Below are 55,633 nucleotides of genomic sequence, written 5' to 3' on the forward strand. Positions count from 1 at the left end.
CCAAATCGGGGCTTGTTGGTTAATGTTTGAACTGCTAGATATGTGAGTCGCGTTACGAGTGAATACGGCGCATACCGTGTTCGATTTCAAGATCGACGTTTCCATTACCAGCACATCCCGCTCTTCCGCAGGTCACGGCACTCCCCCGCGGTCCTCGCAGGCCGCCGACCTTCACAGGGGCTGATCATGACGCACCGCAGACGCACCCGGCGGGCGGCCGCGATGGTGGCGGCGTTCGCATTCGCCGCGACGCTCACCGCATGTTCGTCCGGCAAGGACGACAACGCCGGCTCCGGCTCGCCTTCGGGCCCGCCGGCTTCGTTATCCGGCACGATCAAGATCGCTTATCTGCAAAAGCAGGGCGACCAGCAGTACTTCGTCGACGAAGCGGACGGCGCCCGCGCCAAGGCCAAGGAACTCGGCGTCGATCTCAAGGTCGTCAACCTCGGCAACGACACCAACAAGGCTGTCAGCGAGGTCCAGGCGGCAATTGCCCAGAAATACAACGGCGTCGTGATCGTCGTGCCCGATCCCGCCGTGGGACCGCAGGTCGTCGACATCGCCGGCAAGGGCGGCGCGCCCCTGCTCGCGTCCGACGACCAGATCTGCCTCACCGGCCCCGACCCGACCAAGTGCGCCAAGGACAAACTCGTCCCGCGCGTGGGCTTCAGCGGCCCCCAGATGGGCACCCAGGTGGGCGGGCGCGCCGCCGACGAATTCAAGAAGTCGGGCTGGAATCCCGCCGACACCGCGATCATCGCCGCCTGGAAACAGGACGTGACCGTGTGCACCGACCGGGTCGACGCTGCCCGCGAAGCCTTCAAGCAGGCGACCGGCGCGGACATCAAGGTGCTCAAGGTCGGCACCGACAACACCCCTCCCGACGCGCAGAACAAGACGGCGGCCACGATGAGCGGCAATCGCTCGGTGAAGCACTGGATCGTGTGGGGCTGCAACGACGAGAACGTCACCGGCGCGGTCACCGCGCTGCAAAACGGCGGCTACGGCGCCGCCGACGTGATCGGCGTGGGACTGGGCGGCTATCTGGCGTGCAAGGACTGGGGTTCCGGCAAGCCGAGCGGGATGAAGGCCGCGCTGTTCATCAACGGCTACGAGGTCGGCGGCCTCGCCGTACAGACCATGGTCGATCGGCTCAAAAACGGAAAACCCTTCCCCGCCGAGGCGTTCGCGACGACGAAGATGGTCGACCCCGCCGACTGGCAACAATCCGGCCTCAAGTGCACGTGAGCGGGCCCGACGTGCAACCGCGCCGTCCCGCCCGTCGTCGCCCCTGACCGGGTCGCGGCGACCCGGCGCCCCCCACGGGCCGCCGCGACCTCCCGAGACGCCCTCGAGGTCCAGCCATGACGAAGAACCCATCCCCCGACCTGCCGGGCCCAGCGCTCGCCGTCGAGGACATCCACAAGGACTTCGCCGGAGTCCACGCCCTGCGGGGCATCACGCTGGACTTCCCCCGCGGCACCGTCACCGCGCTCATGGGGGAGAACGGCGCCGGCAAGTCCACCCTCATCAAAATCATCAACGGCGACCATCGACCCGGCCGCGGCCGGGTCCTCGTCGCCGGCATCCCTCGCGTACTGCACAGCCCCGCCGACGCCCGCCGGCACGGCATCCGCGTCATCCCCCAGGAACCCGAGATCGTCCCGCACGTCAGCGTCGCGGAGAACGTCTACATCGGCGCGCTGCCCCGCAAACCGGGCCGCCTCCTCGACCGCGCCACCCTGTACCGGCGTATGCGCTCCGACCTGGAACGCCTGGGATTCGCACACGCCATCGCCCCCGAAACCCTCGGCTCGCGGCTGTCCCCCGCGCAGCGCCAACTCGTCGAGATCCTGCGCGCCCTCACCACCGAGGCCGCCGTGCTGGCCTTCGACGAGCCGACCTCGTCGCTGTCCGAACACGAGGTGGAAACGCTCTTCGGCCTCATTCGGCGCCTGCGCGACCGGGGGTTGGCCATCGTCTACGTCTCGCACCGCATGCAGGAGATCTTCCGCCTCGCCGACCGCGTCGCGGTCCTGCGCGACGGCGAATTGGCCGGCATCCGCGACGCCGCACGCACCGACGAGGGCGAGGTGGTACGCCTGATGGTCGGCCGCGACCTGTCGGCGCTGTTCGCCCGCAACCGCAGTGCACGCGACCGGGTCGTCCTGGAGGTGCGCGACGTCGGTACCGACGACGTCTCGCATATACACCTCGACGTCCGCGAGGGCGAAGTCGTCGCCCTGGCCGGGCTGGTCGGCGCCGGTCGATCCGAACTCGCCGCCGCACTGGTCGGCGACGTGCCGATCCGCTCCGGCGAGATACGCGTCGACGGCCGGCCGCTGCGCCTGCGCATGCCCCGCGACGCGGTGCGCGCGGGCATCGGCTACGCACCCGAGGAGCGCAAGGCGCAGGCACTGTTCCTGACCGGCTCGGTTCGCTACAACATCGGCGTCGCGGTCCTCGACCGGCTGCGCCGCTTCCGCTTCGTCGGCGCGCGCCGCGAACGGCGCCTCGCCCGGGAGTTCGTCGACCGCCTCGAAATACGAACCCCGTCCCTCGACCACGAGGTACGCAAACTGTCCGGCGGCAACCAGCAGAAGGTCGTACTCGCCCGCTGGCTCGCCCGCCGGCCCGAGATCCTGATCCTGGACGAGCCCACACGCGGCATCGACATCGGCGCCAAGGCCGAAATCTACCGCCTGATCGACGAGTTGGCCGCGGCCGGCGTCGCCATCCTCGTCATCTCCTCCGAACTGCCCGAGGTACTCGGCCTCGCGGACCGCATCGTCGTGATGCAAAACGGCAGGATCACCGGCGAACTCGACCGCGCCGACGCCGACGAGGAGGCCGTCCTCGCCCTCGCCATGGCATTCGACCTCGCCGAACCTACCCAGGGGAACCCGACATGACCACCACGACCGACGCACCGCCGCCGATGCCCGCCACATCCACCGGCGGCGCCCATGCCCGCGCGCTGCCCCGCCGGGTCGCCGGCGCCGTCGGCGCACAGAACACCAGCCTCATCGGCGCGCTCATCGTCGTCGTCGGCACGTTCACCTGGCTCGACGACGGCTATCTGACCCGGGCCAACATGACCGTCATCGGCGACACGGTCGCGGTCACCGGTCTGCTCGCCGTGGTCCAGACCGTGGTCATCATCTGCGGCGCGCTCGACATCTCCGTCGGCTCGCAGGCCGGCATCGCCTCCGTCGTCAGCGCGATGGCCTTCACCTCCACCGACGGCAACGCCGCCCTGGGCATCCTCGCCGCGATCGGGGTCGGCATCGCGGCGGGCGTGGTCAACGGGATCGTCATCGTGTACGGCCGGGTCAACCCCGTCATCGCCACTCTCGCCACCCTCGCCGCGTACAAGGGTGTCGCCCAACTCCTCGCGGGCGGCCGGGCCCAGGGCTACGTGCTCGGCGACGACTTCTTCATCTTCGTCGCGCGCGGCAAGATCCTCGGACTGTCCGTCCAGATCTGGACGTTGGCGGTGGTCGCCATCGCCGTGCACGTCCTGCTCAAGTACACCGACATCGGCCGCAACATCTACGCGATCGGCGGCAACGACACCGCCGCGCGCCTCGCGGGCATCAACATCAACAAGTATCTGGTGTCCGTGTACGCCCTCGTCGGCGTCGTCGCGGCGATCGCCGGCGTCATCCTGACCGCGCGCACCGGATCCGGCCAGCCCACGTCCGGCAGTGAGGGCCTGGAGCTCAAGGCCATCACGGCGGCCGCACTGGGTGGTTGCGCCCTCAAGGGCGGCAAGGGCGGCGTCGGCGGCACACTCCTGGCCGTCTTCCTCCTCGGCGCGCTGGAGAACGGCCTCAACGTCGTCGGCGTCAACTCGTTCTGGCAAAACGTCGCGCAGGGCGCCCTCCTCGTCGTCGCCGTCGTCATTCAACAACGCCGCAACGGGGAACGGGCGGTGGGGCTGCCGATGTAGGAACTTCCCGTCGGCGCCCGGTAGTTGCGCCGCTCACTCGGCGCGCCCTCGGCCCGGCCATTCGACCGCATCACCGCGTGACCGCACGACCGCACGACCGCACGACCGAAGGAATCCGCACGAATCCGCACGTACCAACGCACCATTCCGCACCTGCGCTCTCTCGAATCCCCGAGCACTGGAGCCGTCCGTGCACAAGGTACGAACCACCCTCATCCGCCGCCTCGCGGCCACCCTCACCGCACTGCCACTGCTGGCCCCGATGGTGGGCACGGCCGCACTGGCCGGCGTCTCCGTCGTCGCCGCCCCGTCGGCCGCCGCCACGCCCGACGGCCAGGCCGTCGTCCCCCCGATGGGATTCAACAACTGGAACTCGACCCACTGCCGGGCCGAGTTCGACGAGGCCATGGTCAAGGGCATCGCCGACCTGTTCGTGTCCAAGGGACTCAAGGCCGCCGGCTACCAATACGTCAACCTCGACGACTGCTGGGCCCTGCCCGCCCGGGACGCGGCGGGCAACCTGGTCGCCGATCCGGTGCGCTTCCCGCACGGCATCAAGGCCGTCGCCGACTACGTACACGGCAAGGGCCTCAAGTTCGGCATCTACAGCAGCGCCGGCACCAAGACCTGCAACACCGCCGGATTCCCCGGCGGCCTCGACCACGAACGCCAGGACGCGAACCTGTTCGCCTCCTTCGGCGTCGACTACCTCAAGTACGACAACTGCAACAACCAGGGCGTGGACGCGAGAAAGCGCTACACCGACATGGCCGACGCCCTGCGCGCCACCGGCCGACCCATCGTCTACTCCATCTGCGACTGGGGCCAGAACAAGGTCTGGGAGTGGGCCGCCCCGATCGCTCACCTGTGGCGCACCACGGGCGATATCTCGGACAACTGGTCCTCGATGATCGGCATCGCCCACCGCAACCAGCCGCTCGCCCCGTACGCCGGCCCCGGTCACTGGAACGACCCGGACATGCTGGAAGTCGGCAACGGCGGCATGACCGCGACCGAGTACCGCACCCACTTCACCCTCTGGTCGATGATGTCCGCGCCCCTGCTGATCGGGACCGATCTGCGCAAGGCGAGCGCGGAAACCCTCTCGATCCTCTCCAATGCCGACGTGATCGCCGTCGACCAGGACCCCCTGGGCAGGCAGGGCACCGTGGTCGCGAACAACTCCGGCCTGGTGGTCATGGTCAAGGAGTTGGCCAACGGCGACCGGGCCGTCTCGCTGACCAATGAGACGGGAAGTACCGCCACGATCTCCACCACCGCGGACGCGCTGGGCATCGCCAACCGCGGGCCGTACCGGCTGAAGGACCTGTGGACCAAGGTCGCTTCCACGAACACCACCGGCACGTTCGGCGCCTCCGTACCCGCCCACGGCACGGTCGCGTACCGAATCACCCCCGGCCCGGCCCCACTTCCGCCCGCCGGCACCTCCCACCTGTCCGACCTCCCCTGGACGGGCATGCTCAACGGTTGGGGGCCGGTGGAGAAGGACCGCAGCAACGGTGAGCGGGCGGCCGGCGACGGCAGGGCACTGACCATCAACGGCACCGTCTACGCCAAGGGCCTCGGCGCACACGCCGTAGGCACCATCACCTACCACCTCGGCGCCCGCTGCACCGGCCTGACCGTGGACGTCGGCGTCGACGACGAAAGCACCTCGACCGGGGCGGTCGTCTTTCGGATCTACCGGGACGAGACGAAGGTCGCGGACAGCGGGGTACTGACCACGTCGGACGGGGCCAAAACACTCACCGCCGACCTGACCGGAGGCCGAACACTGACCCTCGCCGTCACCGACGGCGGCAACGGCATCGACCTCGACCACGCCGACTGGGCGGCACCGAGGCTCACCTGCATCTGACCCCTCCCGACGGGGCCGTTGTCGGCCGGGATCGCGTCGAGCAGACCCGGGATCAAAAGCGGTTGCGCGAAGGCTCGGGTTGGCGATGCTGTCGGGATGAGCGAAACGATCTCCTACGCCTGGCGCGATCCCATCACCGACGACGAGATGGTCGACCTCGTCCGATCACACGAGGGCAATGCCGTTGCCGGCTGGTGGAGCCGGATCGAGCCGCACAGCCTCGGCTGGGTGAGCGCCCGTGACGGCGCGGGACTCCTGGTCGGCTTCGTGAACGTGGCATGGGATGGCGAGGACCACGCGTTCCTGATCGACACCAAGACGCGGGGCTCGTACCAGCATCGCGGCATCGGAACGGCCGTCGTCCGCCTCGCGGCGGAGCAGGCACGCGCGGCGGGCTGCGAGTGGCTGCATGTCGACTTCGAACCGGAGTTGCGACGCTTCTACTTCGATGCCTGCGGCTTCCGCGGCACCGATGCGGGACTGATCCATCTGCCCACGGGGCCGTAGCGCGGGTGCCCGCACCCTTCTCGAAGATACGATTTGCATCGTACCTTCATGATCACTAACGTCTCCAAGGTACGAGATACGTCTTACCTTCGAGAAGGGGACCCCCGTGGGACAGCCATTCACCCTGGTCGGTATCGCCAGGCCCAAGCCGGAGCGCGCGGAGGAGTTGCGCCGGCTGCTGCTGTCGTTCGTCGAGCCGACCCGGCGCGAGCCCGGCTGCCTGGAGTACCACTTCCACGAAGACCTCGACGCGCCGGGCGTGTTCGTCTTCTACGAGGCTTGGCGCAGCCGAGCGGATCTGGACGCCCACCTGGCCCTGCCTCATCTCCAGGATTTCTGGGAGCACCGGATGGACTACCTGGAGCAGGACTTGGAGATCCGCTACCTCACGATGCACAGCCCGTACGAGGAGCGCGGCCGGGGCTGAGACGACGACGGGCCGCCGGCCCCGAACGGCCCTCCCCGCGCCCCCGCCGTTGCCGGTCACGACATCCCCAGCGCCTGCCGCTCCGCCTCGATGATCGCGACGACGCGCCGTTGGTCTCGCGAGTACGGCCGACCGATGTACTTGGCGGCCACGCGGTCGACCACCGCCCAGCCCGCGTCGCCGTCGAGCCATTCGACGACCCGGCCGCGGATGGCGATCGGGCGGAACGGGTCGTCGTCCGGCGTCAGGGACAGCGCGACTCGGGGGTCGCGGCGCAGGTTTCGGGCCTTGCGGCTGTCCGGGCCGGTCAAAATCACGATGTGGTCGCCGTGCGTACCGATCCACACGGGGACCGAATGCGGGGCGCCGTCCGGGAGGACGGTGGCGAGGTGGGCGATCGGGGTTCCGTCGAGTACGCGGCGCACTTCGGGGTCGAGCATGGCGGTGGTCTCCTCGGGTCGGTTCCGGTTGGGCTTCTCGTGTTCGTACTCGTACTCGTGGTCGGCGAGCGGTGCGATCGGGTCGGCGGCGGGGGTCACCGCTCCACCGCGTAGTGGAGGTGGGTGACGCCGGGCGCCGGGACGGCATCGACCAGACGCAGGCGCACGTGTTCGGGCAACTCCCGGAAGAACGGCCGGCCTTCACCGAGCAGGACCGGCACCTGATGGAGGATCACCTCGTCGACGAGCCCCGCCGTCAACCCCTCGGCCAGGACGCCGCCGCCCATGAGCGCGACATCCTTGTCGCCGGCGGCCTCGCGGGCCGCGGCGATCGCGTCGGCGATTCCGGTGGCGATCAGGGTCTGCCGCTCGGTGATCTCCGGCGCGGGGCGGTGGCTGAGGACGAACAGCCGGGCCGCCGGGTGGGGGCTGCCGCCGCCGAAGTGGTCGGAGTCCTCGTAGGTGTTGCGCCCGGCCACGACCGCGCCGATCCGCCCGGCGAGGGCGTCGAAGACCCGCGCGCTCGGCTCGCTCTGCCGGAAACCGTCGAACACCCGGCTGGGCGTTTCGCCGTCGAAGTACCAGTCGAAGAGCATCGCCCCGGCACCGAGCCCGCGCCCCGGGCCGGGCTCGCGACCGGTGATGTAGCCGTCGACCGACACCGCGTGGCTGCTGATGACCTTGCTCATCTTCGGCATCCCTCTCTGGAGTTCCTTCAGGAGACGCTGAAACCGTAGCAGCTCAAGTTCCTTCAGGGAACCCCGATTGCTAGACTGCTCTCATGCAGCGGACGGACTTCAGCAAAATGGCGTGCTCGATCGCCCGAACCCTCGATGTCATCGGCGAGCCCTGGTCGCCGCTGGTGCTGCGCGACGTATGGGTCGGGCTCACCCGCTTCGAACAGCTTCAGGCCGACCTCGGGATCTCCCGCAAGGTCCTGACGGAGCGGCTGAACCACCTGGTCGAACACGGTGTACTGGAGCGGCGCCCCTACGACCGGCGACCGCGCTACGAATACGTTCTGACCGAGAAGGGCACCGAGTTGGTCGACCTGCTCATGGTCATGACCGGCTGGGGCGACAAATGGCTCGCGGGCGAGGCGGGCCCACCGGTGCTGTACCGCCACCACACGTGCGGCGAAATCAGCACCGCCGAACTACGTTGCACCCACTGCGGGAACCCCATGCACGCAACCAACATCGACCCCCTACCGGGCCCGGGCGCAGCCGCGTAGGGATCTGCACCCTTCGGATCACCATCACCAACTTTCGCGGGTTACGCCGCCATGGCGGAGGCCGGCACTGTTGACGCATCGAAATCGCGACCACCCGCCCGGTGCGTCATCTCGAAAGGGTCGATCACTCGTGAAGTCACCCCGCATCGCCTTCGCGCTCGCCCTGGCCACCACTCCCCTGCTCGTTCTGATCGGCGCGACGTCGGCGAGCGCGACGCAGGTCTACCCGGCCACGGAATACGACCGATCCGCGCCGATCACGACACCGATAGGCCCGACGGCGGCGCATCCCTCGGTGCAGGCGGGTTGACACGCACGTCCACGACGGTGAGGCGTCTGCCCGAGCCTTCGGGTTAATGGCTGGGGCAGTCCCGCGGTGTCGGCTACGGTGGTGACATGTCTACGCCCCGAATTTCCTAGCGAAGGACTCACTTCCGCGTCAGAAGTGTGTCCTTTTGCTTTTTCGGAGCGTTACTTCATGATCACCGTTCGCGGTGTCGAGCTGCGCGCGGGCGCCCGCCTGCTGCTCTCCGACATCTCCTTCACCGTCTCCGCCGGCGACCGCATCGGCCTGGTCGGCCGCAACGGCGCGGGCAAGACCACCCTCGCGACCGCCCTCGCCGGCCGCTCACGCCCCGCCGCCGGGACGATCACGCACACCGGCCCGGTCGGCTTCCTCGCGCAGGACTCCCGCGCCGCCGATCCCGGCATCACCGTCACCGACCGGATACTGTCCGCCCGCGACCTCGATCGAGCGCTGCGCACCTTGCGCGGGGCCGAGGTCGCGATGGCCGATGCCGACGGGCCCGCCGCGCTGGAGCGGGCGATGCGCGCCTACGACCGCGCCGAGGCCGCCTTCCAGGCCGGTGGGGGCTACGCCGCCGAGGCCGAGGCCGCCCGGGTGGCGGCCGGACTCGGCCTGCCCGAACGGATATTGGGCGAGCCGATCGGCGCGCTCTCCGGCGGACAGCGCCGCCGCGTCGAACTGGCCCGCATCCTGTTCGCGGGCGCCGAGGGCACCCTCCTCCTGGACGAGCCGACCAACCACCTCGACACCGATTCGATCGCCTGGCTGCGCACCTTCCTGCGGGGCCGGCGGGGCGGCCTGGTGATCATCAGTCACGACACCGATCTCCTGGCCGCCGTGGTCAACCGCGTCTTCCACCTCGACCCGCAGCGCGCGACGATCGACATCCACAACACCGACTGGGCGACCCACCTGACCCAGCGCGAGGCGGACCGGCGCCGTCACGCCCGGGAACGGTCGAACGCCGAGCGCAAAGCCGCGTCCCTGCACGTCCAGGCGGGCCGGATGAAGGCGCGCGCGGCCACCGCCGTCACCGCCAGGAGCATGGCACGGCGTGCCGACCGGATGCTCGCCGCACTGGAACCCACCCGGCCGACGGAGAAGACCGCGCACATCCGGCTGCCCGAACCCGCCCCGTGCGGCCGCATACCGCTCGGCGCCGTCAGCCTCACCAAGTCCTACGGCGAACACCGGGTCCTGAACGGCGTGGATCTGGCCGTCGACCGCGGCAGCCGCCTGGTGATCCTCGGACCCAACGGCGCGGGCAAGACCACGCTGCTGCGCATCCTGGCCGGCCACGAACAACCGGACGTGGGCCGGGTGGTACCCGGACACGGCCTACGCCTCGGCTACTTCGCCCAGGAACACGACACCCTCGACACCACCCGCACCGTCCGGGCCAACCTCGCCGCCGCGGCCCCACACCTGACCGACGGCGAAGTGCGGCACGTACTGGGCGCGTTCCTGTTTCCCGCAGACAACGCCGACAAGCCCGCCGGAGTCCTCTCGGGTGGGGAGAAGACCCGCCTGGCCCTGGCCGGACTGGTCCACTCCGGCGCCAATGTCCTGCTCCTCGACGAACCCACCAACAACCTCGACCCCGCGTCCCGCACCGAGGTCCTGGCCGCGATCGGCACCTACCCGGGCGCGATCGTGATGGTCACCCACGACCCGTCCGCCATCGACGCCCTGCGCCCCGACCGCGTCCTGCTGCTCCCCGACGCGGACGAGGACCTGTGGAGCGACACCTACCTCGACCTGATCACCCTCACCTGACCGCGCACGGACACACCATCGCACAGTGATACGCCCCGCCGCCCCGCCCGGATCCAGCTCCGGCGCGCGGGTGTGGCGGGGCGTGGGGTTCGGCTCAGTCGTCCTGCTTGAGGCCGGAGGGCTCCTGGGTTCGGGTGTACTCGGCGATCAGGCGGGGGGCCGCAGCGTCGATGAGGAGTCTGCCGTCGGCGACGACGTTGACGCATGCGATCGGGTCGTAGTGGTGTTCGGGCAACCGCGACCGATGCTGCTCGGTGGGAAGTTCCGCGCGGCGCCCGAGAATCAAGGGAGTCGACATGGGTGTCCTGTCTTCGCGTAACCGGAAGCGCGGGTCTGCGTTCCTCGGCTACCCGGTAACTCCGCTCCCATGCCTGGAAGTTCCGACCCCACGCCCGCGGAGGACAATCAACGGGATCCCCGGAGGACGCACCACTGGAAAGTACCTCGCATGCACCTGGATCCGGCCATCCGGCCATCCGTCATCGGACCGGGCCGATCCGAACACGGCCGAGCGGAATCGCGGTTTCCGTGTCGGCCGACATGCCGGTCACTACGCTGGGCCTCAGGGTGGACGGACTTCCGGGGGGATGATCCATGAAGCGCGATCGCGATCTGAAGAATCCGAGCAGTCAGGGCGTCGAAGCGTCGCAGGGCGAGCGAGGCCCGGACGACGACACCAAGCGCGTCAGAACCGACGCACACACCACGGTTCCCGCACCCGCGGCGGACACACCGGCGGCAGACGTACCGGCGCCCCCGCCTCACCCAGCGGCCCCACCGGCGGTCCAACCCGTACCGGGCCCCACACCCCAACCCCAGCCCCACCGCTTCACCAGGCCCGCCAACTTCCTCCTCGCGCAAGAGATGGAGCAAAGGCGCGCCGAGGCCGAGGAGGAAAAGCGGCGGCAAACGCAAGTCCAGGCCGAACGGGCCAAGGCGGAAGCCTCGACCAAGCCCAAACCGCGCACCCCGGCTCCCGTGGCCGAGCCGAAGAAAGGCTCCTCGCCGCTCCCCGATGTGCAGTTCACGGAACTGGGTCCGACGGCGATCGCCCATATGACGCCGGGGCAGCTCACGGAGGCCATCGAGGACCGTATGGACAACTTCGGCGGAGTGACCCCCGACACCCCTCTCCTGACGTTTCGTCAAACCGCGCTCGTACTCGGCAACGACCTGCCCCTGGCCAAAAGCACCATGTGCATCGGCCGGGTGCGGACCTGGCTCCACTCCCGGGCGGCCCTCGTCCCCGACGTGATCGTGCTGTGCGACGCGAAGGCGGCCAAGCTCGCAGCACCCGCGACCCCGGCACCGACCCTCGCCGAACTGACCGCGGTGTGGCGCGCACTCACGGGCGCGCTGGTCGTCCCGCGGAGCGCGACGCAGGACGGCTGTGAATTCCTCGCGCACGCCGTCTGCGAATGGTTCGAGAACACTCACCCGGACTGGGCCCGGTTGCACCTGTGCAAACGCTGGGTGGTGGCGCCCAGCGGCGGCGGCATGCACCCGCCCTACCACTGGAAGCACCACGTCGCTCCCCAAATCGCGTGCGCCGAGGGCCTGTTCGTGATCGACCTGCTCCTGGGCGCGCAGGCGCCGATGGCCCACAAGGCGTGGGTGACGGCCGCCAAGGGCACCTCCGCACCCGCCGACACGTTCGATGCGACCGCCCCCTGGGAACTGCTCGGCGCTCCCGCCTCCGCGACGGCCGACTTCGTCCCCGAGACGTTGACCCCGATCGGCGCGACCCTGCGCACGAACATCGAAGCCTGCAAACGCGGTTGGTGACCAGGGCGCGGTCGACCGGGCGGCATCTTGTTCGCCGTCGCCGGTCGGCCGTACCTTGCCGGGCATGGACATGGAACTACGCCATCTGCGCACCATTCGGGCCATCGCCGATGCGGGCAGTCTGACCCGCGCGTCCGCCGTGCTGGGCCTGGCTCAGCCGGCACTGAGTACGCAACTCAAACGGATCGAAAAGGCGTTGGGCGGCGCGCTGTTCGAGCGCGGCCGCGAAGGGGTCACGTTGACTCCGCTCGGCGAACTGGTGCTGGACCGGGCCCGAATGTTGTTACCCGCTGCCCGGGAACTCCAGGAGGAAGCCGTACGGTTCGCCAATCGGGCGGGGGCGACACCCAGATTTCGCCTCGGCGGCACGCACGGACCGCTGTTCGGCGGTCTGGTCGACCGGCTCGCCGAGGAACATCGCGCCGACACGGTGAGCACACACATGTCGTGGTCCAACCGGGAGTTGACCGCCATGGTGGCAACCGGGCGACTGGACTACGTACTGCTCGGCGCGTGCGGCGAGAGCCGCCCGGCGTACGGCGGGGGCTTGGCGTGGCGCGAGGTGGGCACGGATCCGGTCTTCCTGATGCTCGCGCACGACCACCGGCTCGCCGGCGAGCGAGAGGTGGATCTCGCCGCGTTCGCCGATGACAGCTGGGCCGCCGTTCCCGGCGAAGGGTGCTTCGAGGACTGCTTCTTCACCGCCTGCGCGCGGGCGGGCTTCACCCCGCGGGCGGTCTACGAGACGGATGTGGCCGCGTGCGTGTACCTCAGCCAGGTCGGCCGTGCCGTCGGCCTGTGTCGGGCGACAATGCCGCCGACGCCGGGCATCGCCCGGGTGGCGCTGGCCGGCACGCCGCTCTCGTGGCGGCACCTGATCGGCTGGCATCCGCACGCCCCCGCCGCGCGCACCGCGTCCCTGGTGACCGAACAGGCCCGTGCCGCACACGCGGCGGCGGTCCGCGAGGCCCCGGACTATGCCGACTGGCTCACCGACCACGAGGGCTACGGAACGGCGAACTGACCACGGCCCATCAGCGCAACAGCCTGTCCATATCACCGTGTTAGGGGTCGATTGACAGGTACCTCGTCACGCCGCTCGCAGATACGTTTCTGTCGTCCCCCTCGACAGGAGTCCCCATGCGTCTCAAGCATGTCGCGGTCGCGTCCTGTGCCGCTTTGCTCACTGTCCTGTCCCTCGGCGGCACCGCAACCGCCGATCCCACTCCCCCCTCCACCGGCGACGACGCCCTCGTCGTCCCCGTCGGGCCCGTCCCCGCCGCCCCCGAAGGCATCGTCGAGGCCCTCCAACGCGACCTCGGTCTCACTCCGGATGTCGCCACATCCCGCCTGGCGAACGAATATCGGGCCGCCGTCCGGGAACCGCTCCTGCGCCAACGCCTCGGCGCGCACTGGGCCGGAGCCTGGCTGAGCGGCGACACCGCGCAGTTCGTGATCGCCACCACCGACCGACACGACGTGCGAGCCATCGAGGCCAACGGCGCCACCGCGCGCGTGGTTCCGCACTCGCTTGCCGACCTCGATCGGGTCCGCGAGGCACTCGACCGCTCCGCACGGCGTCGGGCCCCTGCCGACACACCGCTGTGGTACGTCGACGTCGCGACCAACAAGGTCGTGATCCAGTCCCACGACCCCGCCCGCACCCGCGCGTTCGTCGCGGACAGCGGAGTCGAGGCCGCCGCGGTCGAGATCCTGCCCTCCACCGTACAGCCGCGCGTACTGGCCGATCTGCGCGGCGGCGACGCGTACAACATCAACGGCAACACCCGCTGCTCCATCGGATTCCCGATCACCCGCGGCACCCAGGGCGGCTTCGTCACCGCCGGACACTGCGGCCGGGCCGGTTCCACGACTACCGGCAACGGCGCGGCGCAGGGTACGTTCCAGGGATCGTCCTTCCCCGGCAACGACTACGCGTGGGTGGCCACGAACGCCAACTGGACCCCGCGCGCGCTGGTCAACCGCTATCCCGGCACGGTGCCGGTGGCCGGGTCCACCCAGTCGCCGGCCGGATCCTCCATCTGCCGCTCCGGCTCCACGACCGGTTGGCACTGTGGCACGATCCAACAGCACAACACGTCTGTGACCTACCCGCAGGGCACCGTCACCGGCCTCACCCGCACCAACGTATGCGCCGAACCGGGCGACTCCGGTGGGTCGTTCATCTCCGGCAGCCAGGCCCAGGGCGTCACCTCGGGCGGGTCCGGCAACTGCTCGTCCGGCGGCGAGACCTACCACCAGCCGGTCAACGAAATCCTCCAGACCTACGGTCTGACCCTGGCCACGGGCGGCGGCAACCCGCCGACGGGCTGTGCCGGGGCGCAGAACACCTACTCCGGCACCCTCGCGTCGGGTGCCCAGGCGATCCAGCCCGACAACTCGTACTACGAGACCACCACGTCCGGCACGCACACCGGTTGCCTGACCGGACCGGCCGGCGCGGACTTCGACCTGACCCTCCAGAAGTGGAACGGCTCCACCTGGAACGCGGTGGCCGAAGGCACCACTCCGGAAGCGGACGAGACGATCTCCTACAACGGAACCGCCGGCCGCTACCGCTACATCGTGCTCGCCTACAGCGGCTCGGGCAGCTACACCCTGGGAGTGAGCAAGCCCTGACCCCGACCTGACACCGCCGAACGAAACGCACAACGATTCGGCACCGCACGGGTACGGACGCCCCCCGGGGCGTCCGTACCCGTTGCCGCGCCCGAAGGGTGGCCGGCCCACGCCGGAAGGCGCCCCGCTCTCGGCGACCTCGCCCGTCCTACCCCGGCGCCGGGCCGTCGGGGTTGCGGACCAGCGGAAGCAGAACCTCGTCGACGACCTGTTCGATGAACGCGTCGTCGAGGCCGTCCCGGCCCGTGAGGTTCTGGTACACGACGACCGCGATGCCGACCCGGGCGATCAGCGGGGTCGCCGCGCCCGGCCGCACCTCGCCGCGGGCCTCGCCGGCCCGGAGCACGTCAAGCATCATTTGTCGGGCCGGCGCGGATACCCGCGCGCGGACCACGTCGTGGGTGGCGTCGGCCTCCGCCTTGGCCAGTTGCAGCGCCGGATCGCCGGTCACCGTACAGGCGCTGAACATGAACCGCAGCACCGCCAGCAGGTCGCAGCGCAGATCCCCGACGATCTCGACGTCGTCGGCGTTCGGGAGCCGATCGCGGAGGGCGTCGGACAGCAGCGCCTGCTTGTCCGACCAGCGGCGGTACAGCGGCGCCTTGCCGGTCCCGGCCGCCGCCGCCACGCCGTCCATGGTCAGGCCCGCGTAGCCGACCTCGAGGAGCTGGTCGAACACCGCCTGGTAGATGGCCTGTTCGAGCGCCCGGCCACGCCGCCGCACGGGCGGTGCGTCGTGGCCGGGCGGCTCGTGCGTACCCGGGCGGTCGGGAGCGGAGGCCAAGGCGGATCACCTCTCTCAAGTCGTGCACCGATTATCGCCGAAGACTTGTAAGAGACCAAAGAGTCTCCTAATCTCGTCGTGTCACTAGAGACGCCAACGTCTCTAATACGGCGTTGCGCGCTCGTGCACGCCGTCACCCCACGCCCGCGCATCGGCATGCCATGCCCATTGCCATGTCCGTATCCGCGACCACGACCACACTTCGGGGGATTCACCATGTCCACGTCCGCCACCGCGCCCTCCACCGGGCAACCGCCCCACGAATCCGCGCCGCCCGCGCCCCGACCCGGGCTCGTACTGGCCGTCGTCACCGGATTCATGCTGCTGATCGGCATCGACGTCACGGTGGTCAACCTCGCGCTCCCGCGCATGGGCGGCGCCCTCGACATGTCGCGCACGTCCGTGTCGTGGGTGCTCAACGCCTACACCCTGGCCTTCGGCGGCTCCCTGCTGCTCGCCGGACGGCTCGGCGACGTGTTCGGTCGCAAACGCGCCTTCCTCGCCGGCGCGACCGTGTTCACCGGCGCCTCTCTACTCGCCGGCTGCGCCCCGTGGGCCTGGTGGCTGATCACCGCGCGTGTCCTCCAGGGCCTCGGCGGCGCGCTCGCGGGCCCGAGCACCATGGCCCTGATCGTCAGCACGTTCGACGGCCATGCTCGCGCCCGGGCCATCTCCTGGTACTCCGCCGTCCTGGGCGGCGGCGCCTCCGTCGGGCTCGTCCTGGGCGGCGTGATCACCGATCTCGCCTCGTGGCGCTGGGTGTTCCTGATCAATGTGCCCCTGGGCGCGCTGATGATCGGGCTCGCGGCGCGGTTGATCACCGAGCCGGTGCGGGCCCGAACCGATCGGCCACGACGGTTCGACGTCGCGGGCGCGCTGACCGCGACGGCCGGAATGGGCGCCCTGGTCTACGCGTTCATCCGCGCCGCCGCGCACGAGTGGCGCGACGCCCGCACGATCGGGTCGCTGATCGCCGCCGCCGTATTGTTGATCGTGTTCGTGTGCGTCGAGAGGCGTGCCGCCGAACCGCTCACTCCCCTGCGCCTGGCCACCCGTGGCACGCTGGCGCGCGTACTACCCACGATCACGGCGGCGGGAGCCGCGATGTTCAGCGTGTTGTTCCTGCTGGCGCAGTACTTCCAGGACGTGCGCGGCTTCGGCCCGGTCCGGGCGGGCCTGGCGTTCCTGCCGCTGATGGTCGCCCAGTTCACCGTCGCGCGCCTGTCCCCGGCACTGGCGCGCCGAGTCGGCACCGCATGGCCCGCCGTGCTCGGATTGGCGCTGGTGGCCACGGGGTTGGCGTGGCTCGGGCGGCTCGACGAGCACGACACCTATGTCGGCGGTGTGCTGGGGCCGCTGTTGGCGATCGGCATCGGGATCGGCGCGGCGATGCCGACGATGAACACCTACGGGATGTCCGGCGTCGACCCGCGCGAGTCCGGGGCCGCGTCGGGTCTGCTCCAGACCATGCAGTGGATCGGGGGCACACTCGGTCTCGCCGTGTGGGTGACCGTGTTCGGCGCGGCGACCCGCGACGCGTCCTCGGACGCGAGCCCCGAACACGTCCTGACGCACGGCATCGCGACGGCGTTCGCGGCGGCGTCCCTGTGCGCCGCCGCCGCGTTCGCCGCGGCGCTCCCCCTGTTCCGCCGCCGTCCCGGGGACTGACGCACGGTTCCCGGCGCCGGATCGATCACACGAACACGCCTACCGCAACGGCAGGTTCGTGCGTCATGCCATGATCGGGCGATGGAGGACATGCGCTGCACGTACTGCGGACACGTCGGGCCGGAGCCCGGATTCATCGAGGACTCCGGTCCACACGCGACCGGATTCGCCCGATGGATCTCGGGCTTCGTCGAACGGGGAGCATTCGGAGGAGCGAAGCGCATAGGCAAGGTGCGTTGGCAGATCGATGCCTTCCGCTGCCCGAACTGCGGGCATCTCGACCTGTTCGCCATCCGGCACGCCTGACCGTCGAGACTGCGGTGGATCACGGGCGGGCCGGATCCGCGAAGGGGCGGATCAGGTCCTCGGGGGTGTGCACTTCGCCGTTCTTCACCACCATGCGGATGTCCGCCAAGGCGGCCATGTCGTGGGACGGGTCACCTCCGGTGATCGCGAGATCGGCGAGCTTGCCCGGTTCGACGCTGCCCAGGTCGTCGGCCACGCCGAGCTGTTGCGCGGGCAGCAGGGTCGCGCTCTGCAGCGCCTGGAACGGGGTCATGCCGTACGTGACCATGGCCCGCAGGTTCAGGTGCAGCGCGACGGCGGTGGAGTCGAGCGGCGCGTCGGTACCGGCAAGTACCGTGCCGCCGGCCGCGATCAGCCGCTTGGCCACACCGACGTCGCGGCGCGCCTGCTCCGGTGTCCCGTCCAGGAACCCGCACGGTCCTTGGCCCAGCGCGCACAACACCTTGGCGTGCAACGCCCGGCGCTCCTGCTCGGGGTACAGCGCCCGCACTCGCGGGTCCTGCTCGATGCCCGGGTCGTCGGCGAGCAGCGAACCGGAGCTGAACAGCGTGGAGCTGACCGGCATCCCACCGGCTGCCTCCAGCTTGACGACATCCTCGTAGACGTTGCCGAGGGAGGATTCCCGGGCGAACCCGAACCCCCACTTGGACGGTGCGGCCAGGTGCTCCTTCATGTCGACGCCGATCCCGACGGCGGGGTAGAGGTAGTGCGAGGTGGTCGGGATGCCCAGGCGGTGTGCCTGCTCGGTGACCCTGGCCTGCCAGTCCACCCGGAGTCTTTCGTAGGTCTTGACCAGGTCGTAGTCGAGCGCCCGCACCCGGGACAGTTCCAGGGCGAGTTGCCGTTCGTCGCGCACCGGGCGGGCGAACTCCCAGTTGAATCGGGTGCCTTCGAGCATCTCGCCGGTCACGAAGAACCTCGGTCCGAGCCGGGCGCCGGAGTCCAGCGACTCGCGGTCCTCCAGCGCGCGGTAGGCGGGGTCGCCGGTCGAGCGGGTGGTGGTGATGCCGTAGGACAGCAGCAGCCGGCCCTGGCGGTCGCCGAAGGACTTCGAGCGCATCTCCTGATGGTTGTGCATGTCGGTGAGGCCGGGGGTGACGGTGAGCGCGCTCGCGTCGACGAACCGCCAGTCCTTGCCGGGGCGATGCGCACGATGGGGTTCGACGGCACGGATCCGGTTGCCCACCACCACGATGTCGACGTCGGTACGCACGTCCGGGCTGCGGCCGTCCCAGAGCCGGCCGGCATGGATCACCATGCGGGTATCGGGTTGGTCACGGGTGTAGGTGAGTTGCACGGGGATGTCGCGGGTACGGCCCGCGGCGTCGGCGGCATCCGCCGGGGCGGCGGTGCCGGCGTCCAGGGTCGTGGTGCGCAGTGTGCCGTTGTGCAGGTACAGCAGCGTTTGCGAGTCGCCGCTCCAGCTCGGCGCGTCGCCGCCGTCCCGGGTGACGCGGCGGGCCGGGCCCGTGGGATTGCCCGCCGGGTCGACCGGCAGCACGTGGATCGCGCCGTCCATGGTGAAGGCGAGTCGGCGCCCGTCCGGGGACCAGACCGGGCCGTCGTCGCCTCGGGTGGTGATCGAGCCGAGCGGGGCGGGGTCGACGATGCGGGTGGCGCCCGACGAGACGTCGGCGAGCATGATCCGGTTGCGTTCGGCGTCGTTGACGGTGAGCGCCAGGGTCCTGCCGTCCGCCGACCAGCTCGGGCGACCGGGCACGTTCGGCAGGGCCGGGCCGAGCACGGGGGTGACCGTGCCGGTGGTCGTGTCCACGGTCAGGGTGCGGTAGACCTCGTCCTGGAAGGCCAGGGTGTGGCCGTCGGGGGACCAGGCGGGGGCGAACTCGGTGCCGGGCAGGCTGGTGACCCGGCTTTCCCGACCGTCGGCGAGGTCGAGTACGTACAGGTCCTCGGTGCCGGCCTTGTCGGACGCGTAGGCGATGCGGGTCCCGTCCCGCGACCAGGCCGGGTCGACCTCGTAGAACGCGTCCTGGGTCAGCCGTCGGGGCCGGCCGCCGATGGGCAGCAGCCACAGGTCGTTGAGCGCCTTGAACACCACCGAGCGGCCGTCGGGGGACAACGCCGGGCCGACGATGCCGCGCACGGTGCGCGGCGCGCGGGAGTCGAAGTCGTGCTTCTTGGGCGGGTAGTGGGGCCGCTTCAGCCGGAAGGTCGCGGAGAACGGCACGGTGCGATCGGCCCCGGCCCCGGCGCCGGCGGTCGTGGTCCCGTCCGTCTCGGCGCCGAGGTGCGAGACCGCGAGCCGGCCGTTGGCGCCGTAGGCCAGTTCGTCGGTGGACAACCACTGGGCCGGGAAGGGGAACACGTCGTCGTACCCGCCCACTCGGCGGATCGCGCCGGTCTCGATCTCGGCGACGGACAATGTGCCGCCGGAGCGGTCGTTTCGCACGAACGCGATCCGGCGCCCGTCCGGGGACCAGGACGGCGCGGTGACGAACGACGTGCCGGCGGCCGGGACCACGGTGCGTACGGCCCCGGTTCCCAGGTCGACGCTCTCCACCGTGTTGCCCTGGACGTAGGCGATGGCGCGACCGTCCGGCGACCAGGTGGGCTGGGTCTCCTGGGTCGGCGTGGTGGTGACCCGGCGTGGTTCACCGCCGCGCGTGTCCACGGTCCAGATGTCCTGCCCGCCGGCGCGGTCGGACACGAACGCGATCCGGGTGCCGTCCGGGGACCACGCGGGATGCAGGTCGTCGTGGTCGCCGAAGGTGAGCTGCCGCGAGCCGTGGCCGTCGACCCCGACGATCCGGATGTGGAACATGCCGTCGGCGAAGGACTGCACCGCCACGCGTCGGCCGTCCGGCGACATTGCGGGCCGGAACGGGTCGAGCAGCTTGTCGGCGATCGGCGTCGCGGTGCCGCCCTCGCGGGGCAGCGAGAACAGTTGCCCCTGGAGATCGAGGACGAACGGACCGTTTCCGGGGGCCGCCGCCACGGCGAGGTTGGTGCCCTCGGTGACCGTGACCTCGGTGGTATCCGCCGCCGGATCGGTCCCCTGCGGCTTCCCGGCCGCCGCGGTGGTGGTGGCGATCAACACGACGGCCAGGGCGCACACCGGCGCCGCGCGGAAAAAGCGTGGACGCCGCATGACGCGGCTCACAGCCCGAAGGCGAGCAACACGGTGCCGTGCTCGCTCGGATAGCCGGGGTAGTAACCGGACTGGACGTACAACATGCCGTCGGCGATCACCGCGCCGCCGTTGCCCGAGATCGCGCTGCCGAATCCGGTGAGGCCGTTGACCCCGGCGAAGTCGCGAATGGTGTCGAAGGTCCACAGGACCTTGCCGTCACGAGCGTCGTAGATCCGCATCTTGCCGTCGTTGCTTCCCTCGTACACGAGCCCGTGGGTGCTGCTGACGGCCGGGGTATGCGCGAGTCGGCATACGTTGGGGAACTTCGCGGCGCCGCCCGTGGTGCAGCCGTCGGCCGGATTGGGCGTCTGCCATCGCACGTCGCCGTTGGCCGGGTTCAAGGCGAACAGTGTGCCGGGATTGGCCTGATAGGTGGCCATGTACAGGGACTTGCCGTCGTAGCTGCTCCCCCACTGCAGCCCGGAGAGCCCGCCGCCGGGCATCGGCACGGACAATTGCCGGCGCCACTTGACCTCGCCGGTGCGCGCGTCGAACGCGTGGTAGACGCCGCTCTTCTGGCCGACGCCGACCATGGTGCGCCCGTTGACCCTGAACAGGTTCGGGGTCGCGCCGATGTCGAAGTCCAGTGCGGTGCCGTCCCGTTGCCCCGGGCAGTACCCGTCGTTGTCCGGGAAACCGCACAACAGTCGCCAGGTGTCGGCTTTGGTCACCTGCTGCTTCCAACGCACCGCGCCCGAGCGCGCGTCGAGCGCGAGCAGCGAGTCGAAGTCGCCGGTGGTGCCGGAGTAGAGCTGGCCGGTGCCGACGTACAGGGTGTCGGTACGCGGATCGATGATCGGCGAACTCCACACGCCCGCGCCGGACGGCTCGAAGCGGGTCGCCCCGCTGGGCCAGGAGCCGACCGCCTGGGGTTCGGGCACCGTGTAGTGGCGCCAGGCGAGTTCGCCGGTGTCCGCGTCGAAGGCGTCGATGTGGCCCCGGAAGGTGCAGCACGGATAGTTGCGATCCGGGTTGATGTTCTCGCCACTGGACGCGCCGACGTAGATGCGCCCGTTGTGGTAGACGGGCGAACTGGTGTGCATTCCGGCCGCGTGCGGTTCGGTGTTCGCGGCCCAGGCGACTCGCCCGGTCCTGCGGTCGAGTGCGTACAGGAAGCCCCGATTGTCGCCGAAGAAGACCTTGCCCCGCGCGACCGTCGGGCCGTCGATGACCACGCCGTTCGGATCGACCGTGTTCAGGTCGAAACTCCACTCCGTGGCACCGGACTTGGCGTTCAGGGCATGGAACTTCCCATCGGGACTGCCGAAGTAGATCGAACCGTCGACCACGGCGGGCTGGCTCTTCGCCGGGAAGCCGGTCTTGGAATAGGCGAACGCCCACTTCAGGTTCAGCTTGCCCGCGGTGTGCGCATTGATCCGCCACTCCGCCGCGTTGTGCCGGGAACCGGTGCGGTCCCCCTGCCAGGTCGGCCAGTCGCCCGGACGACCGTACGATTCCTCGGCGCCGTCGGCGGCCCCGGTGCCGGAGAACAACAGCGCCGCGACGGCGACCATCGCTGCGATGCGTCCTCTCCCCTTGAACACAGGCACGTCCACTCCCGTCCTGAGGCACTGGCGAGTCACGAGTCACGAGTCGCCTCAGGTTTCCGTCATCCGACATCGTGTGAACCATGCCGAAAGGGAGATGGGGTCCGCGCTATGTCGCGGCGCGGCGTCCCCGGTCCCAGTCCGCGCCGGGCCGGGGCGGGGCGGTGGACGCCGCCGCGGGGGTCAGATCGCGACCGGGGCCTTGATGGCCGGGTGGTGGCGGTAGTCGACCACGTCCACGTCGGCGTAGGTGTAGTCGAAGAGGGAGTCGGCTCGACGCAGGCGCAGGGTGGGGAACTCGAACGGGGTGCGGGAGAGCTGCTCGGTCACCTGCTCGACGTGGTTGTCGTAGATGTGGCAGTCGCCGCCGGTCCAGATGAAGTCGCCCGGTTCGAGGTCGACCTGCTGCGCCACCATGTGGGTGAGCAGGGCGTAGCTCGCGATGTTGAACGGGACGCCGAGGAACAGGTCCGCGCTGCGCTGGTACAGCTGGCAGGAGAGTCTGCCGTCGGCGACGTGGAACTGGAAGAAGGCGTGGCACGGCGCGAGGGCCATGTTCGCCAGCTCGCCGACGTTCCAGGCGGAGACGATCATCCGCCGGGAGTCGGGGTCCCGGCGCAGGGTGTCGAGCACCTCGGCGATCTGGTCGATGTGCCGGCCGTCCGGCGTGGGCCAGGTGCGCCACTGGACGCCGTAGACGGGTCCGAGGTCGCCGTTCGCGTCGGCCCATTCGTCCCAGATGGTGACGCCGTGCTCCCGGAGCCAGCCGACGTTCGAGTCGCCGCGCAGGAACCACAGGAGTTCGTACACGATCGACTTGAGGTGCACCTTCTTGGTCGTGACCAGCGGGAATCCCCGCGAGAGGTCGTAGCGCAGTTGGTGCCCGAACACACTTCGGGTACCGGTGCCCGTCCGGTCGGCTTTGGCCGTCCCGGAGTCGAGTACCAGGCGCAACAGGTCTTCGTACTGGGTGTCTGACACAGCCGTCGAGTCTATGGGCCGTCCGCGCGGCGCGATGTCAGGGGCGGTGGGCGGTGACGAGCCAGGCGTGGGAGTCGAAGTACACGCCGGTGCCGGTGTCGTGGGCGGCCAGGGTGGCGCGTAGGCGGGTGCGGGCCTGCTCCGCGGTGGTGGGGTCGAGGCCGGCGAGGCGGTCGTCGAATTCCTTCAGACGGCGGACGGCCTCGAAGGCGGTGGCGCTGTCGGGGCCGTAGTAGACGGGTTCGTGTACGTCCGTGAAGGTGACGTCGGTGAAGCCGGCGGCCGTCAGGATACGTTCGGTGACGGCCGGGTCGGCGAGGGAGAAGGCGTCCGGGCCGCCGGTGGGCGGGGTGGGTGCGGGCGTCGCGTCGGGGAGGCTTCGGCGGATGGCGGTGGCCCATTCGTTGTGGTCGCGGTCCTGCCAGACCAGCAGTACCACGCGGGCGGCCGGGCGCAGGGCGCGGCCGATGTTGGTGAAGGCGGCGACCGGGTCGGCGAAGAACATGGTGCCGAATCTGCTGATGCAGGTGTCGAAGTGTGCCGGGGGGAAGCGGTGGGTCTGGGCGTCGGCTTGTTCGTAGGTGACGTTGGTCAGTCCCTGGTCGTGGCTGAGCCGACGGGCCTGGTCGAGCATGCGGGCGGAGACGTCGACGCCCAGCGCGCTGCCTGCGACGGCGGCGCGGGCGGCCTCGCGGGTGGTCCGGCCCGTGCCGCAGCCGATGTCGAGGACGTGGTCGCGGGGGCCGATGCGGGCGGCGGCGCGGAGGTGGTCGTTGTGCGGGCGCAGCTCGGCGTCGTAGTCGAAGAGGTTGGTGTCTCCGGTGGGATGTTCGTCGGCGGGCGGCCGGGTGTCGGGCGCTGTCCGGGTGGGGCGGTTCCGGTCGGGCATGGTTGTCACCGGCTTCTTTCGTCACGAGTTTCGATGTGTTCGACGGGCTTCGATGTGTTCGTCGGCACGTGGGAGGCGGTGCCTCAGGGCCGTATCGGGCCGTCGTGGAGTACGCCTCGCACCTGGTCCACCGACACCGTCTCCGGCGCGAACTCCGCCAGCCACCACGTGGCGCCCGCGTCGGCGTAGGGCGTCGGGTCGGTGCCGGACGGGAGGGCTACGGCGATGTCGTACGGGGTGGTACTCGGCGGGCGGAGGTCGGCGAGGGTGGCGACGATGTCGGCGAGACGGTCCGGGTGGTCGAGGTTGATCGGGAAGAAGCCGTCGTGCCGGGCGGCGCGGCGCAGCGGTTTGGCGTTGCCGGGGAATCCGGCCGCCCATACCGGTATGCCGGGCCGCTGCACCGGTCGGGGCAGGAAGGTCATGTCGTCGACGGTGTAGTGCCGGCCGTGGTGCCGCACCGGGTCGCCGGACCACGCGGCGGTGAGGATCTCCAGCGACTCGTCGAGCATCTGCCCGCGCCGCACGGGGTCGGTTTCGTCGCCGGTGGCGCGCAGTTCGTCGGCGAAGCGGTCGCTGCCGAGACCGACGCCGAGGGTGAGGCGGCCGCCACCGAGCCGGTCGAGCGTCGCGGTTTCCCTGGCCACCTTGGTCGGCCGGCGGCGGGCGAGCGGGGTGACCATGGGGCCGAACCGAAGGGTGTCGGTGGTGGCGGCGATCGCGGTCAGCGTGATCCACGGGTCGGCCACGGCGCGGATCGGCGACCGCCAACTCAGGTGGTCCCAGACGAACAGGCCGTGCCAGCCGGCCTCCTCGGCGTCGGCGGCCAGGCGGGCGACCACCGCCGGTTCGGCCAGCTCGTCGAACAGCGGCAACCACAACGCCGAACGCAGCCCGCTCACGGCCGGCCGCCCCGGGTCCGCGGGGGCGGCAGGGGCGGCAGGGGCGGCGCGGTCCGCGCCGGTCTCGACGTGCGACTCGGCGTCGGGGGTCTCGGCCGGCTTGTCGTCGTGGGTGGTCCGAGGGGTGTCGTGATCGCTCATGTGGGCCACGCTAGACCGGGGATTCCATCGCGAAAAGCGATGGTTTCCGATCGACTCGATCGCTTCAGGCGATGTTTACGGGCTAGGGTGAGGCCCATGCGGGACATGGAGTTGCGGCATCTCGCCGCGATGGCCGCCGTCGCCGACGAGGGCTCGTTCGGGCGGGCGGCCGTGCGGCTCGGATACACCCAGTCGACGGTGAGTCAGCAGATCGCGGCCCTGGAGAAGGTCGTCGGGGGTGCCGTGTTCGACCGGCCCGGCGGGCCGAAGGCGGTGCGGCTGACCCCGCTCGGCGTGGTGGTCCTGGAACACGCCCGTGCACTGCTCGCGCAGGCCCGGGCGATGACGGCCGCCGTGGACCGCTTCAAGGCCGGCGACGGCCGGGTCGACATCGGCACGTTCCAGAGCGTGTCCAACGTGATCCTGCCGCCGATCGTCCGCACGCTGCGGGACGAGCACCCCGGCTGCGACATCAGGCTGTTCGAGGAGGAGGCCGACACGCCGCAACTGCGCGACCTCGACCTGATGTTCTTCGACGGCCGCGGCGACGGCGACGTCGAACACCTCAAACTGCTCGACGATCCCTACGTGCTCGTGGCCCGCCGCGGCACCTTCCCCGACGGCCCGGTACGCCCGGCCCACCTCGACGGCGCGCCGATGGTGGCGCACCCGCCGATCTGCGACCAGGCCCGGATGGAGCGGGAACTCGCCCGCCGCGGCGTCCGGCCGCGGATCGTCTTCCGTACCGCGGGCAACGAAAGTGTGCTGTCGATGGTGCGCGCCGGCATGGGCTCGGCGATCCTGCCCCGGCTCGTCGTGCACGGCGGTGACGTCCGCGCCGACGACACGCTGTGTCTGCACGAACTGCGACCCTCGCTCCCGGCCCGCGAGATCTTCCTGCTCTGGCAGGCCGGCCGCACCCACTCCCCCCTCGCGACACGGGCCATCGAGATCGCCGTGCGGGTCGCCGACACGATCACCCGATCCGGGTAAGCGCATCGGATCGCCTACCCCGCGCCCGGTGCCGCCCGCGGGTCGGGCAGGTGTTCGTGGGCGATCACCCGCCCCATCGCGCGCAGCAGCGAGGCGGCCTCGGCGATCGAGCGGGCCGGATCGGGTTCGAGGCTGCCCAGGCTGTAGCCGGCCAGGAACCCCGCCGCGACAACCTGGTCGCGGGTCAGGCTCAGCCGCCCGCACACGGCGACGACCGGCACGCGGGCGAGGCCGGCACGGCGGGCGACGCCGAGTGGGGCCTTGCCCTGGAGCGTCTGTGCGTCCATCGCGCCCTCGCCGGTGACGACCAGCGTCGCCGCGCGCAGTTCCCGGTCGAGCCCGACCGCGTCCAGGACCAGGTCGACGCCCGGGCGGCGCCGCGCGCCCAGGCCGACCAGCGCCCCGAAGCCCGCGCCACCGGCGGCTCCCGCACCGGGCAGCGCCGCCATCCGCGTGGCACGCGCACCCACGGTCGCCGTCAGGACGTCGAGCAGTCGCCCGAGACCGGCCTCCAGCACGGCGACGTCCTCGGGCCCGGCACCCTTCTGCGGGCCGTACAGGGCGGCGGCCCCGCCGGGCCCGAGCAAGGGCGCGTCCACGTCGCCGGCCACCACGAACTCGGTGGCCGCCAACCGCGCGTCCAGGCCGGACAGGTCGGCGCCGGCCAGGCCGAGCAGACCCGCGCCGCCGTCGGGTATCGCCCGCCCGTCGGCGGCGGTGAACCGGGCCCCCAGGGCGCCGAGCAGGCCCACTCCCCCATCGGTACAGGCGCTGCCACCCAGGCCCAGCACGACGGTGCGCGCGCCGGCGTCCAGCGCGGCCCGCACCACCTCGCCCGCTCCCCGACTGCTCGCGGTGAGCGGCGCCGGGACGTGGTCGGGCAACAGCGACAGGCCGCAGCTCTGGGCGAGTTCCACCACGGCAGTGGTGCCGCGTTGGGCGAAGGCGGCGCGGACGGGCCGGCCGGTGGGCCCGCCGACGGTGACCACCCGGCGCCGGAATCCGCGCCGGACCAGCGCGTCCACGGTGCCCTCGCCACCGTCCGCGACGGGCAGTTCCGCGACCGACAGGCCGGGGCGGGCCCGGCGCAAACCGGCCGCGAGGTGCCGGGCCACCTCGGTCGCGCCGAGCGAGCCCTTGAACTTGTCCGGAGCGAGCAACACATGGGGCACCGGCTCCCCGAGCGCCCGCGCGCCCGGCGCGGCATCGGTGCCGCCGTCCGGGTCACGCGTTCGCGGCACGAAGCGGGTCCCGGTCATCCGAGGTATCGCCCGGTCGGCGGCTCGACGGGACCCCGCGACCAGGGCTCGCCGCGCAGGGCGGCCTGTACCAGGTCCATCAACTGCTGCTGGTCGTCCACCTCCTGCCGGCGGCTGCTGGTCTCGTGGCCGCCGCTGAACCAGTCCAGCCGGACGTCCCCGCCCGCGTCCTGGAGGGCCTTGGCGTACCCGTACGCCTGCCTGGGCGGGGTTCGGGTGTCGTGGGTCGCCTGCACGATGCACACGGGTGCGCGTACCGACGCGACGTAGGTGATCGGCGACGAGTGCCGGAAGCGGTCCGGGTCGAGGCCGGGGTCGGCGCCGAAGAACGCCTTCCAGGCCGCGCGCAGCGCCGGATTCATGTCCTCGTACGCGCCCACCCAGTCGGCCATCGGCACGAAGGCCATCGCCCCCGCGAACAGCTTCGGCGACCGGCCGACGGACAGCAGCGACAGGAAACCGCCGTAGGAGGCGCCGGTGACGAAGACCCGGTCGGCGTCGGCGACGCGGTCGGCCACCAGTCGGCGCACCGCAGACTCGATGTCCTCCAGTTCGCGGTCGCCGATGGAGCCGATGAAGCCTTCGCGGAACCGGCGGCCGAAGGTGACGGATCCCCGGTAGTTCAACGACGCGTACGCGACCCCCGAGGCGACCCACGCCTGCGCCTGCGGGTTGTAGGAGTCGACGGATACGAGGTTCGGACCGCCGTGCAGATTCAGCACCAGCGGCAGCGGCCCCTCGGTGTTCGGGGGCCGGCACACCCACAGTTGCAGGGGGGTGCCGTCCGTGGAGTACACGATGACCGAGTCGGCCCGCACACCCGGCACCGGGGGCGTGGCCGGATCGACCGCGGCGACCTCGCCCGTCGAGCGGTCCACGTACCGGACCGTCAGGGGCTGGTCGAAGCGCTGGTGCAGCAGCCGGATGCGTCCGTCGGCGGCGTAGTGCGAGGCCCACTGGTTCAGGTGGGCCGCGGCGACGTCGGGCTCGAAGTACGCCCCGTCCGGGTGCGCGATCGCCGTCAACTCCCGTCGGAGCAGGTCGAATTCCAGGATTCGGTGCCGGCCGCGGTCGACGTGCGCGAGCAGGATCCGGGTGCCGTCGTCGGACCAGTCCAACGCGACCAGGTCGCCGTGCAGATCGGGGGCGTCCACGTCTATCCGGCCGCCGTCGGCGGGGTCCCAGACGCACGGACGGGCGAAGCCGGTGCGTTCGGTCGACACGAGCAGGCGGTCGTCGCCCGCGACCGGGGAGAACCGTACCGCTCGCACGGGTGCCTCGGGCCCGTCGGTGAGCCGGCCGAGCATCGCTCCCGTGTCGGTCGCCACGACGGTGACGGCGAAGCGGCGCACGCCGGGGTTGTGGTCGGTGGTGTCGATGCTCGCGATCCGACCGTCGGCGGAGATCAGGCCGTTCCACGCCTCGTGCGGGGAGGTGAACAGCCGCCGGGGCGCGGGGGTACCGCGGTCGTGCAGGTGCCAGAGGCTGAAGCCGTCGGGGGCCGCGGCGGTGATCACGACGGCGTCGCCGTGCCGGGCGGTGTCGATGCCCCGGAGGGCGTAGGGCGCGAGGTCGGGGGTCAGGTCGCGGCGGTCGGTCCCGTCCACGGAGGTGGCCCACACGTGCCCAACCTCGGAGCCGTTGTCGTCGTGCAGGCTGAGCACTCGCTCGCCGTCCGCGCTGAGCACCGCCTCGCCCGGGTCGCCGACGTCGCCCGGGAGGGGCAGGCCGATGCCTCGCTCGGCGTCCCAACGGGCGAGCGTCTGGCCCTGCTCGGTGTCCTCGACCACCAGGCACAGGTCGCGCTCGCCCCGGCCGCGGCGCATGGACAGGATGCGGTCGGCGGTGAAGAAACGATGCCAGGACGCGGTCATGAGGCGGGCCTTTCGGGGGTGTCGGCGTGCGGGTGCGGCGCGGCGGGGGTGTCGTGGTTCGGGCGCGGCGCCGCGAGCGCGTCGAGGCTCGGCCGCGCCGCGCCGGACGGGTCGGGGTCCGTGTCCGGGAGGACTTCGGGGAAGTGGCAGGCCGTACGGTGCCCGTCGCCCGACTCGGCGAGCGGCGGGGCCACCTCCGCGCAGATCTCCCGCGCCTTCCAGCAGCGGGTGCGGAACCGGCAGCCGGAGGGCGGGGCCAGCGGACTGGGTATGTCGCCTTCCAGCACGATGCGCTTGCGGGTGCGCTGGATCCGTGGGTCCGGGATCGGCACGGCGGACAGCAGCGCCTGCGTGTAGGGGTGTCGCGCGGCCTCGAACAGGGCGTCCACCGGGGCGTGTTCGACGATCCGGCCGAGGTACATCACCGCGACCTCGTCGCTGATCTGGCGGACCACGGACAGGTCGTGGGCGATGAACAGGTAGGTCAGCCCCAGCTGTTCCTGAAGGTCTTCCAACAGGTTCACCACCCCGGCCTGGACGCTGACGTCCAGTGCGCTCACCGGTTCGTCCAGGACCAGGACGTCGGGTTCCACGGCCAGGGCCCGGGCGATCCCGATGCGCTGGCGCTGCCCGCCGGAGAACTGGTGCGGGAAGCGGTGGGCGTGCGCGGGGTCGAGGCCGACCAAGTCGAGGAGTTCGTGCACCCGCTCGCGTTCGTGCCCGGGGTGCAGGCCGTGGATCCGCAGCGGCTCGGCGAGGATGGCCTGCACGCTCATCTGCGGGTTGAGCGAGGAGTAGGGGTCCTGGAAGACGAGTTGCACCCGGCGGCGCAGGTCCGACAGGGCCCGCCGGTTCGCGGTGGCGATGTCGGTACCGTCGAGCAGGACCCGGCCGCCGGCGGGGGTGACCAGGCGCACCAGGCAGCGACCGAGGGTGCTCTTGCCACAGCCGGTCTCGCCGACCAGGCCCAGGGTGCGCCCGCGCGGGATGACGAAGTCCACGCCGGAGACGGCCTGTACGACGGCGGCGTTGCGGCCGCGGCCGGTGCGATACTCGGCCACCAGTCCGGTGACGTCCACCGCGGTCGTGGTCATCGCTTCACGCTCCCGATCTCGTGGTGGCGCACGCAGGCCGTGGTGTGCGTCGCGTCGACGGCCAGGAGTGGCGCGTCGGGCTCGCCGCAGACCGAGGGCACCGCGTGCGCGCAGCGGGGCTGGAACGGGCATCCGGTGGGCCGTTCGCTCGGCAGCGGCGGCCGTCCGGGGATCTGCGCGAGTCGTTCGGCGCGCCGATCGATGCGCGGCAGCGACCCGAGCAGGCCGGTCGTGTACGGGTGGGCCGGGTGGTAGAACAGCGGATCCACCGGGCTTTCCTCGAGTTTGCGACCGCAGTACATGACCATCACCCGGTCGGCGATGCCGGCGACCACCCCCAGGTCGTGGGTGATCAGCAGGACGGAGGTGTGGGTGCGGTCCTGGACACGTTCGATCACGTCGAGGACCTGGGCCTGCACGGTCACGTCCAGGGCCGTGGTCGGCTCGTCGGCGATCAGCAGGGCGGGCTCGTTGGCGATGGCCATCGCGATCATGACGCGCTGACGCATGCCGCCGGAGAGTTCGTGCGGGTAGCGGTCCACCCGCTCGCGCGGGGAGGCGATGCCGACCAGGTCGAGGAGGTCGACGGTGCGCTCGCGCAGGGCCCGGCGATCCCGGCTCGCGTCGTGTACGCCGACGGCCTCGGCGACCTGTGCGCCGATGGTCATCATCGGGTTGAGCGCGGCGAGCGCGTCCTGGAAGACCACGGCGATCTGCTTGCCGCGGATCGGGCGCAGTTCCCGGTCGGAGAGGTCGAGCAGTTCCCGGCCGTGCAGGCGTACCGATCCCTGGGCGCGGGCGTTGCGCGGGAGCAGGCCCATGATCGCCATGGTGGCGGCGCTCTTGCCGGAGCCGGACTCGCCGACGATGCCCAGGGTTTCGCCGGGGGCCACGTCGAAGGAGAGGCGTTCGACCGCGACCACCGGCCCGGAGTCGGTCCGGTAGGTGACGGTGAGGTCGCGCACGGACAGCACGGGGGGCGTGTCGCCGGTCGCCGGCGCGGCCGGGTCACCGCTGGTCGCGGGAGGCGCTTGGGTGTTCATCACTGCCTTCCTTGGGGGTCGAAGGCGTCGCGCAGGCCGTCGCCGACGAAGTTGACGGCGAGCACGGTGATCAGGATCGCCAGGCCCGGTACGTACAGCAGGTAGGCCTGCGAGGTGCCGATCAGTCCGGCGGCCTGGCTGAGCATGTTGCCCCAGCTGGACTGGGGCGGTTGGATGCCGAACCCGAGGAAGCTGGTGGTGGATTCGAGGATGATGGCCGAGGCGACGGCCAGGGACACGTTGACGGCGATCACGCCGGTGAGGTTGGGCAGCAGGTGGCGCACCACGATCCGCGCGTTCGAGGCGCCGATCACCCGGGCGGCCTGGATGAACTCCTTGTTGCGCAGGGTGAGTACCTGTGCGCGCACCACCCGGGCGATCATGGTCCAGCCGAGGGCGGACAGGACCAGGACGATGGTCGTCGGGGAGGGTCCCACCGCCTGGAGTGCCAGGGCCAGCACGGCGATGGCGGGCACGATCAGGAACAGGTCGGTCACCCGCATGATCACCTCGTCGGCCCACCCGCCGGCGAATCCGGCGATCGCGCCGACGGCGGTGCCGACGACGGTGGACAGCAGCGCGACGCAGATGCCGATCGCCAGCGAGACCTGCCCGGCGAACAGCAGTTCGCTGAGGTAGTCGCGACCGAGCGAGTCGGTGCCCAGCCAGTGGCCGGAGGACGGCTGTCGGGCGCCCAGCAGGAGGTCCTGGTGGTTGTGCCCGTAGGGGGCGATCCAGTCGGCGCCGAAACATGCGATCGCCAATGCGATCAGGATGAACAGGCCGACGACGGCCAGGCGGTGGCGCAGGAATCGGGCCAGGACGATCCGGTATCGGGGCTTGTCCGCGGTGCGCGCGGGTACGGTCGGCGCGGGTTCGCCCGCTGCCGGCGTCGGGGCGGTCGATGCCTGGGAGGCGGCGATCCGGGCCGCGGCGGAGTCGGTCATCGCAGGGCCACCCTCGGGTCCAGGAGCGCGTAGGCCACGTCCGCCAGCAGGTTGAAGGCGATCACGGCGACGGCCACCACGAGCATCCACGGGATCAGCACGAACACGTCGCCGGCCAGGATCGAGCTGAGGAAGAGTCGGCCCATGCCGGGGATCGCGTAGATTTGTTCGGTGACGACCAGGCCGCCGACCAGGACGGCCGCGTCCAGGGCCACGACGGTGACGAAGGGGGCGAGTGCGTTGCGCAGCGCGTGCCGGAACAGGATGCGCCGGCGCGGGACACCCTTGGCCCGGGCGGTGCGCACGTAGTCGCTGCCGAGGGCTTCGAGCATCGAAGCGCGGCTGAACCGCGACCAACTGGCGACCAGTCCGATGGTCAGGGTGACGACGGGAAGCGCCAGATGACGGAAGTAGTCGAGATTGATGCCGCTCTCCCCGACCGAGTGCAGTCCGACGAAGTACAGCGGGGGTTCACTCAGGCCGAACTGCTGCCTGGGCCACACCGCCAGGACCTGGATGAGCACCAGACCGAGCCAGAAGGCGGGCATCGCGATGCCGACGTAGGACAGCCCGGTGAGCACGTAGTCCCCGGCCGAGTACTGGCGCGCCGCCGAGTAGATCCCGATGGCGAGGGCGATCACGGCGGCGAACAGCACGCCCCAGAACATCAGTTGCAGGGTGACTTCGAGCGCGGAGCCGATCATCGGCTTGACGGATCCGCTGGTCCGGGTGCTGGTGCCCCAGTCGCCGGTGACGAATGCCTTCATCCACAGCAGGTATTGCTCGGGCACGGAACGGTCCAGTCCGAGCAGTTCGGTCTGGCGGCGTACGGCGCCCGGATCGGTGGACTGGCGCAGTTTGGCGAGTGGGTCGAAGGTCGCCCGCACGGCCCAGAACAGGATGTACGAGGCGATCACCAGCACGGGCAGCGAGTAGGCCAGACGGCGCAGGGTGTATCTCAGCATGGGATGTCCTCGGCGAGGGATCGGACGCCGGTCATTTCGCCAGTCCCCATTCGGCGAGGTTCCAGAACGGGCCCTGGACGGGGTTGATGCTGATCGGGCCGCCGACCTTCTTGCCGGTCAGCAGGATGTTGGGCACGGCCCCGAGCGGCAGCGACGGCACGGATTCGGCGAGCAGCTTCTCGCTCCGGCGGGACGCCTCCAGCCGGGACGCCTCGTCGACGTCGCTGCCGACCCGGCCGAGCAGCGCGTCCAGGCCGGGGATGTTCGCGCGGACGAAGTTGATGCCCGAGTTGCCGTTGGCGTCGCCGGGGATGGATGCCGAGCCGAAGCTGGCGTCCAGGGTGGGTTCGGGGAAGGTGTCGGTCAGGTTCCACAGTCCGAGTTGGAAGTCCCCGGCCGGGGCGACCTTGCCGAACAGGTTCGCGGCGCTGGTGTTCTTGATGGTCATCTTGAATCCGGCCTGACGCAGTTGCGATTGCAGGATCTGCTCGGTGAGTTCGCGGCTCTGGTTGCCGGCGAGGGAGACGATCGTGAACTGTGCGGCGCGGCCGTCCTTGGCCCAGATCCCGTCGCCGTTCTTCGCCCACCCGGCGGCGGTCATGATCTGTCCGACCCTGGTGAGGTCGCGCTGATAGACGGCGAAGTCCTCGGCGGCGAACGCGGACACCAGCGGGGACAGGAAGCTCTGCGCAGGCGCGGTCACGCCCAGCGAGCCGAAGAGTTTGCGCACGATCGCGGCGCGGTCGATGGAGTAGGCGAACGCCTCGCGCACCGCCTTGGAGTCGAACGGGAACGCGGCGTTGTTCATCCACAGTGCCTGGAGGTTGCCGGTGCGGGTCTCCACCTGCATGTCGGCGCTGCCGCCGAGCGAGTTGATCTGGGAGAGCACGTCGAGTTGCGGCGTCGGGTACAGGGCGTCGAGCTGACCGCTGGCGAAGGCTTGGAACTCGGCGGCGGTGTCGGTGGTGAACTGGAACGTCACCTTGTTCAGGTGGGGTTTGGGGCCCCAGTAGCGCTCGTTGGGGACCAGGGTGACGGAGGTGCCCCTGATCCAGGAGGCGATCTTCCACGGCCCACCGCTGAAGCCGTAGCCGTTCTTCATCACCTCGTTGCGGTCCTTGCCCTCCAGGAGGTGGGCGGGCAGGACGCCGTACTCGGCGCCGAACAGCTGCCGCCAGTTGGCGTAGGGGGACTTGAGGGTGACGATCGCGGTGCGCGCGTCCGGGGTGGCGATCGTGTCGATGAGGTCGTAGCCGGTCTGGGTGAAGACGTCCTTGCCGTCGCGGATCTGCAGCGCGGTGTATTTCAGGTCGGCCGAGGTGATGGGTTGTCCGTCGGACCAGACCGCGGCGGGGTTGAGCGTGTAGGTGATCGTCTGGCGCCCGTCCGCCACCTCGGTGGTGGGCGTACCGGCCATCAGCGGGGAGGCGACGGGCACCCAGTCCTTGCCTCGCTGTACGACGGTGAAGACCTGCGGGATGGTCTGCGCCTGCATGAGGTAGGTGCCCCAGATGGAGCCGGCGCAGGTGGAGATCCAGTCGGCGCAGTCCGGCTCCTGTTCGGCGCCGATCACCAGGCTTCCGCCGTCCTTGACGGGGACATTGCGGATGGAGTTGGTCCCCGGCGCCAGCGCCGGCGCACCGGAGGTGCACGCGGTCGCCACGAGCACGGTCAAGGCGGCGAGGGCACCGGCCACGGGGTTGCGCAGTCTTCGGGCTCTGGGCGGCCGATGGCCGGTTCGTTCAGGAATCATGGTGTTCGACCTTCCCTGTACGGGATGTCCCCGGGACTCGAGGATCAAGGGTAAGGAGACGTGAACGGCATAGCAATACACATAGGCTAGGAGTTAGCCGATGAGATTGACTTGAAATGTGGCCATGGCTCCGCCAGGCTCGGAACAAGGGCGCCCACCGGCGCCGACTACCGGGAAGGACCCCGCACATGAGTGCCCCGAACGCCGAGGAACCCTCCGGTGCGCCGGCGAAAACCGCCGGCCCCGGGCGCCGTCGACTGCCCCGGGACACCCTCAGCCGCCAGGTGATCCTGGAGGCCGCCGAGCGGGTCGCCGCCCGGGACGGGCTGGACGCCTTTACCTTCCAGTCGCTCGCCAAGGAGGTGAACGCCCACCCGACGTCGCTCTATCGGCACTTCCGCGACAAGGACCAGTTGGTCCTGGAGCTGATCGACGACCTCCGGGCGCGCTCCTACGGCGGTCGCCTGGAGGCGACCGACTCCTGGCGCGAGGATCTGCGCACGCTGGCCCGCTATGTACACGAACACCTGATGCGCTACCCGCAGTTCGCCGTGCAGATGGCCGCGCGCACCACCCGCAGGCCGACCGAGTTCGCCAATGTCGAGTTCGCCCTGGACGCGCTGTTGCGCGCCGGCCTCGACGAGGAGGACGCGGCCATGTACCTGCGCGTGTTCGGCAACGTGGTGCGCTCGCTGGCGAGCATGGAGGCGGGCATGCTCGTCCTGGACCCGGAGACCCGCGACGGCGACACGCTGGCCTGGCAGTTGGAATACCGCAGGCTGCCGGCCGAGAAGTATCCGCGTATCGCCGCGATGAGCGGGGAGCTGCGGGACATCGGCGACCCCCGGGTCTTCGACACCGCCGTGGACCTGTTCCTCGACGCGATCGAGGCGCGTGCGGCACAGGCCCGGAAGGCGAGGGCCGCGAAGGAGGAGGCCGCGCCGGACGAGGGGGAATGAGCCGACCCGGGCGGGGCGACCGGTGTGCCCCTTGTCAGCCGGCGGTCGTGGTGACCGCCGGCGCCCGGATCAGTCCGGCCACCAGCCTCGCGCGGTCCGGGAGGGAGTCCAGGTCCACCCACTCGTGCCGGGCATGCGCGCCGGCGCCGGCGGGTCCGAGGCCGTCCAGGGTGGGGATGCCCAGTCCGGCGGTGAAGTTGCCGTCGGAGGCGCCGCCCACCCGGGCCTCCCCGAGTGCGGCCAGACCCTGTTCCCGGGCCAGGCGGCGGGCGGCCGACAACAGGTGTACGGACATGCCGCGTTCCAGCGGGGGGCGGTTGATGCCTCCCACCAGTTCGACCCGGGCCTCGGGCAACCGCGCGCACAGTGCGCTCAGCGCCCGCTCGACGCGTTCCAACTCCCACCGCTCCCAGGCCCGTACGTCGATCTCGACATGGGCCGACTCGGGCACGGTGTTGGTCGTGGTGCCGGCCGAGCCGACGGTGGGGGTCACGGTCGTGCCACGCCCGGTGTCACCGAGTCCGTCGATCGCCAGCACCTGGTGCGCCAACTCCACGAGGGCGTTGACCCCCGACTCCGGTTCCAGTCCGGCATGGGCCGCGCGCCCGCGTACGGCCAGGCGATACAGCGCCACACCCTTGCGGGCGGTCTTCAGGGCCCCGTCCTGACCGGGTTCGAGGACCAGTACCGCCCGGCAGCCGGCCGCCGCCTCCTCGACCAGCGCGCGCGAGGTGAGCGAGCCGCGCTCCTCGTCGCCGGTGACCAGCATCCGCACGTCGTCGGCGCCTCCCGTCAGCTCCAGCGCGTCCAGCGCCGTGACCAGACCCGCCTTCATGTCGAACACCCCGGGCCCGGTCGCCCGCCCGTCCACCGCGGTGAACGGACGCTCGGCGAGGGTGCCCAGCGGCCACACGGTGTCGGCGTGGCCGAGCAGCAGCACCGGGGCCCGCGCCGGGTCGCGGACCCGCTCGTGCACGTACAGGTGCGGCACCCCGTCGCTGACCACCCGTTCGGCCCGGCCCAGCAGGCCGCTCGACCACGAGGCCAGCAATTCGTACAGCGGGTCCAGCCCCGGGACGTGGCCGGACGGCGTCTCCAGTTCGACCAGTTGCCGCAGTCGGCGCAGGGAGCGCGCGGCGTCGACGTCGTGGAACGTGGCGGTCAACGGGTGCCTCCCGAGTCGGTGGGCCGACAAAACGACGCCAGGGCTCGCGCCACCTCGATGGGCGCTTCCTCGCACAGGTAGTGGTCGGCCTCGATCGGCGCCGCGTCGACGTGGCGCGCATAGGACCGCCAGACGCCCGGCACGTCGAAGGAGCGCCCCACGTAGCTCTTCGTCCCCCACAGCGCGAGCAGCGGAGCCTCGATCACCCGCCCGCGTTCGCGGTCCCGGCGGTCGTGCACCAGGTCGACGCCGGCCGCGGCACGGTAGTCGGCGCACGACGCGCGCACCGTGTCCGGGTCGAAGCAGCGCGCGTATTCCGCCATCGCCGCCTCGTCGAACGGCGCACCGCCCGCGTGCCGACCGGCGAAGCGGCTGCGCAACCAGGCGTCGGTGTCCGCGAGGATCAGCCGCTCGGGCAGGTCGGACTCCAGCGCGAGGAAGAACCAGTGGAAGTAGGTGGAGGCCATCGCCCGATCGACGTTGTCGAACATGTGCAGCGTCGGCACCACGTCCAGCACGGCGACGCACCGCACCCGCTCGGGCGCGTCGAGCGCCATCCGGTGGGCGACGCGGGCGCCCCGGTCGTGGCCGGCGACCGCGAAGCGCGCGAAGCCGAGGGACTGCATCAGCTCGACCTGGTCGGCGGCCATGACCCGCTTGCTGTAGGGCGTATGGGAGGGTGTGTCGGCGGGTTTGTCGCTGTCTCCATAGCCGCGCAGGTCCGCCAGCACGACGGTGTGGCCGGCCGCGATCAGTTCCGGGGCGACCCGGTGCCACATGGCGGAGGTCTGCGGGTAGCCGTGGAGCAGCAGGATCGGGGGGCCGTCGCCGCCGACGAGGGCGTTGATCCACACGCCGTCGCGGGAGGACCGCACGCGGCGCAGACCCGGCGGCGGGTGGTACGTGGTCATGCGGCCGTCCCGGAGCGGCGCAGTTCCTCGATGAAGGCATCGCACACTTCGTCCGTCGACAGCGTGCCGCCGAGGTCGGGGGTGACGGTGCCGGCCGCGACGACCCGATCCAGGGCCCGGACGAGGCGGTCGGCGGCCTCCTTCTCGCCGAGATGCTCCAGCATCAGCGCGCCGGACCAGATCTGGCCGATCGGGTCGGCCGATCCGGTGCCGACGATGTCCGGTGCGGAGCCGTGGATGGGCTCGAACATCGAGGGGTGGCGGCCGGTGGGATCGATGTTGCCGCAGGGGGCGACGCCGATGCTCCCGGCGAGGGCGGCGGTCAGGTCGCTGAGGATGTCGCCGAACAGGTTGGAGGCGACGATCACGTCGAAGCGGGTGGGGTCCAGGACGAGCAGCGCGGCGAGGGCGTCGACGTGGTACGAGGTCAGCTCGACGTCGGGGAAGTCGGCGGCGACCTCGGCCACCACCTCGTCCCAGAACGGCATGGTGTGCACGATGCCGTTCGACTTGGTCGCGGAGGCCACCCGGCCCGAGCGGGTACGGGCGAGCCCGAACGCATAGCGGGCGATGCGCTCGACGCCCATGCGGGTGAACACGGCTTCCTGCACGGCGAGTTCGTGGGGGCGGCCGCGGTACAACCGGCCACCGACCTCGCCGTACTCGCCCTCGGTGTTCTCCCGCACCACGACCAGATCAAACGCTCGTTCGTCGCGCAGCGGCCCACGGATCCCGGGCAACGAACGCACCGGGCGCAGCGAGACGAACTGGTCGAACTCGCGCCTGATGGGGATCAGCAGCCCCCACAGGGACACGTGGTCGGGAACCTCGGGCGTGCCGACCGCCCCGAGCAGGATCGCGTCGGCGGCGCTCAGCTGTTCGATCCCGTCACTCGGCATCATCGCACCGGTCTCGGCGTGGAACGCACAGCCCCAGGGGTGCTCCGTCCACAACAGCTCGAACCCGTGAGCCGCGGACAACACGTCGAGAACCCGCCGAGCAGCCGCCACGGTCTCCCGACCGATGCCGTCACCGGGTATCGCCGCGATCCGATATGTACGCATACGAACTCCCATCACTCTCACTAGCAACGCACATAGCCTATGAGATAGCCACGATGAATTGCTAGATATCCACACGGCAGACCCACCGGCGCCACCACCCGGCCTCCGCCTCGCGCCTGTCTCGCGCCTGTCTCGGCTTTCGGCCCGCGCCCGCCCGCCTGCCGCGCCGCGCCTGCCCCACCCCGCCCCCGTACCTGCGCGTTGCGCCCCCACCTCGGCCCCCGCCCTCGTGCCCCGCCGCTCGGACGGCCCACCGTCCGCCGCACTGCCGGCCGCCTTACTCGTGTGCTGCTGTCGGGCTTCTCAGGGTTGGCCGGTGAGGCGGGTGTGGATGGCTTGGGCGGTGGTGTGGGCGTGGTGCTCCAGGAGCGTGAAGTGGTTGCCGGCGACGGTGACTTCGGTGTGCGGCAGGCCCCACTTGGGGGCCGGGTCGGTGTCGGGCAGTGGGTCTTCGGCGCGTACGTACAGGGTGGGGCAGGCGACAGGGGTGGGGGTCCAGTCGGCGAAGAGTTCGAAGTATCGGGCCATGGCGGTGAGCCGGGCGGGGTCGGTAGCGGCGAACTCCGCCGCTTGGCGCAGCATGTCCGAAGCCATCGCGGGGAACGCCCGAGCCTGGTCGCCGTGCACGGGGGGATAGGTGTCCACCAGGACGACGGCCGTCGGGGCGGCCTCCTCGGACGCCAGGCGCTCGGCCACGGCATGGGCCACCCAGCCGCCGGCCGACCGTCCCAGCAGTACCACCGGGCCGCCGGCCGCAGCGGCGGCCGCGCGAACGGCGGCGGCCTGGGCGGTGACGAGGGCGTCCAGCGTGGCGGGCAGGGCCTCCCGCGCCTCGAACCCCGGGTGCCGCACCGCGGAAACCGGCCGCAACCCGCGCAGCGCGACGCCGAGGCGCGCGTACTCCTGCGGTCCGGACAGCGCGCTGAGCGCGGGGACGCAGACGAGCGGGGCTCCCGCGCCGCCCGTCGCGAGCGGGATGGGATCGTGCGCCGCGCCGGGTGCCCCGGCCCGGTCGAAGACCGGACGCAGGCGCGCGGCGATGGTCGGCAGCGCCATGCCGTCCCAGCTCCGTCCCTGGGCGCAGGCGGTACGCAGGAGTGCGCCCAGGGAGTCCGGCACTCCCCCGGCGGGCGGCGGTGCGTCGGGGGACCGCGGGCCGGCGGCCGGCGACGGGCCCGTGCCCTCGTCGGCGAGGCGACCCGGGAGCCTGCGGCGGCGCCTTCCGGAGGTGCCTCGGCGGCGTACCGCCGGGTCGGTTCGGCCGCGAGCGTGCGGGGCGTCGGGAAGTCGAACAGCAGCGTGGAGGGCAGGACCAGCCCGCTCCAGGCCGCGAGTTCGTTGCGTAGCTCGACCGCGGCGAGCGAGTCCAGCCCGAGGTCCGCCGGCCGGGTGTCCTCGTCGACCTCGTCCACGGCGTCCCGGTGGCCCAGGACGCGGGCCGCCAGGGTGCGGATCCGCGCAAGCAGCGTCCCCACCCGCTCGGCGGCGGGAGCGGCCGGGAGCCGGGTCGCCGGCGAGTCGCCGCGACGCGCGGACGGGGCGAAGTGGGCCGCCACCACGACCGGTTCGTCGCCGGCCACGGCGGCGTCGAACAGGGCCAGGCCCTCCGCCGGCCCGAGCGGGGCGAACCCGGAGCGGGACATCCGCAGTCGATCCGCGTCGCCGAGATGCGCCATCATGCCGTCGTGCTGCCGCCACGGGCCCCAGGCGATCGAGGTACCGGGCAGGCCGAGCCGTGCGCGGTGTCGTGCCGGCGCATCCAACACGCAGTTGGCCGCGGCGTAGTTGGCCTGGCCGGCGGAGCCGAAGGTGCCCGCCACGGAGGAGAACAGCACGAACATGGCCGGGTCGTGTCGCCGAGTGAGGTCGTGCAGGGCCGGCGCGGCGTCCGCCTTGGGCCGCAACACCCGCCGCAGCCGGTCGGTGGTGAGCGCAGTGACGACGCCGTCGTCCAACACGCCGGCGGTGTGCACGACACCGGTCAGCGGGTGGGCCGCCGGTACCGCGTCGAGCAGGGCGGCCAGCGCGGTCCGGTCCGCGACGTCACAGGCGTGGACGGCCACCCGGGCGCCCGCCTCGCGCAGTTCCGCGACGAGTTCCCGGGCCCCGGGAGCGTCCGGCCCGCGTCGGCCGGCGAGCAGCAGATGCCGGACGCCGTGCGCGGTGACCAGGTGCCGCGCCACCAGCATGCCGAGCGAGCCGGTGCCGCCGGTGACCAGGACCGTGCCGTCCGGGTCGAGGGGCCGCCGCTTCGGCGCCGCTTCGGCCAGTGGCACCGGCTTCGGCACGTGGACCGTGCCTCGGCGGACGGCCGCCTCCGGCACCGAGCCGACCAGGAGCGCGGGCAGCGCGGCATGGGAGTCGGGGTGGTCGTCCAGGTCGATCAGGGCGAAGCGCCCCGGGTGTTCCCGCAGCGCGGACCGGACCAGGCCCCACACCGGGGCGTGCGACGCCACGGCCGCCGCCGCGCCGGGGCGGGCGTCGTCGCGGTCCGCGTGAACTCCCTCGTCGGCCGGGGCGACGGCGTCGCACGTCACGAGCACCAGACGCGTGCGGACCAGGTGCGGTTGTGCGAGCCAGTCCCGCACGAGCGTCAGCGCCCATTCCACCGTCCGCAACATCTCGTGCGGACCCCCGGTCGCAACGGACGGCGGGCACACCGCCACGACGACGGCCGACGACGCGTCGCACGCCGCCGGGTCGGCGTACACCGGGACGCCGGAACCCGGCGGCGCGAGCGCGTCCACCGGCGGTGTGCCGGCCGCGCCCAGGACCCCCAACGCAGCGTCCCCGCAGGTGCGGGCGGCTCGGCCGACGGCACCCAGTCCATCCGATGCAGGGCAACCCCGGCCGGCGTCGTCGCCCCGATGCGCGGAAGGGGGCGCAGCGTCAGCGACCGCACCGTCGCCACCGGCGCGCCGCGCTCGTCGCTCAGCTCCACGGTGGTCCGCCCGTCGGCCCCGGGAGCCGCCCCCCACCGGCGGGCCCTCCCCGCACCCCGGCGCATCGAGGCAGGCAGGTTCCCCGTTCCGACCCACGGGGACGGAACCCACGGGGACGGAACGAGGAACCGTATGCGCCACCTCGGTCAAGCTCAGTCGATACAGAACTCGTTGCCCTCGATGTCCTGCATCCCGATGCACGACTCGTTGAAGTCGTCGGCGAGCAGGACCCGCTCACATATCGCGCCGAGCGCCTCCAGTCGCACCCGCTCGGCCTGGAGCGCGGCAAGGCGCTCCTCACCGACGAGCCCGGTGCCGACCCGCACGTCGAGGTGCACCCGGTTCTTGACGACCTTGCCTTCGGGAACCCGCTGGAAGTACAGGCGCGGGCCCTCGCCCGTGGGATCCATGCAGGCGAATCCCGCACCCTGGCGCTCGGGCGGCAACGAGCGCATGTAGTCGTCCCAGGTGTCGAACCCCTTCGGCGGCGGCGGTACGACATACCCCAACACCTCGCACCAGAAACGGGCGACGCGCTCGGGGTCCGCGCAGTCGAAGGTGACTTGAAACTTCTTGATCGATGCCATCGCTCCACCGTAGCGACGGACGCCGAATACCCGCCCTGCGGGTGCCACCGGCCCGGCCCGCCGCGCATGTACGCATCACGAGACCGAATTGCATAGTCATGCGGGATCCTGTATATCTTTCCCATGTCCAAGGTTCTCACCTCCCTGCCCACCGGCGAACGCGTCGGTATCGCCTTCTCCGGCGGCCTCGACACCTCCGTCGCCGTCGCGTGGATGCGCGACAAGGGTGCCGTCCCGTGCACCTACACCGCCGATATCGGCCAGTACGACGAGCCCGACATCGCCTCGGTGCCCGGCCGCGCGCGGACCTACGGCGCGGAGATCGCCCGCCTGGTCGACTGCCGGGCGGCGCTGGTCGAGGAGGGCTTGGCCGCACTCGCCTGCGGCGCGTTCCACATCCGCTCGGGCGGGCGCGCCTACTTCAACACCACCCCGCTCGGCCGCGCCGTCACCGGCACGTTGCTGGTGCGGGCGATGCTGGAGGACGACGTCCAGATCTGGGGCGACGGGTCGACGTTCAAGGGCAACGACATCGAGCGGTTCTACCGCTACGGCCTGCTCGCGAACCCGCACCTGCGCATCTACAAGCCGTGGCTCGACGCCGACTTCGTCACCGAGCTGGGCGGCCGCAAGGAGATGTCGGAGTGGCTGGTGGCCCACGGGCTGCCCTACCGCGACAGCGCCGAGAAGGCCTACTCGACGGATGCCAACATCTGGGGCGCCACCCACGAGGCCAAGACGCTCGAACACCTGGACACCGGCGTCGAGACGGTCGAGCCGATCATGGGCGTGCGGTTCTGGGACCCGACCGTGGAGATCGCCCCCGAAGACGTCACGATCGGATTCGACCAGGGCCGCCCCGTCAGCATCAACGGCAAGCGGTTCGCCTCGGCCGTCGACCTGGTGATGGAGGCCAACGCCACCGGCGGCCGGCACGGCCTGGGCATGTCGGACCAGATCGAGAACCGGATCATCGAGGCGAAGAGCCGCGGCATCTACGAGGCGCCCGGCATGGCGCTGCTGCACATCGCGTACGAGCGCCTCGTCAACGCCATCCACAACGAGGACACCCTCGCGCACTACCAGTTCGAGGGCCGCCGGCTGGGCCGGCTGATGTACGAGGGCCGCTGGCTGGACCCGCAGGCGCTGATGATCCGCGAGGCGCTGCAGCGCTGGGTCGGCTCCGCGGTGACGGGCGAGGTGACCCTGCGGCTTCGGCGCGGCGAGGACTACTCGATCCTCGACACCACCGGGCCCGCCTTCAGCTACCACCCGGACAAGCTGTCGATGGAGCGCACCGAAGACTCGGCGTTCGGCCCGGTGGACCGGATCGGCCAGCTCACCATGCGCAACCTCGACATCGCCGACTCGCGCGCCAAGCTGGAGCAGTACGCCGGCCTCGGCATCGTCGGCACCACCCACCCCGCGCTCATCGGCGCCCTCCAGGCCCCGCCGACGGCCCTGATCGAAGACATGCCGGAAGGCGGCGCCGAAGCCATCGCCTCCCGCGGCGAGGTATCCGAGGACGACCAACTCCTCGACCGCGCAGCCATGGAACTCGGCACCGACTGACCCCCACCCGAACCAAGGGCCCGCCCCGAACAGCGAACAGGGGCGGGCCCGCCCGGCGCGCAACCTACGACGCCCGGTCTCCCGTCGCACGGGGGCGCAGAACCATGAGCGAGTCTTCCAAGGCCGCCACCATGGCAAAGGGGAACCGGTCGAGTTCGAGACACAGTGCAACGTCATCGGGATGGACTCCTTGACGCACGCCCTCCGTGAGCTCGGCGGCGGCGCGCGACGCACCGGCACGGCGGAGAAACCCGCCGGCATCCGTGTCGGCCCCGACGGCTCTCCGAGCGATGTACTGGGCACACGCCAAATCCTCGTCGGCCCGCCCATCCTCACCGGTGACCACGAACGTGACCCCGTCGCTCCCGCGCACCCGCAGGAGCCGAGCAGTTGCCTCAGCCACCACGAAGCCGGCGCACAACACCAACGTCGCGTCCTTGACCGCGAGGGCACCGACCGTCCCCGCCGTGGTCTTGTGCACGACGGTCCGCCCACCGAGGTCGACCGAGCGCAGCAACCCCGGCGAGTTGACGAAGTCGAACCCCGGCGCGGGCGGACCATCCTTGATCGCCACCCAATCCGGATGCCGCGCCTTGAGCGCCAGAGCCTCGGCCGGCGACTCCGCGAGAACGATTCGATCCGCCCCCCGAGCAAAGACCCAGCCGGCCACGGTAAAGGCACGCATCACGTCGACCACGACGGCCACGGACGGGACTTCACCCAGATCACCAATGCCGAGAAACCGAACATCCATCCGAGCATGATTGCGCACTGCCACCCGACGCCACCCGCTCGGGACGGTGCTGGGGGGTCAGTTCAGGCCGGTGAGGAATTCGGTGAAGAGGTGGTTGGCGGTCTTCGAGGTGTACAGGCGGTCGAATTCGGCGCGGGCCAGGTGGCGGCGAAAGTGGCCTCGGTAGGAGGCGTCTCCCGCGTCGTGCATGAGGTCGGTGAACCAGGCGGCGAACGCCTGGTAGTTCCAGACGTGCTTCGGACACGTGGCGGAGTAGGTCTCCAGCAGGCTCCCGTCCTGTTCCCTGACCTGCTTCAGGACGGCCGCGGCGAATACGTCGGCGTCGTGCAGGGCCAGGTTCATGCCCTTGGCGCTCATGGGCGGCACGATGTGCGCGGCGTCGCCGAGGAGGTACAGGCGGCCGTGGCTCATCGGGTCGTAAACCACGCTGCGCAGCGGCACCAACGTCTTGCTCACGAGCCACCGCGGTGCGCTACCTGGAGAAGCTCACCGCCGAGGCGTTGCGGCTCGCCGAGAACCGGGACCCGGGCAAGGCGTTCGCCTCCCTGATGAAGACTCTTGCGGCGGCCGGCCCGGTGAAGATGACCCTGATGGACCTGCTGCCTCCGCACGACGACGACGGAAAGGGGCCTGTCCCGACCCGTCACCGAGGCGGCCGACGCCTTCCGCGCGGCCCTCGACGGCGCACTCCACCGCGCCCAGGCCGTCGGCGCCGCACGCCCCGAGGTCACCGGCGACGACGTCTCCTCCTGCGCGCCCTCGCCCACGCCTCGGACCTCGGTGCGGGCGAGGCATTCGACCGGGCCCTCGGCATCGTCCTCGACGGCCTCGGCGTACCGCGCTGACACCCGGCACCCCGCCCGAAGGATGTTGCCCGCCCTGACACCGACGACGGTGAGCGCAACATGGAAAACCTGCCCGACATGACCCTTCGCTGGACCCCGAACACCACCCGATGAACCGAGCCACACGCCACTCGGCGGCGCTCACGAGCCGGCGCGGATCCACGCGTCGAGGGCGCGGGCCCGTTCGGCAGCGAGAGCGCGAGGGTCGGTCGTGCGGGTTGCCCAGGCGAGGAGGCGACACCGTGCGGTGACGTGATGTCCGGCGCGCCCTACCCCGCCTCGACCAGCATGATCGTCACGACGGACAGTACGAAGGCCGTGCCGAAGCCCGCCAGTTGGTGCTGCGCCGAACCGGTGGACAAATCGGCCTGGGCCACCATGCTGCCGATCGCGATACCGGACAGGGTCGTGGGCACCATGAGCAGCCGAGTCAACCGGGAATCCGCGTCGAGGTCACCCGCAAGCAGCTTCCATCCATTGCGCGCCAGACCCACGCCCAGCGCCAGGACGAACGGGCTGAACAGGGCCACCCACCCCCAGTCGGCGAAGGCACTGATCCCCCGGACCAACCCGGCCGCGCCGGCGCCGCCCACGATCAATCCGTACAGGAAGCAGAGCGTGCCCGCGGCCGTGGTGACGCCCGAGCGATACCGCGGGGGACGCCGGGACGGGCTGCCGCGACGCGGGTCGACGGGCGGGTACGACATGGCACAACCTCCGGAACACGACGGGCACTTGACGAGTCTCGGCAAGCTATCCGCCCCGTTTCGGGAAACGAGAGGGACTTCCCGGCGCTTCCCCCTGCGGGTGCGATGGGGTCGGTCCCGTCTGAGAGTGCGCCGATCGCACGGGGGTTCGAGGCCGCGGGCCGTGCGTCTGAACGGGCGCCGCTGCGGGTACACGCCGTTGCCCGGCACCGGGACGTGTCCGGTACGGGCGTGCTCCGCCGGTTCCATGTTCAGGGAGAGTTCGTGATGTTCCCATTCGATCCCGAATCACCGACGCCGACACCGACGCATCACGAACCTGCCGCGCCCACCGGGCGTTTCGGGACGTGGGCGACCCCGCCCGACACCGCCGCCACGCCGCCGCGACCCACCGAACCTCCGTCCCGCCCGGAGGCTCGTCCGGAGCATCGCCCGCAGACCCACCCGGAGGATCCGGCACCCGCGTGGCCCGCCTCCGCCTCCGCGCCGGCTCCGATCGCGGCCCCGGCCCCGGAACCCGCTGCGCCGTTCGTCGCGCACCCCGCACCGAGCGCCCCGATCGAGGAACCGTCCGGCTACCCACAAGGGGGCCACAACGAGCCGGCGGACAAACTGCTCCGCATCGCGGCGACGCATCGGTCGATCCCGGATCTCGCCCGGATGATCACGATCCTGGACGACGGTTCGGGAACGGCCGCCGACGACGCGTTGCGGGAAGCGGCGATGACGCGGCCGGTGAGCGATCTGGTACTGCTGACGGATCTGTTGCGGAACCCCACCTACGCCGCGCAGGACCGACGGCCCGCCACCGAGTCCGACCCGCACGCGCCGGGAGGCACCGCCGCGTTCGCGCCCGAATCCGCGCCGCGGCGCTCGGCCGCGGCCGGAGGGGCGGGCCTGCGGTGGGTCACGGCGGTGAGCCTGGCGGTTTCCGGGGTGGCGTTGGGCAGCGCGATTCCCGCGACCTTCCGCACGCCTCCGTACACCGCCGCGTGGTTGGCCGCGGTGGCTTTGACCTGCCTGTTCCTGGCCGGACTGACCTCCGTACGCGCCGGCCGGAACGCGCGTCTGGCGGCCCTGGCGGCGGGATGCGCCACCATCGCCACCGCCGTCGTACCGCAACTGACCGCCGGACGGCACGCCGCCGCATGGCTCGACACATCGGGCCTGATCGCGCTGGGCGCGGGCTCGATCACCGCCCTGTGTGCGGCGGCGTTCCTCGCCCGGCACATCGACCTGCCGCACTCCCGGCAGCCCAAGCAGCCGGTCGCCTTCGAGCCGTGGGAGGCCACGATGCTGGAGAACCGCCCTCCGAGCACCACCCGCATGCTCGGCTGACCCCGCAGACCATCCCGGCCGCCCGGGTCGCCTCGACCGCCCGGGCCGCCCGGGTCACCCGGGTCACCCGGGTCACCCGATGCCCGCCACGGCCGGTTCGAATCCGGTCGTGACGGGCATCCGCGTTCACTCCGCCGGCCGGCCGCAACGACGCCCCGTCGCGGTCTCCGGCCGGCAACTCACCGATGTGTCAACGACGTTCGGGCTCCGTGCCGGGGCGCTGGGTCTGCACGGTGCGGTCGGGGTCCCTCAGCAAATCGGCCAGCAGTACCAAATCGCGCACCGGCCGGGTCATCGCCGCTTCGCGCAACGCGTCGTCGGCAGCGGCTTCCGAGTAGTCCCTCAGGATCGCCACCATCCGGGCGACGTCGGGAACCGATCGATGGGTCGCCACCAGCCGCAACAGCCGCTCCGCCGCGTCCGCCGGCGGCCCCTGCAGGGGTTCGTGGAACACATCCTCGACCGCGGCTCCGGGGGCCCCCACCGCCGGCCCCCGGGCGTCCTGCATGGGGTGCCCGGGCATCGGGGTGGGCTGCAGCGGAGTCGGATCCCGCCTCGGCCGGTTGGCCCGCGAGGTGTTTCGCGGCAGCAGTACGGGCGGCGCGGGCGGCGGCGCCCACGTCTCGAAGTGCGCGGCGGGCGCGACGGGTTCGTGGCGGGCCGGTGGCGGGGGCGGCGATTGGGGGTCGGATGCGAACGTCACGGCTGTCTCCCTACAGGTGAAAAATCGGCCGGACCTCGCCCGTACCGGACCTGACTCGCCCCCGGCGGCCGGTCGACGGCGTGTACCCGCAACGACAATCACTCAGTCGTACCGGAGTCACCCCGCCGACCGCGAAACTCACACGCGCGACCGAAACCCGGCCATCCGACGCCGACTTCACCACTTCACCGCCGACCTCGACGAGCCCGAGCCCTGCTCGCGATTCGGCCCGGTGTTCGAACCAGGGCGGACGAGGGCCGGCCGATTCGGCACACGGCCTTCACCGCCCCGAGGGGCCGGCCCCGCCGGGTCCCGCGATCCGGTGCGACGCGGTGCGGGAGCGGGTGCACGGGTCCAAGGCCATGGTGTCCTCGATGAGCGCTTCGAGCCGGCGGTCGGCCCACGGTCGCGCCTCGGTCAGCGGCACCCGGCGCCGGCCGCCGACGATGTCCTCCAGGACGTCGGTGGGCGTGACACGCGGCCCGACGAAGCGGGGGGTCGCGGGGCCGGCGCCGGTCCATGCCCAGCGCAGCGTGGCGCCGAGGCTGTAGACCTCGGCGGCGTCGGTGAGTTCGAGGTCGACGCCCGCGGCGGTGGTCAGGAGCAGGCGGGCGATCTCGGGGGCGGTGGCCTGATCGCCGCCGCCCCGGTAGGGGCCGGGCAGCGGCAGCAGTTCGCGGTGGTGGGTCAGCTCGAAGTCGATGAACTCGACGTCGTCGTCGGGGCCGCCGATCAGCACGTTGCCCGGGTGCAGGTCTCCGTGGCGCCAGCCGGCCGCGTGCCAGCGGCGCAGGAGGGCGAACGCGCGGTCCGCGATTCGGCGCAGCCGGGGGGCGGCGTCCGCCGGATCGTCCCGGTGCGCGGCGCACCACTCCCACAACGTGGTACCGGGGCTCCAGGCGAGGGCGGTCCACGCCCCGGTGCCGACTCGGGCGTACGCGCCTGTGTGGGAGGTGAGTTTCGCCTCGGACAGCAGGCGTACGGCCCGCGCCTCGTGGAGCAGCGCCGCCGCGGCGGTCGGGTCGTCGGCGGTGCGGATCTTCCAGTCGGCGGTGCGCCAGGCGTGTGTGTGGTGGGGACTCAGTGGCGCGGGGGGTTCGGTGACGCCCAGGGCCTCGACGGCGGCGGCCAACAGCGGGTCCACGGTGACGTCCTCGTTCTCGGGGCCGGCGGACCCGGGGCGGGTCAGTCGTCCTTCTTCCACCCGAGGGGTTCCTGGGTCTGGGTGTACGCGGCGATCGTGCGCGCGTCGACGACGTGGATCAGGAGTCGGCCGTCGGGCACGACGTTCGCGCAGACGGCGTCGTCGTAGTGGTGCTCGGGCAGCGGACCCGCCGCACGGGCCGGGGGTGCGGCGCGGCGGCCGAGGATCAGCGGTGTCATCGGGGGTTGCGTTCCTTCCGGTATCGGGTTCCGGCTTCTTCGTCTTCCCCGCGTCGCCGGGCAGGCGAACGGGCGACGCCTTGCATTGTGTAACAGGTCTTCACGCTACGGAACCGGGAATCGGTGATTCTTCCGCCGATCGTGATGCGAACCCCGTCGCGTGGCCGGGCCGGTACCCGCCGGCGGGTACCGATCGTCCATCACACGCGCCGGCGAACCGCCGTGGCAATCGGCCGGGTTGCGCGAACGGAATGCCACGCCCCCACATGCGGTGAATGTTGCTCGACCCCCCGCCCCACCGGCCGGGTCCTGCGCTCGTGTGTGTGGGGCAGCGACCTGTGGGCCTACCGCGGGCAGTCCGCCCGGGTGCCCGGACAGCGCATCGGGCACGAATTCGTCGGCACCGTCGTGGCCACCGGCTCCCGGGTGCGCTCGGTGCGCCCCGGCGGTCGGGTCCGACGGCGGCCAGGGTGAGGGGGTCCGGGTGCCCTTTGCCGACGGGACCTGGTCGAGGTGCCCGGCGAGGCCGCCTCGGACGAGCGGCTGCTGCGCGGGCTGCTCGCGCTGACCGACGTCATGGGCACCGGCTACCACGCGGCGGTGAGCGGCGGCGCGCGGCCCGGGGCCACGGTGGCCGTGGTGGGCGACGGCGCGGTGGGGCTGTGCGCCGTACCGGCCGCGCGACTGCTGGGCGCGGAGCACGTCATCGCGCTCGGCCGACACCCGGAACGCCTGTGCCTGGCCCGCGAGTTCGGCGCCGCCGACACGATCGTCGCACGCGGCGAGGCGGCCGTGGCGGCGGTCCGCGAGGCGACCGGCGGGCCCGGTGTGCACGCCGCGATCGAGGCCGTGGGCAGTGCGGACGCGATGCGTACCGCCGTCGGCGTCACCCGCCCGGGCGGCGCGACCGGATGGGTCGGCGCCCCGCACGGCAGCGGCGACGGTCTGGACGTCGGCGCGCTGTTCCTGCACAACCTCACCCTGCGCGGCGGCATCGCCCCCGTCCGGTCCTACATCCCCGAGTTGTTGCCGCGCGTGCTCGACGGCACCCTCGACCCCTCACCGGTGTTCGACAGCGTGGTCACGCTCGAATCGATCGCCGACGGATACCGCGCGATGGACGAGCGCAGCGCCCTGAAGGTCCTGGTCACCCCGACGCAACGACCCCGTCGTTGACGACCTGGGTCGCGGCGCGGAGGTTTCGCACCTCGGGGACGGCCAGCGCCCCCACCGTCACCAGCACGATCAGCGCCGCGCACAGCAGCAGCGCGTGATGCGCGCCGACGGCGTCCGCGAGGGGGGCGGCGGCGACGAGGCCGAGCGGGCCGAACATGAAGGAGCCGAGCCCGTCGTACGCCGCCACGCGCGACAGTGCCTCGCGCGGTATCTCCCGCTGCATCGTGGTCTCCCACATCACACCGAAGACGTCGAAGGCCGTGCCGGTGACGAACGCGCCGACGGCGACGACGTACACCGGGGCACCGATGCCCAGCAAAGCGATCGGCAGGGCCACCGCGAAGACCATCGACGTGGCCACCAGCAGGGGCCGTCGGGGGCGGAGGCGAATGGCCACGAACACGCCCGCCAGCGTGCCGAGTCCCTGTCCGACCAGGATCGTCGACCAGGCCGGTGCTCCGCCGAGATCGGCCTTCGCCACCACGGGGCCGAGGACGCCGAAGGCGGCCTGCATCGCGGCGATCACGAAGGCGAACTGGAGGACGATCACCCACAACCAGCGGCGGGACGCGAACTCCCGCCAACCTTCCCGGAGATCACTCACCATGGAGGTCCGGCCCCGATCCGTCCCCGGCGTCGGGCGCAGGGCCGCGAGCAGCGCCGCGGACAGCACGAGCCCGACACCGTTGACCGCCAGCGCCCATCCGGCGCCGACCAGTGCCACCGCGCCGCCCGCCGCCGCCATGCCCAGCAGGCGCGCGCTGTTGACACCGAGGCGCAGCACGCCGTTGGCTGTCTGGAGGTGCTCGTCCGGGACGATCTCGGGTACCACGCCGGTGAGCGCCGGGTAATAGAGGGCGAGTGCGATGCCGGTGGCGGCGGCCAGGAGCGCGATCCCCCACACCGGCGCGTGTCCGGTGACGAACATCGTCGCGAGGCCGAAGAACGCCGCGGCGGAAGCCAGTTCCGCCGTCAGCATCAGCCGGGTGCGGGAGATCCGGTCGGCGACGACCCCGCCGAACAACATCAGGGCGATCTGCGGCACCGTCTGCGCGGTGAGCACGATCGTCAGCGTGGTGGCACCGGCACCCGGCAGGTCCAGGACACCGAAGGCCAGTGCCACGGGGCCGAAGGCGGCGGCCAGTACGGAGATCGTGCGTGCCAGGAAGAGGAGCCGGAACCGCCGGTCGTCGAAGAGGTCCCGGCCCCGCACACCGCCCACCGGCGCCGCATCGCGCACCGCCGTCATGACGGATCGACCACGAGAACAACCTTGCCGCGGCCGTGGCCGGTCTCGACGGCACGATGCGCCCGCGCCGCGTCGGCCAGCGCGTACGTCTCGCGAAGGTGCACGGCGAACCCGCCCCTGCTCCACAACTGGGCGAGTTCCCCCAGCAGTTCGCCACTGCGTACGCCGCTCCACTCGCGCAGGCCGAGTTCGCGGGCGGCCTCGTCGGAGATCATGGTGAGCACGCGGTCACGGTCCGCGGTGAGTTCGACGGAGTCGCGGAGCGCCTCGGGGCCCGCCGCGTCGAGTGCGGCGTCGACACCGTCCGGGGCGATCGCCCGTACCCGCTCGACCAGGCCGGGGCCGTAGGTGACCGGGACCGCGCCCAGGGAGCGCAGGTAGTCGTGGTTGCGCTCGCTCGCCGTGCCGATCACGGTCGCGGCTCCCCATGCCTTGGCCAGTTGTACGGCGATGGTGCCGAGACCGCCCGCGGCCCCGTTGATCAGCACGATGTCCCCCGGGCCGACCGCGAGTTGCCGCAGGGCCATGTGCGCGCCCTGCCCGTTGCCGGACAGGCCCGCGGCGATCTCCCAGGGCATGCCGGGGGGTTTGCGGGCGACCTGGTCGGCGGGGACGACGATGAACTCGGCGTAGGCCCCCGTGGTTGCGTAACCGAGCACCTCCGTTCCGGGCGGTAGCCCCGCGACCCCCTCGCCGACCTCGTCGACCACGCCCGCGAACTCGTTGCCGGGCACGAGAGGTTCGGCCGGGAAGCGGGGTGTCATCGCGGGCGGGAACCGCCCGGCGCGCAGCGCGGTGTCGAAGGGCATGACGCCGGCCGCGCGCACCCGGACACGCACCCGGCCCGGTCCCGCGTGCGGGGTGGGGATCTCGGCGATGTGCAGGACCTCGGGTCCGCCGAACTCCCTGACGATTGCGGCCTTCATTGGCTCCGCCTCCTCGGCGACCGAAGCGGCGGGTCGGACCATGCACGTGGCGTGGACCGGCGCCGCCGGGAAAAAATAACGGAGTGGAATGCTCCGTTAAACTATAACGGAGTGATCCACTCCGCAACGGATATCCTGGTGACCATGAGCACGAGCGAACAGCCGCGCAAACGCGGCCGCCAGGCCGAGGCGGCGCGCAACGACCGGCGAGTGCTCGCCGCGGCGCGCGAGGTCTTCACGACCCACGGCGCCGACGCGCCGGTGTCCGCGGTCGCCGAGCGCGCGGGCGTGGGCATCGCCACGCTGTACCGGCGGTACGGCACCAAGGAGGAACTACTCCAGAAACTCACGGTGTCGGCGGCCGAGCAGTATTCGGAGGCCGCGCGGACCGCGCTCGCCGCCGAGGACCCCTGGGAGGGATTGGCCGGTTATATACGTGAATGTGTCGACTTCGGCCCGGGCTCCCTCGCGCCGATCGCCGGGACGATCCGCTTCACGGCGGAGATGGCCGAGGCGGGCCGCGTCTCGGACCGGTTGGCCGAGGAGGTCGTGGCCCGCGCCCACGCCGCGGGTGTCCTGCGCGCCGACGCCACCACCGTCGACATCTTCCGGGTGATCGAGCAGTTCTCCCGACGCCCGCCCGTACCGACTACGGCGGACGCCAACGCCCGCGAGCGCCTGGTCGCCCTGGTCCTCGACGGCCTGCGCGCCCGCCCCGACAACACCGACTTCCCGCTCCCCGGCCGGCCGCCCTCGGCGCAGCGCTACGACGAACTGTGGCGCAAGGGCTGAGCCCCGCGACCCGGCGCCGTCGAGCGCCCGGGGCTCGTGCGCGTCGGCCGGCGCGGCCGGGGCCCTCGTTCGGCGCGGCCTCCCGGTGGGCGTACCGCTGCTCGCGCCAGGGATCGCGCCGAGCGGCCGCGCGTGGGGCCGCGTGATGATCGCCGTCGGGGCGTATGGTCGTGCGCATGCGCATTGTCATCGCGGGTGGTCACGGTCAGATCGCGCTGCGGCTCACACGGCTGCTGCATGGGCGTGGAGTCGAGGTCGCGGGGATCATTCGCCGGCCGGAGCAGGCGGGCGACGTGTTGGCGGCGGGCGCCGAACCCGTCGTGTGCGACCTGGAGTCGGCGACGGTCGCGGAGGTCGCCGGGCATCTGCAGGGCGCGGACGCGGCGGTATTCGCCGCCGGCGCCGGGCCGGGCAGCGGGACGGCCCGCAAGGACACGGTCGATCGCGCGGCATGCGCCCTGTTCGCGGACGCGGCCGAGGCGGCAGGCGTACGGCGCTTCATCGTCGTGTCCGCGATGGGCACGGACGGGGAACCCCCGGAGGGCACCGACCCGGTCTTCGCCGCCTACCTGCGCGCCAAGGGCGCGGCGGACGCCGATGTCCGGTCCCGGGCCGGACTCGACTGGACCATCCTGCGACCGGGGCGCCTGACCGACGAACCGGGCACCGGGACGGTGGAGTTGGCCGCGTCCACCGGGCGCGGGCCCGTCACCCGCGACGACGTGGCGGCCGTACTCGCCGCTCTGCTCGACGCCCCCGAAACGGCCGGCCTGACGCTGGAACTGATCGGTGGGAGTGTGCCGGTGGACAAGGCGGTCAGGACGGTCGCCGGCTGACCCGTCGGGTCGGCACCGCGAACGACACGGGAGCGGGGACGGCGCCGACCGGCCGGTCGGCGCCGTCGTCATCCTCCGCGCACGCGGCCCCGTCGGCGCCGGCCGGTCAGTGCCAGTCGCCGATCCGCACGTCGCGGGGCTCGGGGGCACCCTCGCCCGTCTCCAGGAGTTGCTTGAGGCTCATCAGGAAGACGGCCCATTTCGTGCTGCAGTGGTGCATGAACTCGACCGGCTCACGCCAGCCCTCGTGCTTGAACAGCACGATGGTGAAGTCGCCTTCCTGGCGGAGGTTCCACTCCACACGTGTGCCGACCCACTCCTCCGGCCCGTCGACGACCTCCCAGCGCACGATCCGTCCCGGGTCGAGTTCGACGACCTTCATGTCGAACCCGCCCGGCCCGAACCGGAATTCGAGCACGCCGCCGAGGTCGGTCTCCCCCGATGTCTTCTCGGTCCACCAGCCGGCCAGGCCGGCCACGG

At 71.5% G+C, this 55,633-nt stretch carries 51 protein-coding genes and 2 pseudogenes (1 of these 53 running past the window's edge); 22 read left to right on the forward strand and 31 right to left on the reverse strand.

Features of this window, described 5'->3' with window-relative positions; all coding sequences use genetic code 11:
- Nucleotides 1–222 precede the first annotated feature (222 nt).
- The 6 genes from ACFXKZ_RS19925 (at nucleotide 223) to ACFXKZ_RS19950 (ending at nucleotide 6,765) form a co-directional block, all read left to right on the forward strand.
- The gene (locus tag ACFXKZ_RS19925) at nucleotides 223–1,248 is read left to right on the forward strand and encodes a substrate-binding domain-containing protein (RefSeq protein WP_380002199.1); all 1,026 of its coding nucleotides are present in this window, start codon (nucleotides 223–225) and stop codon (nucleotides 1,246–1,248) included.
- A gap of 116 nt (nucleotides 1,249–1,364) precedes the next feature.
- Entirely contained in the window at nucleotides 1,365–2,912 is a 1,548-nt protein-coding gene (locus tag ACFXKZ_RS19930) for a sugar ABC transporter ATP-binding protein (protein ID WP_380002200.1), read from the forward strand.
- On the forward strand, nucleotides 2,909–3,952 hold the full coding sequence (locus ACFXKZ_RS19935) for an ABC transporter permease (RefSeq protein WP_380002201.1): 1,044 nt from the start codon (nucleotides 2,909–2,911) through the stop codon (nucleotides 3,950–3,952). Before ACFXKZ_RS19930 ends, ACFXKZ_RS19935 begins: the two co-directional genes overlap by 4 nt.
- 262 nt (nucleotides 3,953–4,214) lie before the next feature.
- Complete coding sequence (locus ACFXKZ_RS19940; protein ID WP_380002651.1) at nucleotides 4,215–5,831, forward strand: NPCBM/NEW2 domain-containing protein; 1,617 nt, start codon at nucleotides 4,215–4,217, stop codon at nucleotides 5,829–5,831.
- Between the two features lie 96 nt (nucleotides 5,832–5,927).
- A complete protein-coding gene (locus ACFXKZ_RS19945) occupies nucleotides 5,928–6,338 on the forward strand; it encodes a GNAT family N-acetyltransferase (protein WP_380002202.1) in 411 nt (136 codons plus the stop codon).
- A gap of 106 nt (nucleotides 6,339–6,444) precedes the next feature.
- Nucleotides 6,445–6,765, forward strand: a complete 321-nt coding sequence (locus ACFXKZ_RS19950) for a putative quinol monooxygenase (RefSeq protein ID WP_380002203.1) — start codon at nucleotides 6,445–6,447, stop codon at nucleotides 6,763–6,765.
- Nucleotides 6,766–6,821: 56 nt separating this feature from the next.
- On the opposite strand, the gene ACFXKZ_RS19955 is transcribed toward ACFXKZ_RS19950, so the two are convergent.
- Entirely contained in the window at nucleotides 6,822–7,304 is a 483-nt protein-coding gene (locus ACFXKZ_RS19955) for a PPOX class F420-dependent oxidoreductase (RefSeq protein ID WP_380002204.1), read from the reverse strand.
- Nucleotides 7,301–7,894, reverse strand: coding sequence for a dihydrofolate reductase family protein (locus ACFXKZ_RS19960; protein ID WP_380002205.1), 594 nt, complete (start codon nucleotides 7,892–7,894; stop codon nucleotides 7,301–7,303). The genes ACFXKZ_RS19955 and ACFXKZ_RS19960 overlap by 4 nt, the downstream gene beginning before the upstream one ends.
- Nucleotides 7,895–7,986: 92 nt before the next feature.
- Between ACFXKZ_RS19960 and ACFXKZ_RS19965 the strand changes: the two genes are divergently transcribed.
- The 3 genes from ACFXKZ_RS19965 to ACFXKZ_RS19975 all read left to right on the forward strand — a co-directional run bounded on the left by ACFXKZ_RS19965 (nucleotide 7,987) and on the right by ACFXKZ_RS19975 (nucleotide 10,522).
- Nucleotides 7,987–8,439, forward strand: a complete 453-nt coding sequence (locus tag ACFXKZ_RS19965; RefSeq protein WP_380002206.1) for a winged helix-turn-helix transcriptional regulator — start codon at nucleotides 7,987–7,989, stop codon at nucleotides 8,437–8,439.
- A 130-nt stretch (nucleotides 8,440–8,569) separates the two neighbouring features.
- A complete protein-coding gene (locus ACFXKZ_RS19970) occupies nucleotides 8,570–8,749 on the forward strand; it encodes a hypothetical protein (protein ID WP_380002207.1) in 180 nt (59 codons plus the stop codon).
- Between the two features lie 168 nt (nucleotides 8,750–8,917).
- Nucleotides 8,918–10,522 (forward strand): ABC-F family ATP-binding cassette domain-containing protein, encoded by a 1,605-nt coding sequence (locus ACFXKZ_RS19975; RefSeq protein ID WP_380002208.1) that lies wholly within the window; start codon nucleotides 8,918–8,920, stop codon nucleotides 10,520–10,522.
- 94 nt (nucleotides 10,523–10,616) lie between these two features.
- On the opposite strand, the gene ACFXKZ_RS19980 is transcribed toward ACFXKZ_RS19975, so the two are convergent.
- Nucleotides 10,617–10,820, reverse strand: coding sequence for a hypothetical protein (locus ACFXKZ_RS19980; RefSeq protein WP_380002209.1), 204 nt, complete (start codon nucleotides 10,818–10,820; stop codon nucleotides 10,617–10,619).
- Between the two features lie 296 nt (nucleotides 10,821–11,116).
- Here ACFXKZ_RS19980 and ACFXKZ_RS19985 point away from each other — a divergent pair, with 296 nt between their 5' ends.
- From ACFXKZ_RS19985 to ACFXKZ_RS19995, 3 genes are all read left to right on the forward strand, one after another.
- Complete coding sequence (locus ACFXKZ_RS19985; RefSeq protein WP_380002210.1) at nucleotides 11,117–12,307, forward strand: protein-glutamine glutaminase family protein; 1,191 nt, start codon at nucleotides 11,117–11,119, stop codon at nucleotides 12,305–12,307.
- Between the two features lie 64 nt (nucleotides 12,308–12,371).
- Complete coding sequence (locus tag ACFXKZ_RS19990; protein ID WP_380002211.1) at nucleotides 12,372–13,331, forward strand: LysR family transcriptional regulator; 960 nt, start codon at nucleotides 12,372–12,374, stop codon at nucleotides 13,329–13,331.
- A gap of 116 nt (nucleotides 13,332–13,447) precedes the next feature.
- Entirely contained in the window at nucleotides 13,448–14,947 is a 1,500-nt protein-coding gene (locus ACFXKZ_RS19995; protein ID WP_380002212.1) for a S1 family peptidase, read from the forward strand.
- A gap of 148 nt (nucleotides 14,948–15,095) precedes the next feature.
- Here ACFXKZ_RS19995 and ACFXKZ_RS20000 read toward each other — a convergent pair whose 3' ends face one another.
- Nucleotides 15,096–15,731, reverse strand: coding sequence for a TetR/AcrR family transcriptional regulator (locus ACFXKZ_RS20000; protein WP_380002213.1), 636 nt, complete (start codon nucleotides 15,729–15,731; stop codon nucleotides 15,096–15,098).
- A gap of 216 nt (nucleotides 15,732–15,947) precedes the next feature.
- Between ACFXKZ_RS20000 and ACFXKZ_RS20005 the strand changes: the two genes are divergently transcribed.
- Both ACFXKZ_RS20005 and ACFXKZ_RS20010 read left to right on the forward strand, forming a co-directional pair.
- Nucleotides 15,948–17,399 (forward strand): MFS transporter, encoded by a 1,452-nt coding sequence (locus ACFXKZ_RS20005; protein ID WP_380002214.1) that lies wholly within the window; start codon nucleotides 15,948–15,950, stop codon nucleotides 17,397–17,399.
- Nucleotides 17,400–17,480: 81 nt separating this feature from the next.
- Nucleotides 17,481–17,705: a hypothetical protein gene (locus ACFXKZ_RS20010; RefSeq protein WP_380002215.1), complete on the forward strand. Its 225-nt coding sequence runs from the start codon at nucleotides 17,481–17,483 to the stop codon at nucleotides 17,703–17,705.
- A 19-nt stretch (nucleotides 17,706–17,724) separates the two neighbouring features.
- Here the strand turns inward: ACFXKZ_RS20010 and ACFXKZ_RS20015 are convergent, their stop codons facing one another.
- From ACFXKZ_RS20015 to ACFXKZ_RS20035, 5 genes are all read right to left on the reverse strand, one after another.
- On the reverse strand, nucleotides 17,725–20,814 hold the full coding sequence (locus ACFXKZ_RS20015) for an amidohydrolase family protein (protein ID WP_380002216.1): 3,090 nt from the start codon (nucleotides 20,812–20,814) through the stop codon (nucleotides 17,725–17,727).
- Between the two features lie 8 nt (nucleotides 20,815–20,822).
- Entirely contained in the window at nucleotides 20,823–22,406 is a 1,584-nt protein-coding gene (locus ACFXKZ_RS20020) for a PQQ-binding-like beta-propeller repeat protein (protein ID WP_380002217.1), read from the reverse strand.
- A gap of 180 nt (nucleotides 22,407–22,586) precedes the next feature.
- Nucleotides 22,587–23,384: a thymidylate synthase gene (locus ACFXKZ_RS20025; protein WP_380002218.1), complete on the reverse strand. Its 798-nt coding sequence runs from the start codon at nucleotides 23,382–23,384 to the stop codon at nucleotides 22,587–22,589.
- Between the two features lie 37 nt (nucleotides 23,385–23,421).
- On the reverse strand, nucleotides 23,422–24,273 hold the full coding sequence (locus ACFXKZ_RS20030) for a class I SAM-dependent methyltransferase (protein ID WP_380002219.1): 852 nt from the start codon (nucleotides 24,271–24,273) through the stop codon (nucleotides 23,422–23,424).
- Between the two features lie 83 nt (nucleotides 24,274–24,356).
- Nucleotides 24,357–25,316 (reverse strand): LLM class flavin-dependent oxidoreductase, encoded by a 960-nt coding sequence (locus ACFXKZ_RS20035; RefSeq protein WP_380002220.1) that lies wholly within the window; start codon nucleotides 25,314–25,316, stop codon nucleotides 24,357–24,359.
- Nucleotides 25,317–25,412: 96 nt separating this feature from the next.
- Here ACFXKZ_RS20035 and ACFXKZ_RS20040 point away from each other — a divergent pair, with 96 nt between their 5' ends.
- Nucleotides 25,413–26,309, forward strand: coding sequence for a LysR family transcriptional regulator (locus ACFXKZ_RS20040; RefSeq protein ID WP_380002221.1), 897 nt, complete (start codon nucleotides 25,413–25,415; stop codon nucleotides 26,307–26,309).
- A 14-nt stretch (nucleotides 26,310–26,323) separates the two neighbouring features.
- Here the strand turns inward: ACFXKZ_RS20040 and ACFXKZ_RS20045 are convergent, their stop codons facing one another.
- From ACFXKZ_RS20045 to ACFXKZ_RS20075, 7 genes are read right to left on the reverse strand one after another with little or no spacing between them, the layout of a single operon-like run.
- Nucleotides 26,324–27,568 (reverse strand): glycerate kinase, encoded by a 1,245-nt coding sequence (locus tag ACFXKZ_RS20045; RefSeq protein ID WP_380002222.1) that lies wholly within the window; start codon nucleotides 27,566–27,568, stop codon nucleotides 26,324–26,326.
- The gene (locus ACFXKZ_RS20050) at nucleotides 27,565–29,442 is read right to left on the reverse strand and encodes a S9 family peptidase (protein ID WP_380002223.1); all 1,878 of its coding nucleotides are present in this window, start codon (nucleotides 29,440–29,442) and stop codon (nucleotides 27,565–27,567) included. The genes ACFXKZ_RS20045 and ACFXKZ_RS20050 overlap by 4 nt, the downstream gene beginning before the upstream one ends.
- Nucleotides 29,439–30,536: an ABC transporter ATP-binding protein gene (locus ACFXKZ_RS20055; RefSeq protein WP_380002224.1), complete on the reverse strand. Its 1,098-nt coding sequence runs from the start codon at nucleotides 30,534–30,536 to the stop codon at nucleotides 29,439–29,441. Before ACFXKZ_RS20055 ends, ACFXKZ_RS20050 begins: the two co-directional genes overlap by 4 nt.
- Complete coding sequence (locus tag ACFXKZ_RS20060; RefSeq protein ID WP_380002225.1) at nucleotides 30,533–31,579, reverse strand: ABC transporter ATP-binding protein; 1,047 nt, start codon at nucleotides 31,577–31,579, stop codon at nucleotides 30,533–30,535. The genes ACFXKZ_RS20055 and ACFXKZ_RS20060 overlap by 4 nt, the downstream gene beginning before the upstream one ends.
- A complete protein-coding gene (locus tag ACFXKZ_RS20065) occupies nucleotides 31,579–32,526 on the reverse strand; it encodes an ABC transporter permease (RefSeq protein ID WP_380002226.1) in 948 nt (315 codons plus the stop codon). Before ACFXKZ_RS20065 ends, ACFXKZ_RS20060 begins: the two co-directional genes overlap by 1 nt.
- Nucleotides 32,523–33,491 (reverse strand): ABC transporter permease, encoded by a 969-nt coding sequence (locus ACFXKZ_RS20070; protein WP_380002227.1) that lies wholly within the window; start codon nucleotides 33,489–33,491, stop codon nucleotides 32,523–32,525. Before ACFXKZ_RS20070 ends, ACFXKZ_RS20065 begins: the two co-directional genes overlap by 4 nt.
- A gap of 31 nt (nucleotides 33,492–33,522) precedes the next feature.
- Nucleotides 33,523–35,244 carry a peptide ABC transporter substrate-binding protein gene (locus tag ACFXKZ_RS20075; protein ID WP_380002228.1) on the reverse strand — a complete coding sequence of 574 codons (1,722 nt, stop codon included), beginning with the start codon at nucleotides 35,242–35,244 and terminating at the stop codon, nucleotides 33,523–33,525.
- Between the two features lie 188 nt (nucleotides 35,245–35,432).
- Here ACFXKZ_RS20075 and ACFXKZ_RS20080 point away from each other — a divergent pair, with 188 nt between their 5' ends.
- On the forward strand, nucleotides 35,433–36,203 hold the full coding sequence (locus ACFXKZ_RS20080) for a TetR/AcrR family transcriptional regulator (RefSeq protein ID WP_380002229.1): 771 nt from the start codon (nucleotides 35,433–35,435) through the stop codon (nucleotides 36,201–36,203).
- Between the two features lie 34 nt (nucleotides 36,204–36,237).
- Here ACFXKZ_RS20080 and ACFXKZ_RS20085 read toward each other — a convergent pair whose 3' ends face one another.
- The 6 genes and pseudogenes from ACFXKZ_RS20085 to ACFXKZ_RS20110 all read right to left on the reverse strand — a co-directional run bounded on the left by ACFXKZ_RS20085 (nucleotide 36,238) and on the right by ACFXKZ_RS20110 (nucleotide 42,872).
- Nucleotides 36,238–37,368: a M20 family metallopeptidase gene (locus ACFXKZ_RS20085; RefSeq protein WP_380002230.1), complete on the reverse strand. Its 1,131-nt coding sequence runs from the start codon at nucleotides 37,366–37,368 to the stop codon at nucleotides 36,238–36,240.
- The gene (locus tag ACFXKZ_RS20090) at nucleotides 37,365–38,279 is read right to left on the reverse strand and encodes an alpha/beta fold hydrolase (protein ID WP_380002231.1); all 915 of its coding nucleotides are present in this window, start codon (nucleotides 38,277–38,279) and stop codon (nucleotides 37,365–37,367) included. The genes ACFXKZ_RS20085 and ACFXKZ_RS20090 overlap by 4 nt, the downstream gene beginning before the upstream one ends.
- Nucleotides 38,276–39,343, reverse strand: coding sequence for a tartrate dehydrogenase (locus tag ACFXKZ_RS20095; RefSeq protein WP_380002232.1), 1,068 nt, complete (start codon nucleotides 39,341–39,343; stop codon nucleotides 38,276–38,278). The genes ACFXKZ_RS20090 and ACFXKZ_RS20095 overlap by 4 nt, the downstream gene beginning before the upstream one ends.
- A gap of 303 nt (nucleotides 39,344–39,646) precedes the next feature.
- Nucleotides 39,647–40,462, reverse strand: coding sequence for a thioesterase domain-containing protein (locus tag ACFXKZ_RS20100; RefSeq protein ID WP_380002233.1), 816 nt, complete (start codon nucleotides 40,460–40,462; stop codon nucleotides 39,647–39,649).
- Between the two features lie 152 nt (nucleotides 40,463–40,614).
- Nucleotides 40,615–42,486 (reverse strand): annotated as a pseudogene (locus ACFXKZ_RS20105) (beta-ketoacyl reductase); the annotation flags it as partial.
- Nucleotides 42,438–42,872 (reverse strand): VOC family protein, encoded by a 435-nt coding sequence (locus tag ACFXKZ_RS20110; RefSeq protein WP_380002234.1) that lies wholly within the window; start codon nucleotides 42,870–42,872, stop codon nucleotides 42,438–42,440. The pseudogene ACFXKZ_RS20105 and the gene ACFXKZ_RS20110, both read right to left, overlap by 49 nt.
- Nucleotides 42,873–42,995: 123 nt before the next feature.
- Between ACFXKZ_RS20110 and argG the strand changes: the two genes are divergently transcribed.
- Nucleotides 42,996–44,444 (forward strand): argininosuccinate synthase, encoded by a 1,449-nt coding sequence (argG, locus tag ACFXKZ_RS20115; RefSeq protein WP_380002235.1) that lies wholly within the window; start codon nucleotides 42,996–42,998, stop codon nucleotides 44,442–44,444.
- A 64-nt stretch (nucleotides 44,445–44,508) separates the two neighbouring features.
- On the opposite strand, the gene ACFXKZ_RS20120 is transcribed toward argG, so the two are convergent.
- A complete protein-coding gene (locus ACFXKZ_RS20120; RefSeq protein ID WP_380002236.1) occupies nucleotides 44,509–45,198 on the reverse strand; it encodes a 2-phosphosulfolactate phosphatase in 690 nt (229 codons plus the stop codon).
- A 57-nt stretch (nucleotides 45,199–45,255) separates the two neighbouring features.
- The gene (locus ACFXKZ_RS20125) at nucleotides 45,256–45,654 is read right to left on the reverse strand and encodes an FAD-dependent monooxygenase (RefSeq protein ID WP_380002237.1); all 399 of its coding nucleotides are present in this window, start codon (nucleotides 45,652–45,654) and stop codon (nucleotides 45,256–45,258) included.
- 11 nt (nucleotides 45,655–45,665) lie between these two features.
- Here ACFXKZ_RS20125 and ACFXKZ_RS20130 point away from each other — a divergent pair, with 11 nt between their 5' ends.
- Complete coding sequence (locus ACFXKZ_RS20130) at nucleotides 45,666–46,043, forward strand: hypothetical protein (RefSeq protein ID WP_380002238.1); 378 nt, start codon at nucleotides 45,666–45,668, stop codon at nucleotides 46,041–46,043.
- Between the two features lie 269 nt (nucleotides 46,044–46,312).
- Here the strand turns inward: ACFXKZ_RS20130 and ACFXKZ_RS20135 are convergent, their stop codons facing one another.
- On the reverse strand, nucleotides 46,313–46,750 hold the full coding sequence (locus ACFXKZ_RS20135; RefSeq protein ID WP_380002239.1) for a hypothetical protein: 438 nt from the start codon (nucleotides 46,748–46,750) through the stop codon (nucleotides 46,313–46,315).
- A 264-nt stretch (nucleotides 46,751–47,014) separates the two neighbouring features.
- On the opposite strand from ACFXKZ_RS20135, the gene ACFXKZ_RS20140 reads away from it, so the two are divergent.
- A complete protein-coding gene (locus ACFXKZ_RS20140; protein ID WP_380002240.1) occupies nucleotides 47,015–48,088 on the forward strand; it encodes a hypothetical protein in 1,074 nt (357 codons plus the stop codon).
- A gap of 190 nt (nucleotides 48,089–48,278) precedes the next feature.
- On the opposite strand, the gene ACFXKZ_RS20145 is transcribed toward ACFXKZ_RS20140, so the two are convergent.
- From ACFXKZ_RS20145 to ACFXKZ_RS20155, 3 genes are all read right to left on the reverse strand, one after another.
- Nucleotides 48,279–48,791 (reverse strand): hypothetical protein, encoded by a 513-nt coding sequence (locus ACFXKZ_RS20145; RefSeq protein ID WP_380002241.1) that lies wholly within the window; start codon nucleotides 48,789–48,791, stop codon nucleotides 48,279–48,281.
- Between the two features lie 280 nt (nucleotides 48,792–49,071).
- A complete protein-coding gene (locus ACFXKZ_RS20150) occupies nucleotides 49,072–49,995 on the reverse strand; it encodes a phosphotransferase (protein WP_380002242.1) in 924 nt (307 codons plus the stop codon).
- The gene (locus ACFXKZ_RS20155) at nucleotides 49,977–50,174 is read right to left on the reverse strand and encodes a hypothetical protein (RefSeq protein ID WP_380002243.1); all 198 of its coding nucleotides are present in this window, start codon (nucleotides 50,172–50,174) and stop codon (nucleotides 49,977–49,979) included. Before ACFXKZ_RS20155 ends, ACFXKZ_RS20150 begins: the two co-directional genes overlap by 19 nt.
- Before the next feature lie 228 nt (nucleotides 50,175–50,402).
- Here ACFXKZ_RS20155 and ACFXKZ_RS20160 point away from each other — a divergent pair.
- A pseudogene (locus ACFXKZ_RS20160) lies at nucleotides 50,403–51,350 on the forward strand (zinc-binding dehydrogenase).
- On the opposite strand, the gene ACFXKZ_RS20165 reads toward ACFXKZ_RS20160, so the two are convergent.
- Nucleotides 51,322–52,599, reverse strand: coding sequence for an MFS transporter (locus tag ACFXKZ_RS20165; protein ID WP_380002244.1), 1,278 nt, complete (start codon nucleotides 52,597–52,599; stop codon nucleotides 51,322–51,324). The pseudogene ACFXKZ_RS20160 and the gene ACFXKZ_RS20165 sit on opposite strands and share 29 nt — an antisense overlap.
- Nucleotides 52,596–53,525, reverse strand: a complete 930-nt coding sequence (locus ACFXKZ_RS20170; protein ID WP_380002245.1) for an NADP-dependent oxidoreductase — start codon at nucleotides 53,523–53,525, stop codon at nucleotides 52,596–52,598. Before ACFXKZ_RS20170 ends, ACFXKZ_RS20165 begins: the two co-directional genes overlap by 4 nt.
- Nucleotides 53,526–53,669: 144 nt before the next feature.
- On the opposite strand from ACFXKZ_RS20170, the gene ACFXKZ_RS20175 reads away from it, so the two are divergent.
- Both ACFXKZ_RS20175 and ACFXKZ_RS20180 read left to right on the forward strand, forming a co-directional pair.
- Entirely contained in the window at nucleotides 53,670–54,317 is a 648-nt protein-coding gene (locus ACFXKZ_RS20175) for a TetR/AcrR family transcriptional regulator (RefSeq protein WP_380002246.1), read from the forward strand.
- A 176-nt stretch (nucleotides 54,318–54,493) separates the two neighbouring features.
- On the forward strand, nucleotides 54,494–55,153 hold the full coding sequence (locus tag ACFXKZ_RS20180; protein WP_380002247.1) for an NAD(P)H-binding protein: 660 nt from the start codon (nucleotides 54,494–54,496) through the stop codon (nucleotides 55,151–55,153).
- A gap of 106 nt (nucleotides 55,154–55,259) precedes the next feature.
- Here ACFXKZ_RS20180 and ACFXKZ_RS20185 read toward each other — a convergent pair whose 3' ends face one another.
- Nucleotides 55,260–55,633: the 3' portion of an SRPBCC domain-containing protein gene (locus ACFXKZ_RS20185; protein ID WP_380002248.1), read on the reverse strand. Its footprint extends 70 nt past the window's final position; 374 of the gene's 444 nt are visible here — the last part of the coding sequence; the start codon falls outside the window, past its right edge; the stop codon is at nucleotides 55,260–55,262.

The sequence above is a fragment of the Embleya sp. NPDC059237 genome (assembly GCF_042754105.1).
In the GTDB taxonomy this organism is placed as follows: domain Bacteria; phylum Actinomycetota; class Actinomycetes; order Streptomycetales; family Streptomycetaceae; genus Embleya.

Bases quoted from the DNA above. Each gene is read 5' to 3' on its own strand.
- ACFXKZ_RS20155 (WP_380002243.1), bottom strand. From the start codon at position 50,174: ATGACACCGCTGATCCTCGGCCGCCGCGCCGCACCCCCGGCCCGTGCG.
- ACFXKZ_RS20180 (WP_380002247.1), top strand. From the start codon at position 54,494: ATGCGCATTGTCATCGCGGGTGGTCACGGTCAGATCGCGCTGCGGCTC.
- ACFXKZ_RS19995 (WP_380002212.1), top strand. From the start codon at position 13,448: ATGCGTCTCAAGCATGTCGCGGTCGCGTCCTGTGCCGCTTTGCTCACT.
- ACFXKZ_RS20030 (WP_380002219.1), bottom strand. From the start codon at position 24,273: ATGCCCGACCGGAACCGCCCCACCCGGACAGCGCCCGACACCCGGCCG.
- ACFXKZ_RS20075 (WP_380002228.1), bottom strand. From the start codon at position 35,244: ATGATTCCTGAACGAACCGGCCATCGGCCGCCCAGAGCCCGAAGACTG.
- ACFXKZ_RS20165 (WP_380002244.1), bottom strand. From the start codon at position 52,599: ATGACGGCGGTGCGCGATGCGGCGCCGGTGGGCGGTGTGCGGGGCCGG.
- ACFXKZ_RS20045 (WP_380002222.1), bottom strand. From the start codon at position 27,568: ATGACCGGGACCCGCTTCGTGCCGCGAACGCGTGACCCGGACGGCGGC.
- ACFXKZ_RS20110 (WP_380002234.1), bottom strand. From the start codon at position 42,872: ATGGCATCGATCAAGAAGTTTCAAGTCACCTTCGACTGCGCGGACCCC.
- argG (WP_380002235.1), top strand. From the start codon at position 42,996: ATGTCCAAGGTTCTCACCTCCCTGCCCACCGGCGAACGCGTCGGTATC.
- ACFXKZ_RS19940 (WP_380002651.1), top strand. From the start codon at position 4,215: ATGGTGGGCACGGCCGCACTGGCCGGCGTCTCCGTCGTCGCCGCCCCG.
- ACFXKZ_RS20010 (WP_380002215.1), top strand. From the start codon at position 17,481: ATGGAGGACATGCGCTGCACGTACTGCGGACACGTCGGGCCGGAGCCC.
- ACFXKZ_RS19990 (WP_380002211.1), top strand. From the start codon at position 12,372: ATGGACATGGAACTACGCCATCTGCGCACCATTCGGGCCATCGCCGAT.
- ACFXKZ_RS20050 (WP_380002223.1), bottom strand. From the start codon at position 29,442: ATGACCGCGTCCTGGCATCGTTTCTTCACCGCCGACCGCATCCTGTCC.
- ACFXKZ_RS20175 (WP_380002246.1), top strand. From the start codon at position 53,670: ATGAGCACGAGCGAACAGCCGCGCAAACGCGGCCGCCAGGCCGAGGCG.
- ACFXKZ_RS20135 (WP_380002239.1), bottom strand. From the start codon at position 46,750: ATGTCGTACCCGCCCGTCGACCCGCGTCGCGGCAGCCCGTCCCGGCGT.
- ACFXKZ_RS20080 (WP_380002229.1), top strand. From the start codon at position 35,433: ATGAGTGCCCCGAACGCCGAGGAACCCTCCGGTGCGCCGGCGAAAACC.
- ACFXKZ_RS19965 (WP_380002206.1), top strand. From the start codon at position 7,987: ATGCAGCGGACGGACTTCAGCAAAATGGCGTGCTCGATCGCCCGAACC.
- ACFXKZ_RS19930 (WP_380002200.1), top strand. From the start codon at position 1,365: ATGACGAAGAACCCATCCCCCGACCTGCCGGGCCCAGCGCTCGCCGTC.
- ACFXKZ_RS20055 (WP_380002224.1), bottom strand. From the start codon at position 30,536: ATGACCACGACCGCGGTGGACGTCACCGGACTGGTGGCCGAGTATCGC.
- ACFXKZ_RS20090 (WP_380002231.1), bottom strand. From the start codon at position 38,279: ATGACCACGTACCACCCGCCGCCGGGTCTGCGCCGCGTGCGGTCCTCC.
- ACFXKZ_RS19985 (WP_380002210.1), top strand. From the start codon at position 11,117: ATGAAGCGCGATCGCGATCTGAAGAATCCGAGCAGTCAGGGCGTCGAA.
- ACFXKZ_RS19975 (WP_380002208.1), top strand. From the start codon at position 8,918: ATGATCACCGTTCGCGGTGTCGAGCTGCGCGCGGGCGCCCGCCTGCTG.
- ACFXKZ_RS20005 (WP_380002214.1), top strand. From the start codon at position 15,948: ATGTCCACGTCCGCCACCGCGCCCTCCACCGGGCAACCGCCCCACGAA.
- ACFXKZ_RS20070 (WP_380002227.1), bottom strand. From the start codon at position 33,491: ATGCTGAGATACACCCTGCGCCGTCTGGCCTACTCGCTGCCCGTGCTG.
- ACFXKZ_RS20120 (WP_380002236.1), bottom strand. From the start codon at position 45,198: ATGGATGTTCGGTTTCTCGGCATTGGTGATCTGGGTGAAGTCCCGTCC.
- ACFXKZ_RS20065 (WP_380002226.1), bottom strand. From the start codon at position 32,526: ATGACCGACTCCGCCGCGGCCCGGATCGCCGCCTCCCAGGCATCGACC.
- ACFXKZ_RS19980 (WP_380002209.1), bottom strand. From the start codon at position 10,820: ATGTCGACTCCCTTGATTCTCGGGCGCCGCGCGGAACTTCCCACCGAG.
- ACFXKZ_RS19925 (WP_380002199.1), top strand. From the start codon at position 223: ATGGTGGCGGCGTTCGCATTCGCCGCGACGCTCACCGCATGTTCGTCC.
- ACFXKZ_RS20035 (WP_380002220.1), bottom strand. From the start codon at position 25,316: ATGAGCGATCACGACACCCCTCGGACCACCCACGACGACAAGCCGGCC.
- ACFXKZ_RS19935 (WP_380002201.1), top strand. From the start codon at position 2,909: ATGACCACCACGACCGACGCACCGCCGCCGATGCCCGCCACATCCACC.
- ACFXKZ_RS20040 (WP_380002221.1), top strand. From the start codon at position 25,413: ATGCGGGACATGGAGTTGCGGCATCTCGCCGCGATGGCCGCCGTCGCC.
- ACFXKZ_RS20060 (WP_380002225.1), bottom strand. From the start codon at position 31,579: ATGAACACCCAAGCGCCTCCCGCGACCAGCGGTGACCCGGCCGCGCCG.
- ACFXKZ_RS19945 (WP_380002202.1), top strand. From the start codon at position 5,928: ATGAGCGAAACGATCTCCTACGCCTGGCGCGATCCCATCACCGACGAC.
- ACFXKZ_RS20170 (WP_380002245.1), bottom strand. From the start codon at position 53,525: ATGAAGGCCGCAATCGTCAGGGAGTTCGGCGGACCCGAGGTCCTGCAC.
- ACFXKZ_RS19960 (WP_380002205.1), bottom strand. From the start codon at position 7,894: ATGAGCAAGGTCATCAGCAGCCACGCGGTGTCGGTCGACGGCTACATC.
- ACFXKZ_RS20095 (WP_380002232.1), bottom strand. From the start codon at position 39,343: ATGCGTACATATCGGATCGCGGCGATACCCGGTGACGGCATCGGTCGG.
- ACFXKZ_RS20015 (WP_380002216.1), bottom strand. From the start codon at position 20,814: ATGCGGCGTCCACGCTTTTTCCGCGCGGCGCCGGTGTGCGCCCTGGCC.